The following is a 57,671-nucleotide window of genomic DNA, read 5'->3' on the forward strand; positions in this document are numbered from 1 at the left end:
CAGTTTTCAAAGGTCTACCATGTTGCTCAATCACAACATTTATTATTCTATCAAAATCTCCAATTGCCTGTCAAGAAGAAATTTATTTAATTTCAAAGCCAAGCAAATCAGTGACTTAACTAATATATCAAATTGTCAAAGTAATGTCAAGAAGTTTTTTCTGATCATTAACGACCGAACAGCTGACTACCATCCAATCGCTTTGACAACAATAAATACTATACAGGTTTCCCAAGGGTTCGTCAACGCTATTTTCAAACTTTCTAAATCTATTTCAGGTTTACGAACTATCTCTCCATAAAGCTCAATATAATTCGTTATTTAACGAACAAAAAGTGATTAGAAACCAACTGTTATTCAGATTGCAATCTATGATTTATCAGCGGCTCATCTACTTATTAATTCCAACGATAAATAAAAAACACGCTGCAGATCTGCAAGACGTGTTTTTAGTGTGCTAAATATTATTTTTCTTCTTCACCATCAGCAGTCTTTTCTGGACGCATCGTTGGGAAGAGAATAACGTCACGAATCGACTTGGCATCCGTCAAAAGCATTACCAAACGGTCGATACCGATTCCCAGACCACCAGTTGGCGGCATCCCGTATTCCAACGCCTCAACATAGTCCAGATCAACTGGTTCGGCCTCATCGTTACCATTAGCCTTTTCCTTGGCCTGCATTTCAAAACGATACTTCTGGTCGATTGGATCGTTCAGTTCGCTAAAGGCATTGCCCATTTCACCGCCAGCAATGTAAAGCTCAAACCGGTCTGCCATTTCAGGATTTTCTTGGTTCCGTTTAGCCAGTGGCGATACCTCAACAGGGAACTCATAGATAAACGTTGGCTGAATCAGGGTGTCTTCAACAAATTCGTCAAAGAAGGCACTCAGAATATGACCCTTTGACCACCATTTTTCATACTTAACGTGCTTTTCTGCCGCCAGCTGACGAGCTTCTTCATCAGTCTTGATTTCCTTAAAGTCAATGCCCGTCTGTTCCTTAACAGCATCGTTCATCGTAATCCGCTTGAATTCGCCGCCAAGGTCAATCTCAGTGCCTTGATAAGTAATCTTGCCATCATCAGAGACTACCTTGGCAGCCGCCTTAATGATCCCTTCCGTTTCGTCCATGACATCCCACAGATCCCAGTATGCGGCATAGGTTTCAATCGTTGTAAATTCTGGATTATGCTGCAGGTCCATCCCTTCATTACGAAAGACCCGTCCCAGTTCATAGACCCGTTCAAAGCCCCCGACGATCAGCCGCTTCAAATAAAGCTCCGTCGCAATCCGCAGATACATATCAATGTTTAAGGCATTATGGTGCGTAATAAATGGCCGTGCATTGGCACCACCAGCCTGGGTATTCAGAATTGGCGTTTCGACCTCGGTAAAGCCATGGTCATCCATGTACTTACGAATTGCCTTGATAATCGCCGTCCGTTGGTGGAAACGCTTAAAGCTTTCTGGGTTGGCAATCAGATCCAGGTAACGCTGGCGATAGATGGTTTCTGGATCCTTAACCCCTTCCCATTTGTTTGGCAGTGGCCGCAAAGCCTTGGACAGAAAGGTAATCTCACGCGCACGAATCGTCAGTTCACCGGTGTTGGTCTTGATGACGTCACCTTTGATCCCCATGAAGTCGCCAAGATCGGCCCGCTTAAAGATATGGTATTGTTCATCGCCAACCATATCCTTGCGCGCGTAGACCTGAATTTTGCCCGTCCGATCAACGAAATCCGCAAAGCCCGCCTTACCGCTGCTGCGTTTGCGCATCATTCGGCCGGCAATGCTGACCATGTTTTCTTGTTCAAGCAGCTCGTCTTTATCTACCTGATCAAATTGTTCATGCAGATCCTGAGCCAAGTGGTCGCGATGGTAGCGACGGCCAAATGGTTCAATTCCTGCTGCTTTGAGTTCATCCATCTTTTCGCGACGAACGCGCATTTGATCCAGTTCTTGTGACACTAGTCTTCCTCCTCAATTTTTGCCTGGCGTTGAGCACGATGCATCTCTTGCTGTGCCGCCCGCTTTTGTGTTTCCTCCAAGAAACGATCGAAAATATCAATCATTTCCTGCTGCGTTTCCGCTTCAACCAACGCTGCCTTTGTTCTGGCCGCCCGGGGAATTCCCTTGATGTAGAAGGTTGATTGTCCCCGGAACTCACGAACGCCAACATGCTCGCCTTTTAATTCTACCAAACCAGCCAAATGCTCCTTGGCCATCGCAATTTTTTGCTCTGGCGTAGCTTCTGGAAGCAGTTCACCCGTTTCCAGATAATGAGCCGTCCGCTTAAGCATCCATGGATTACCCATTGCGGCCCGGCCGATCATGACTGCGGTTGCTCCCGTCTCATCCAGCATCCGTTTGGCATCTTCTGGCGTTTTAACGTCGCCATTACCCATAAACGGAATCGTCAATGCATTGGCCACTTCTTTTAGGATATTCCAATCCGCGTGACCTGTATACATCTGTTTGCGAGTCCGACCATGCATGGCGATTGCCTGGGCACCGGCACGTTCGGCTGCCAATGCGTTTTCGACGGCATAGATGTGCTTATCATCCCAGCCGATCCGCATTTTGACCGTAACTGGTTTTTTAACGGCATCGACGACATAAGAAACCATTTCATAAACTTTATTTGGATCCAACAGCCATTTTGCTCCGGCATCGGTGTTAACGACTTTGTTGACTGGACAGCCCATGTTGATGTCAATTACATCAGCTTCGGTATTTTCATCGATGAATTTGGCTGCTTGAACCAAAGTCTCCTTTGTACCGCCAAAAATCTGAATGCCCATCGGATGTTCGATCGGCTCAACCTTCAGCATCGACAGGGTCTTTTTGTTGTGGTACATAATGCCGCGATCAGAAATCATTTCGCAGACCACGTAGCCAGCGCCAAACTTTTTACAGATGACACGGAACGCAGAGTTGGTAACTCCAGCCATGGGAGCTACTACGACTTGATTTGGAATCGTAACATTGCCAATTTGCCATTCCACAAAAATATCCTCCTTAAAATTGCAATCAAAACGATTGTAGCCTAATCATTGCCAGATTAGCAAGCCAGACCCTCAGCAATTCTAATTTAATCATAGGTCTGCAGGCCGCGACGTAAAATCAGCAGCACTATTCCGATCATCATACCAACAATCAGATCAGCAACCGTACAGACTGCAAATAACTTAAAATAGCCCAGTCTTTCAATAACCAAACCGCCAAACAGCGGCCCAAGCGCCTTGCCAAGCGATGAAAATGCATTGACCATCCCTTGCCCGCGACCTTTTTGAACAACCGGCGACAAGCGATTGACATATGCGGGCACGCCTGGAATCAAAAGCGACTCGCCCAGCGTCAGCACAACCATCGCCAAGACAAACTGCCCATAGTGAGCCGCAAAAAGCAGCAGCATAAACGAGCCAGCCATAAAAAAAGATCCCAGAATCACTTGAAGATCAAGCGTCGCATGGTAGCGGCCAATCCAGTCAAGTAGCAGCTGAAAAATAATAATCAAAACGCCATTGATCGTCCAAAGCATGCCATAACGCCCAGTTGAAATGCCAAACCGTGCCAGATAGACTGCCAGATTGCTCATCCACTGTTCATACATGACCCAGACGACCACCAGCCCGAGCAGCAAAACGATGATTACGAAAAGATTGCGCTTGCCAGTCAAGTCAGCCGATGCGTCAACAGTTTGTCTGACTGGGCACTCACCATGCAGCTCAACTTCGGCGAACTTAATGCCAACGATAATCAGACTGACCAGATAGATCCCGGCAATCAGCACAAACAGCCAGCCAATTCCCTGTTCATAGATAAAGCCAGTGAGTCCCGTGCCGACTACCAGACCGATGTTTTCAGCCAGATAAAGCTGATTGAAGACCTTAACGCTGGGATATTTTTTGACTCTGGTACCCATTGAATTGATCAAGGTTAAAATCCAGCCATTGCCAAAACCAAAAATACATAACAAAATGGGATAGCTTGGCCAGCCATGCATAAAGATCAACAGTGTTACGGCCAAAAGCGTAATCAGCTGGCCAAAAAGGTTCAAGCCAAACGTATGCCCACGATCAAATTGGCTGCCTGCTGCAATACTGCCGATTACGTTGGCACTGGAATAGCACAGTAGAACCACCCCGGCCAGAACCAATGACTGGTGCAGCTGATTATGCATATAGATCGTCGTCACCGGCCATACGCAGCTATAGCCAACGTTATTTAGAAAAGCCAGTCCACCCAGCCATTTAAACAAATCGTCTTTCAAATCGCTCACCTATCTTTTGACAATTGCCTTAATTTTCAGTGGTCAGATTCAAAATGTCAATCAAGAGCCGGCAGCTGGCTGGTAAAAACATCCAAAACTGCAAAAAATCCCGGGCTCAGCTGATGAGCGCGGGATTTTGCTTGACTATGCCTGGTCGCTGCTGGTCGCCTGTTTTAAGATGACTTCCAGGTCCTGCTTATCAAAATGGTACTTCTTGCCGCAGAACTGGCAGACGATTTCAGCACCTTCGTCTTGTTCAATCATTTCCTTTAGATCAGCTGGTTTGATCGTTGCCAGGGCATGTGCAAAACGATTCTTGTTGCAGTGGCAGGCATATGATACCGGCATCGTCTGCAGCATCTTGAGTTCTTCATCAGGGAACAGCAGATGCAGGATGTCTTCTGGCGTCTTGCCTTCCAAAAGCAGATCCGATACTCTCGGCATGCCTTTAATGGCCGTTTCCAGTTTGGTAATGGCCTCATCACTGGCACCGGGCATTACCTGAACCATAAATCCACCAGCTGCCTTAATCGAATCATCTTTTTCAACAAAGACCGACAAACCAACTGCTGAGGGAATCTGTTCCGATTTGGCCAGATAGTAGGTAAAGTCATCGCCCAACTCGCCTGAGATCAAATCGACTTCACCAGTATATGGCGTCTTGTCACCTGGCGTCATCGTAGTTACCGAAAGCGTACCTTGACGGCCAACTGCCCCGGCAACATCAATCTTGCCAGCTTCGTTTAATGGCAGATTAACGTGCGGATTTTTCATATAGCCTTTGACTTCACCATGCGCCGTCCCATCAGCAACGATATAGCCAACTGGCCCATTGCCTTGAATCTTCACCGTCATACCGGCTTTTTCATCCAAGCTGGACGTTGATAAGAGCAGCGTACCGATAAGAGTGCGTCCTAAAGCTGCCGAGCTGGCACTCCAGGTATCGTGAATCTCATGGGCTTTTTCAACCAGGTTGGTAGCACGCACTGCATACGCACGAAACATCCCATCCTTAGTCATGCTTTTTACTAAATAGTCATTGTTTTCCATTATTGGTCACCTTTTCTAGTTTTGATTCCATAATAAAACAGGAGCGGCGACCAGTGGTCAAAAACGCTCCTGTTAATTGGCAATTATGCCTGATCATCATGATCGTCATGGTGATCATTTTGATCGTTTGAAGCTGAGCTGTCTGGCGTTTGTGAATCATGATCCGATTCAGCATCGTTGTCATGGTCGTCCTCTACTTTTTCAGTTTCGCGACGTTCCAGAGCACGCTTGGACTCTTCAAAAGTTGCAGCATGCTGTTCATCTTCAGCAGCTTCAACATCAGCTTCCGGCATCTTCCCAGTCTTGTACAAACTCAGAATCTGCTTTTCGTTCAGCGTTTCGTACTTGAGCAGCGCCTCGGCAATCAGCTTATGCTGTTCACGGTGCGTCTCGATGATGTGAAGCGCTTGTTCATGACCTTCATTCAAGATCCGCTTGATTTCTTCATCAACCAAGGCAGCCGTATGTTCTGAGTAGCCTGCCTGATCATAGCCTTGGCCAGCAAAAACCTGTCCAGAGCTCTGCAGCTCAACCGGACCGATCTTGTCGCTCATCCCGTATTGAGTAACCATGGCCCGCGCAATCTGCGTTGCCTGTTCAAAGTCATTGGAAGCCCCGGACGACTGTGAATGGAAGATGATTTCTTCAGCTGCCCGGCCACCCATCAGACCAGCAATCTGCTCTTCAGCATTTTTCTTGCTCATCAACATCTGGTCTTCACGCGGCAGCATGATTGCATACCCACCGGCGCGGCCACGTGGTACGATCGTTACTTTATGAACGACCCGTGCATCGTTTAAGACCAGCCCAACGATCGTGTGGCCGGCTTCGTGGTAGGCAACGGTTTCGCGTTCTTTTGGCGAAACGACCCGATCACGCTTGGCTGGACCAGCAATCACGCGGTCTTCGGCTTCATCAACGTCAGCGGCTGAAATCTCGTTTTCATTGCGCCGGGCAGCCAGCAATGCCGCCTCATTCAGCAGGTTGGCTAAATCGGCACCCACGAATCCCGGCGTCTGCTTGGCAATTTCCTTTAAGTCGACATCTGGTCCCAATGGCTTGTTGCGGGCATGAACGCGCAGAATTGCTTCACGACCCTTGACGTCAGGAGCACCGACCAGAATCTTCCGGTCAAATCGGCCTGGCCGCAGCAGTGCTGGGTCCAAAACGTCAGCCCGGTTGGTGGCAGCCATTACGATAACGCCTTCATCACCATTAAAACCGTCCATTTCAACCAGCAGCTGGTTCAGCGTCTGTTCACGTTCATCGTGGCCGCCGCCCATGCCAGAGCCACGCCGCCGACCAACGGCATCGATTTCGTCGATAAAGATGATTGATGGCGCGGCCTTCTTGGCTTGGTCAAACAGGTCACGAACCCGGCTGGCACCAACCCCGACAAACATCTCAACGAAATCAGAACCTGAAATCGAGAAGAATGGTACGCCGGCTTCACCTGCAACGGCTTTGGCCAGCAGCGTCTTACCAGTACCTGGAGGCCCTTCAAGCAGCACACCAGATGGAATCTTGGCTCCCAGCCGCGTGAATTTCTTTGGATTCTTCAGAAATTCAACGACTTCAACCAGTTCCTGCTTTTCTTCTTCTTCACCAGCAACGTCAGAGAAACGGACCTTGTTTTCCTTGGCATTGGCGGGCTTGGCCTTAGACTTGCCAAAGTTCATCATCCCGCCGCCACGACCGCCTTGACTGGCTTGCCCCATCATCATGTAGAAGAAAAATACCATGATGATCAATGGCAAAATGGTAAACAGCAGGTTCATCCACAGACTGTTGGATTCTTCGGCCTTGGTGCTGATGGTAACGTTGTGCTTTTCAGCATACTTCTGCAGCTGACTGAGCGTTACGTCGCTGTCCAGCACTGAGCTTTGGAAGCTGGTCGTGGTACTGCTCTTTTGCCCGACGATCGAGAACCCGGCATCGCTGCCGCTGACCTTCTGTGGCTTGCGGTAGGTACCAGTGATCTTGTAGACTCCGCCGTCTGGTTGAAGTTGGAAGCTCTTAACCTTATTGTCCTTCAATTCGGTAACAAAAGTGCTTTGGGAAACGTTTTTGCTTTGCGTATCCGTACTGCTTCCTCCAAAGAAGAAGTAGGCAATTCCCATAATGCACAAAAAGATTATCGCATAGAAGAGCACGTTATGAGCGAATCCATTATTTTTACGATTGTTGTTCATAACAACCTCCTATCCAACGGCAATGTTTAATTTATTTTGATGGACTAAATGATAGCATAATTGACCATCATTGACCATTATTTGATCAACTATTTGCTATATACGGAAGGATTCAGGATTCCTACGTATGGCAGGTTTCGATAGTAGCCCTGATAGTCAAGGCCATAGCCGACCAAGAACTCGTTTGGAACGACAAAACCAACATAGTCAGCCTCGATTTCGACTTTGCGGCCCTCTGGCTTATCCAGCAGCGTACATACCTTGACGCTGTTGGCACCACGCTCGCCTAACAGATCAACCAGATAGCGCAGCGTGCGGCCAGTGTCGACGATATCTTCCATGATCAAGACGTCTTGGCCCTCCAGATCAGCCTTCAAGTCGTGAATCAATCTGATCGTCCCAGTCGACTCAGTGCCGCCGTAATAGCTGGAAACGTCAATAAAGTCCAGCTGGGCGTAACAGGTCATCTTTTTAAACATATCAACCGAAAAAGGCGCCGCGCCAGTCAGCACTGAAACCACCAGTGGCTTTTTGTCGGCATAGTCGGCATTGATCTGCTTAGCCAGGCGATCTTCAGCAGCATTGATCTCTTCAGTGCTGTACAAGACGCGTTCAATATCGTTGTTCATTTATCTGCTCCTTTTAGCATTTTCGTTGGGCAACTACAATGATTTGGCATTCTTGGTCCTCAGCAGCGCTGCTTGACTCATCCAGCCAGGCAAACTTATGGCCAACTACCCACAGCACCGTTTCAGCAGCCGTAGTCAAAACCAGTTGCTCCTGGCGCTGCGGCTGCGGTACCTTGTCGTTGATCAAGACGCGCCGAACCTTTTGATGGCCGCCACTTTTTAAGCGCAGCCGATCGTCTTTTTGCCAGCCCCTTAATCTCAGCGGCAAGGCATCAGGCGGCAGCTTGAATCTGGCCAGCACAATGGCGTCTTTAGGCAGCTGATCCTTACTAAAGACCCCAAACGTCAATTCATCGTTGATTTCATGCCATTGGCCCAATTCTACCACAGCTGCGGACTTTTTTTGCGAATTATCGACCTTTTTAGCCGCGTTTTTAAGCCAACAAACATCATATTCTTTCACCAGCCAGTGTTCATTTGGCAATTGCATGATCTGCTGCGGCTTTTTGTCATCGTTTAGCAACTGGTCGATCTGCCTGAGCTGTGATCGTGTCAAGTCATAGACAGCTTGATTCTTCAGCCATTGCAGCATTAGCAGCCGGCGACTGGACTGTGGCTGCTGTCGATACTTTGCCAGCTGCAGCTGATTTGCCGTCGTCATCTGTGCCAGAAGCTGCGCCAAGCTGTTTTGACTAAAAGTCAGCAGATCGCTCAACTGTTCATGCCACGCCGTCATATGCGCCAAAAAACGCGGATTCTCTTTGATCATAGCAGGAACGATCAGATTTCGAAAACGATTGCGCGTCAAAGCAAGGTCTTGATTGGTATTATCCTCAAACCAGGTTAACTGATGCATATTGGCATACTCATAAAGCCGATCCTTGGGAATGGTCAAAAGCGGTCTGAGCAGCGTTTTACCAGCAAACGGCCGCTCATCTTCAATCCCAGCCAGTGCCGTCAGTTGGCCGCCCCTGACCATCTTCATCAGCATTGTCTCTGCCTGATCATTGGCATGGTGCGCGGTCAAAAGAAAATCAGCTTGATGTGCGTGCATCGTCTGGGCAAAAAAACGGTAGCGCATTGTCCGCGCGGCATCCTCAATCCCGGTTTGCGGATGTTCTTTGATCGGCCAGTGTCTGACTGCCAGCTTTAATTGATGCTTTTGACAGTAGCTTTTTAAAAAAGCCTCCTCTTGCTGGCTCTGTTTGCGTAATTCATGGTTGACGTGAGCAACGATCAATCGTCTAGGATCAACCAGCTGCTGCATCACGTCCAGCAGCACCATTGAATCAACGCCTCCAGAAACGGCAACTACCAAGGGAGCAGCTGATTCAAAAAAGCGGTGCCCTGTTAGACGCCGCTTAATCTGTTGTTGAAGATTCATTTTAGCTGCGACGACCGCCACGGCCCCCACGCTTGCCATCCGTTTGCCGTTTCAGCGTTGACAGGCGTGATTCGCTTTCTTTCATAAAACTGGCCAGCATATTGTCGAAGCTGTCATTTTGCCGGTGATGACGAGCCCCAGAAAAGCCGCGCTGTGGTGCATGGTTGAATTCACGGTGTTCATGGCGCTCTTGAGTGTGAGCATGACCATGAGCCTCTTCATCATGACGTCGTTCGTGGAAGCCGTGTCCCTGTTCGCGATGGTTTTCGCGCTCCTCATGGTGGTGACGTTCTTCCTTAGGTTGAGCTTCCTTCATCGATAAGGCGATCTTGCCATCACTGCCAATCTTCATTACCTTGACAGTTACCGTATCGCCGACTGACAGAACGTCGTGAATGTCTTTGATGAAGCGATCAGAAATCTGACTGATATGAACCAATCCCGTCTGGTTATCGTCTAGATCAACGAAAGCCCCGAAATTAGTAATACCTGAGATCTTCCCTGAAACCTTTGCTCCTTCTTCAATTGCCATGAACTAGCTGGCCCTCCTCATTAAAAATTAATCATTTATTTACAGTTTTGAGTATAACATAAATCAACATTGTTACAAGTGAACAATTATCGCAATAAAGCGAACAAAAAAACCCAAAACCGCTTTCTTACATCGTCAATTAAACGCTGTCACGATTTTTAAAGCGCTTTTAGCTTAATTAGCAAAGTTATAAATCGTTTCGCCTTTTTTAGCGTAGTTGTATTTGGAACGAATCAGCTGTTGAAGATATTCAGGATCATTCAGCTCTTTAATGTGACTGTTCAGCTGCTTTTGCTTGCTTTTCTGCTTGGTTAGCTGCGTTTGCGTCTGTTGAATCTGAGCATTGACCCGGCCAAGCTGCCGCTGGTTTTTCCAGATCTGAACACCAAATACCAGAACAAAAACGCCAATTATGCCGATCATCGCTAAAAAGCGGTGCTTATGGATTTTTCGAGCATAGGCCTTATCCGCCGCCTGCTGAGCTGTTTTCTGCTGAGCATATGGCGTATCAAGGCTGTAGACATTGCGACCTTTCATTGAGAATTCCTCACCTTGTAATTATTGTCCAAAGTATAACAGGATTTTTTAGCAACTGTCCAACCTAATCCTAAATTACCTGCTGAATCATTTTTGGTTAATCGAGCCTAACCGGCACAATCGCTTCAGATCAAAGGCTAATCGTCAAATGGATTGCTGAAGTCCTCGGCAAATTTTTCATCAATGATGGTATACATCTGATCCGTTTCACTCTTTTTGGTAGTCTCAATAATCTGATCAATTCGGACGGTCTCGGTTTTGTTGCCAAACTGAATGGTCAGCTCATCACCGGCTTTAACGCTGCTGGACGATTTTGCCGGCTTGCCGTTGACCAGGATTCGTCCCTGATCGGCAATCTTTTTGGCAACCGTCCGCCGCTTGATGATTCGAGAAACCTTTAAAAATTTGTCTAACCGCATTTATCTATTTCCTTTCCTGATCATGACTTTTTTCTTGCTTGTCTTTTAAATCATGCTTGGCATCATTATCGGCATCGTTAAGCGCCTGATTGATGCCGCGTACACAGACGATCAGCTGCTTGAGCCAGTCTTTTTGCGTCATCTTCGGCTGAATGATTAATCTGACGGTCAGCAGGCCATCATCGGTCTGACCCATCGTTGCCTTAAACCGCGTCGCCGCCAGAGCCTTGATGATTTCAGGAGGCTTGATGGCACGACTGCCGGTCTTGGTGAAGGTCAAAACAAGATTGTCGCGCTGACGCTTGATCGATTCCAGCATTGCCGCATCGGCATTCATCTTTAGCTCACCTACCAGCAGCAGATTCTCAACGGGCTCGCCATAATCACCAAACCGGTCAATCAGATCGCCTTGCAGATCAAGCAGCTCCTGATCTGATTTTGCCTGGCGCACCTGCTTGTATAGCGCAATCTTTTGGCGTGAGTCGCTGACGTATTCATCAGGCAGATAGGCTTCCACGTTGATGTCGATTTCGGTATTGGCAATCGGCTTTTTAACCTGGCCACGTTTTTTAGCCACAGCTTCGCTAAGCATCTCAGCATACAGATCATAGCCAACCGAATCGATAAAGCCGTGCTGCTGCTTGCCCAAAAGATTGCCCGCGCCGCGAATCGCCAAGTCACGCATGGCAATCTTAAAGCCGCTGCCCAGTTCAGTAAAGTCGCGAATGGCCGCCAGCCGCTTTTCACCAAGTTCCGTCAGCACCTTGTTTGGCTGATACATAAAATAGGCATAGGCAACGCGATTGCTGCGGCCAATCCGTCCTCGAATCTGGTAGAGCTGAGACAGCCCCATTCGATCGGCATTTTCCACAAACAGCGTGTTGACGTTGGCAATATCGACGCCTGTTTCAATGATTGAAGTCGTTACCAAAACGTCATCCTCGCCTTGAATGAAGTCATATAAGACGCCTTCCAGCTGTGCCTCGGTCATCTTGCCATGAATATAGCCGATCCTGGCCTCGGGAACCAGCTCCTGCAATTCGGCAACGGTTCGTTCAATATCGTTGACGCGGTTGTGCAGATAATAGACCTGGCCGCCCCGCTGCAGCTCGCGCAGAACCCCATCACGAATCGCGGCTTGGTTTTGTTCCATTACATAGGTTTGAATTGGATAGCGATCAGCAGGCGGCGTTTCAATTACCGACAGATCACGCACGCCCATCATTGACATGTGCAGCGTCCGCGGAATCGGGGTGGCCGTCAGCGTTAACACGTCAATGTTGTTTTTTAGCTGTTTGAGCCGTTCTTTATGCTTGACGCCAAATCGCTGCTCCTCATCAATGACCAGCAGTCCCAGATCATTAAACTGAACGTCTTTGCTAAGCAGCCGATGCGTGCCGACTACGACGTCAATCTTGCCATTCTTGAGGCCCGCTTCGGTTTCTTTAAGCTGTTTAGGCGTTCGAAAGCGCGACATCATAGCAATCTCAATTGGAAAGCCTTCAAAGCGGCTCTTCATCGTATCATAATGCTGCTGAGCCAGAATCGTGGTTGGAACCAAAAAGGCCACCTGCTTGCCGCCTAAAACCGCCTTAAAGACTGCTCGCAGCGCTACTTCTGTCTTGCCATAGCCAACATCGCCGACCAAGAGCCGATCCATGGGGCGCTCGCTTTCCATGTCGGCTTTGATTTCTTTGATGCTGCGCAGCTGATCAGGCGTTTCTTGATAAGGAAACTCGGCTTCAAACTTTTCCTGCAGATAATCGTCTTTAGGAAAGGCATAACCCTTTTCTGTTTCTCTGGCTGCATAAAGATCAACCAGCTCATCAGCAATATCCTCGACCCTGGCGGCTACGCGTGCTTTGGTTTTGGCCCACTCGGTTCCGCCCAGCCGATTGACATGAGGAACCTTGCCTTCGCTGGCCACGTATTTTTGAACCAGATCCAGCTGCGTCACTGGGACAAAGATCTGCGCGTGATTGCGATAGTTGATCACCATGTAGTCTTGATTGGCTCCATCAACCGTCATCGTCTTAATGCCGGAAAAGATCCCAATCCCATGGTTGACATGAACGACATAGTCACCGGGCTTTAAGTCGGCGTAACTTTTGAGCCGTTCCGCGTTAGCCAGTTTCTGTGGCCGCACTCGTCGCTGTTTGACCTGAGCAAACATCTCGTTTTCAGTAATGGCGACCAGATTGGCCTGTGGATATTCAAACCCGTTTGCCAGAGTCATGGCCGTCAGCTGCGTCTGATGCTCCAACAGCTGTTCAGGCTGCGTCTCAACGGCCTTGACGCCAAATTCAGCCATCGTCTTAGCCATCTGCTGGCGACGCTCTTGACTCTGCGCCAGTAAGACAATCGTTTCGCCCTGAGCCTGCCAGCGCTGCAGCTCACTTTTCAAAAGCGCCATCTGACCAAAGAAGCGCTGCATGGGACGCGTCTTTAAATCAGTCAGCGCGGCAAACCGTTTGGCCCCCATCCCTTTTTTAAACAGCGCCAGGTAGGCCTGGGCATGGGCGTCATCAGCCACCAGCTGCTCTGGATCATGGCCCAGAAAACCGGCCTGTCCCCGTTCATGACGCTGCATTTTTTCGTCCAGCCAGCTCATTTCGTCTTTTTCCAGACGCTGGCCCGTTTCTTTAATGCGCGGCCAATCGTCCAGATACAGACTGCCAGCTGGCGGCAGATAGTCTAAAAGCGAGGCCGCCTCAGGATAGACCAGATCAGCATATTCCAACATTTCAACCGGCAGCTCATGTTTTTTCAGTGCTGTAATCAATTCAGCAAAATGACTATTAAGTACTTGTCTTTGTTCCTGATCGGTAACCAATGCCTGCAGGTCAGCCTGCTCTTTGGTCATTTTCTGTGCAACCCGTTCAAACTCCGTAATTGGCAGGATAAAGTCGGTTGCCGGCAGAATCGTAACTTCAGCAAGATTTTCTTGACTGCGCTGAGATTCCGGATCAAAAGTACGCAGCGAGTCAACCTCAGTATCAAAAAGATCGATTCGAATCGGCAGCTCGGTATTTAAGGCATAGACATCAATAATCGAGCCCCGCATGGCAAAGTCACCAGGTCTTAGTACCATCTGCTGATATTGATAGCCCATTGCTACCAGCTTGGCGCGCAGCTCAGTTGGATCCAGTTCCATGCCTGGTTTCAGCTGCAGCGAGGCCTGAGCAAACTGCGCTGGTGCAATTAGTTTTCGGCGCAGTCCTGCCACCGAGGCAATCACAATGGCGGGCGTCTGCTGCTGCAGTGCATTAAGGGCCAATACCCGCTGCAGTCGGTAGTTAGGCGAACTGGTCGCTACTTCAGCTGCCAGTACCTCTTCAACTGGAAACTGATAGATTTCAGTATCAGGCAGCAGGTTCTCTAGATCAGTTGCCAGCTTCTGCATATGATAAAGGCTGTCGACAATGATCAGCTGCGGCTGCGTCAGCTTTTCATGCAGCGCCGCCAGCAACAGTGTCTTAGCGGAGCCGGCAACCCCAGTAATCAATTGATTTTTTTGATCGCGAATCGTTGTCAGAATCGTTTTAAAATCCTTGGTCGATTCGATAAATTCGGTCAGACGCATGAAGCCAGCTCCTTTTTGATTAGTTGTATTGATTCATCAATTGGTCAAACGTCTCACCGTGAACCCAGTCGATTAAGGCTTTTTCCGCAACCGCCACGGCCTGATCAAAAGCAGGGCGCTCCTGTGGCGTAAAGCGGCCCAGCACATGACTGACCACCGTGCCGTTTTGGGGATGATCGATTCCCAGCTTGACCCGATTGAAATTCTTGGTTCCCAGGTATTGAATGATGCTCTTTAAGCCGTTGTGGCCGCCAGAAGCGCCATGTGTCTTCAAACGAACGCGGCCAACCGGCATGTCCAGATCATCGGCAACGACAACCAGATCAGCCAGATCAACTTGATAGTAGTCCATCAATGGCTTCACGGCACGACCAGAATCATTCATAAACGTGGTTGGCTTGACCAGCATTACTTTTTCACCGTCAATCATCCCCGTAGCAGCCACGGCTTCATATTTAGTATGACTAAAGGCCCCCAGCTGGTAGTCGCGTGCAATCTGTTCAACAACCATAAAGCCGCTGTTGTGCCGCGTTTCGTCATAACGTGAGCCAATATTGCCCAATCCTACGATCATTTTCATTAGAATCACCTTTCTTTACACGCAAAAAGGCCGCACGGAGCCGTACCCCGTCCAGCATCAGTGCAATTATTATACCGCAAGTGACGATCAATCAAAAAGCAAATGCCCACGCTATTTTTGCTGATTAGACCATTACGACTTGTGCTATCATGTTGATAGATAATCCACAGACTGCAACTTAATTGGAGGCAATAGCATGATTTTTAACTCTCTGATCAAAACCAAGGATCAACTGACCACGCTGCCTGAAGATGCCACCTTGGCAGAGGCATTGACCGTTTTGGAAAATACCGGTTTTCGCTGCGTACCGGTTTTAGACAAGACGGGGACGATTTTTCGCGGAAACATCTACAAGATGCACATCTATCGGCATAAATCACGACATGGCGACATGGATCTGCCCGTTACCAGCCTGCTGAAAAACTCAACCAAGTTTATCTCAATCAAGGCCGCCTTTTTCAATGTCTTCTTTACCATTCGTGATCTGCCATACATTGCCGTTTTAGACGAGGACAACCACTTTTATGGCATCCTGACGCACAGCCGTGTCTTGCGCATGCTGGCCGAAGCCTGGAACATTAATGCTGGCAGCTATGTTTTAACGGTAACGGTCCCCGATGAGCGCGGCGCTTTAGTAACAGCAGCCAAGGAAATTACCCGTTTTACCGACATTGCCAACGTCATCTCGCTTAACCTTGACCCAACCCAGACGCACAACAAGCAGATTCTGTTTACCCTGCCGGCCAGTGCCGATCAGGCTTTGGTTGACAAAATCGTCAAACGACTGAATCGCAAAGGCTTTGAAGTACCAGAAATCGAAGACCTGCATCCCAACTATTAAAACCAGATTCAGCATGAAAAAAGATCCAGTCAACAGCGACTGGATCTTTTTGATTTACGATAGATTCAAACTAATGTGCAGTGCATGGTCGACGTTTTTCATGATCCGATCGTCGAAGCGCGTTAAATGCTTTTTTAAGCGCCGCTTATCAATCGTTCGCAGCTGTTCAAGCAAGATGATCGAATCATGGGCGATTCCTGATTCGGCTGCTTTGATCTTAACATGCGTCGGTAAGGTGCTTTTCGTCAGCTGGGCCGTAATGGCAGCTACGATCGTCGTTGGACTGTAGCGGTTACCGACATCATTTTGAATAATCAGTACTGGCCGCACGCCACCTTGTTCTGAGCCAATCACTGGCGACAGATCCGCAAGATAAACGTCACCGCGCTGAATCCGTATCTTCCCCATTCATCATCGCCTGCCTAGTTTTTATAGCGTCGCATTAATCGCGGTGTAATACTCGTCAGGATTTCATAATTGATCGTGTGTGCATGATCGGCCAGATCGGTTGCTGAAAGCGTCTTGCCTTTTGAACTTCCCATCAAAACGACCTCAGTTCCGATTGGCATTGACTCAGGCAGCCGAATCATCATTTGATCCATGCAAATCCGCCCTAAGATATCGCATTCCTTATCAGCCACTAAGACCTTAAAGCCCTGCATCCGGCGCAGATAGCCATCCGCATAGCCAATTGGCAGCGTAGCGACCCATTCATCGTTTTGTGCGGTATAGGTCGCGCCATAGCTGATGGATTCGCCAGCCTGCAGATACTTAACAAAAGTCGTCTTTGCAACGATTGAAGCTACCGGCTGCAGATCCAGCGAATCAGGCAGCTCATGACCAGAAGGATTGCAGCCATACATCGAGATCCCCATCCGAACCGTATTGGCTGCAATCGTTTCGCGATGCCACATGCCGACTGCAGAATTGGCCATGTGAACGTAAGGCGGTTTTTGATCAACTGCAGCCAAAAACTCATGCCAGCGTCCCAGCTGCTGCTTAAAATAGGTATCGTCAGCCGCGTCAGCCGTGGCAAAGTGCGTAAACAGTCCTTCAAAAACGAAGGCTGGCTGGTTAACCAGTGCCAAAGCCTGCTTTAGTTCAGCAACGTCGCGAAAACCGATCCGTCCCATGCCGGTATCCAGTGCCAGGTGAACCTTCAGCGGCGGCAGCGACTCATTTTTGGCCAGTTCAGCATATTCCTTAAGCCAGTTGACGCTGCCCACCGTCAGCGAGATATCGTTTAAAGCCGCAACCGGCGCATAGTGAACCGGCGTCAGTCCCAATACCAGCATCAACTGATCGATACCGGCATTTCTAAGCTCGAGTCCCTCATCAAGCATGGCCACACAAAAGCCATCAACACCAGCTTCCTTAGCGGCATGAGCAACCGGTACGGCACCATGTCCATAGGCATCAGCCTTGACGACAGCCAGGATTCGACTGCCGGCTGGCAAGGCGGCCTGCTGCTGTTTGATATTATGCTTCAATGCCTTTAGATCGACTATCATAGCGGCATCCCGCAATTGTGCGCTAATCATTTTTCTGATCGCTTGTCCTTTCCAAAATGATCTCAGTCATGACCAGATCTTTCGTATGACTGACCGATGCCCACACTTGACCTTCAAATGGCGATTTAACCACGATTGGCCGACCGCTTTGATTATTGATGATCGCAATGTCTTGAAAGCCGACCTCACGACCGATCCCAGTTCCCCAAGCCTTAGCAAAGGCCTCTTTTAGCGACCAGCGACCAGCAATGTATTCATAGCGGCGCTGACCGCCTAATTTTGCCAATTGTTCCAATTCAGGCGGCGTAAGGATTCGCTTGACGAAACTGGGCGTCTTTTCAACGGCACGCTTCACGCGGGCAATTTCCGTTAAATCAATTCCAAATCCTTGAATCATTGTCTATTGTTCCTGACCACCACGGCGGCGAATGTTAAAGCCGCGGCGTCCATTGCCATGCGAGTCTTCGCGATAGCTGCGGCGACTCTTGCTCTGACCGGTACGCTTGCCACCACGATAACTGCGATGCGATGAGTTGCCATGGCGATAGCTGCTGCCACGATAACTGCTCTGACGACGCTTGCGCCGTGGCAATGGCCGTTCTGGCGTAATCTTAACCGGTACCTGGCTGGCAGCTTCTTTGGTCATATCATTAAGCAGGGCCGCTGCCAGATCAAGGGCATCATGCGTTTCCAGCAGTTTTTGCGCGGCGTCGGCATAGCGCTGCGTGGATGGCTGTGCGATCAGTTCATCGATCTCACTGACGGCACTGGCCAGCTGCCCCTTAAACGCTTCTTCTTCAGTTGGCGGCTTCAAAGGCAGCATGCGCACCTTGGTCAGCTTTTCAATCTCATGCAGATAGTCCATCTCATTTGGCGTGACAAACGTTAACGAAACGCCATGATGCCCGGCACGACCCGTTCGGCCAATCCGGTGAACGTAGCTGTCAGGATCGGATGGAATATCATAGTTGTAGACATGCGTAACGCCTGAGATGTCAAGTCCACGTGCCGCAACGTCGGTGGCAACCAGGATATCAAGCTTGCCTTCCTTAAAGCGTTTCATGATCTTGGTCCGCCGATCCTGCGTCAGATCGCCATGAATACCAGCCGCATTATAGCCGCGTGCCGTCAAGCCCTTTGACAGTTCATCGACACGGCGCTTGGTCCGGCCAAATACGATCGTTAAGTCAGGATCTTGAACATCGATCAGTCGCGTCATGATGTCGAACTTTTCATAATCGCGCGCCCGAACGTAGTATTGATCCACCAGGTCGGTCGTCAGCTCTTGGGCTTGAATGCGTACGGTCTTAGGCTCTTTCATAAACTGCATGCCGATCCGCTTGATTTCTGGCGGCATCGTTGCACTGAACAGAAGCGTCTGTCGCGTTGCCGGCGTTTCGTTGATAATGGCTTCAATGTCTTCCAAAAAGCCCATGTTCAGCATCTCATCAGCCTCATCCAAAACCAGCGTATTGATCTGGCTCAAATCAACCGTATGCCGGCGAATATGATCGCGCAGACGGCCCGGCGTCCCAACCAAAATCTCCGGCTGATGCTTCAGACTCTTGATCTGACGGCGAATATCAGCTCCACCATAAACGACCTGAACCTTGGCCCGCTTGTCTTTTCCCAGCCGATACAGTTCTTCTTGCGTCTGGATCGCCAATTCACGCGTTGGCGAAATGATCAGGGCCTGAATTGCCGGATTCTGAGGATCAATGTGTTCAAGAATCGGCAGTCCAAACGCGGCCGTCTTACCGGTCCCGGTTTGTGCCTGACCAATTACGTCATCACCGTTTAAAACCATCGGAATCGTCTGTTCTTGAATTGGCGTGGCTTCTTCATAGCCACTGCGTTTGATGGCTTTAAGCAGGCTGTTTGACAACCCTAATTCTCCAAATTTCACTTAAATAAATTCTCCTTAAAATTCAATCATGACTAGACATGATTATGATTACTTCTCATTGGCACTGGCCAGTTCTGCCAGTACCTTTTCCAGATGAATGCCATGGCTGGCCTTCATCAGAATTGCATCGTCAGCCGTTAAGACCGACTTTAAATCACTCGTTAACTCTTTCAGCTGGTCAGCTGCATAGCTGTGAATAGCTTCTTTAGGATAACCGTCTTTGATCAGCTGATCTTTTAAGTTGTTCATTTCCTGACCAACCAGATAAACGGCATCGATCTGATCATAAGAGATGGCCTCAGCCAGGCTGGCATGCAGTTTGGCTGAAGCATTGCCCAACTCAAGCATGTCACCCAATACAGCAATATGCCGGCCATTGGTCTTAACCGCGGCCAGCGTCTTGATAACCTGTTTAACGGCCGTTGGATTGGAATTATAGACATCACTTAAGATTGCCTCGCCAGCATCACCTTGAATCCATTCAGCTCGGTTGGCCGTTAATTCAACGCCAGCCAAAGCCTGTTGCATGTTTTCCGGTTTGACGTGCAGCAGCTTGCCGACCATGATGGCTGCCAGAGCGTTGTTGACATTGTATTCGCCACCCATTGGCAGATCAAAGCTCAGTCCTGGCCACTCGTTAACCTGGAACGTAACGTGATTAGGTGCGGCTGTAACACTGGTGGCATACAGATCGTTGCCCAGTTCGCGGCCAAACGTCTTGGTGTATTGCTTAAGCTTGGCAGCACGCTCTTTAAGCAGCGGCTCATCACCGTTGTATACCAGCGTACCGTCCTCTTTTAGGCCATGCGTGATTTCCATTTTGGCATCAGCAATCTTATCGCGCGTACCGAAAAATTCGATGTGCGCCTCGCCAATCATCGTGATCACTGCAATGTCAGGCGTAGTCAACTTGCTCAAAAAGTCTAATTGTCCTGGACGATCCATCCCCATTTCAACCACTACGGCTTCCGTATTTGGGTTCATATTGAGCAGCGTAATCGGCACGCCAATCTCATTATTGAAGTTGGCATGCGTTTTGGTTACGTTCATTTGGGTCGCCAAGATTGAAGCCGTCATATCCTTGGTGGTCGTCTTGCCATTGCTGCCAGTTACGGCAACCACGAATGGATTGATCTTGTGCAGATAGTATTGGCTTAATTCCTGCAGTGCCTGCAGCGGATCATCAACCACCAGCAATGGCTGATCAGTTGACGGCAGATCGTGGTCACTGGCCCAAAGCGATGCCACTGCGCCATTTTCAAACGCATTGGCAACGTATTTGTGTCCATCCTGCTCACCCATTAATGGAATAAACAGCGCTCCAGCTTCCAGAGCACGGCTGTCAAAGGCCACATTGGTTACTTCTAGGTCCTGCCATTTTGCAATATCATTTTGCACCCGAATTGCCTTTGCAATCTCGGCTAAACTCATCTTCATGGAAATTTCCTCTTTTATTTGTTTTTTTGAACTTTCGTACCGACTAGTCTAACTGATTAATTATATCACCCTTACGATCACAAAACGAGGGTTATAAATTTATCAATAGCAAAGGCATTGAATTTTTATGGATCAAAAAGGCTCAAGGTTGTCGTCAAGCAAACCTTGAGCCTTGATTCGACTGTTGATCAAGCCCTACATTTCTTCTAAGCGGGCAATCCGATCCTCCAGTGGCGGGTGCGTATCAAAAAGATGATCCAGCCAGCGATGACGCTTGGCATTTTCTTCAGGATCGGTGATATATAAAGATGCGCTGCTGGGATCAGCCTGCTGCATCGGTTCGGCATGTTCCAGCTTGCGCAGCGCACTGATCATCCCCTGCGGATTACGCGTCAGTTCTACGGATCCAGCATCAGCCAGATATTCGCGATTGCGTGACAGTGCCATCTGAGCAATCGCCGCCGCCAGTGGTGCCAAAATAATCAGCAGCAGTGACGCCAGCATGCCAAAGATATTGACGCCGCGATCATCATCATCGTCACTCCGGCCACCGCCCAGCCACCAGAAATTGCTGACCAGGTTGACCAAAAATGAGATTGCAGCTGAAAGCGCCAGTGCAATTGTCTGCAGGCGAATGTCATAGTTGCGAACATGGGTAATCTCATGCCCCATTACGCCTTCCAGCTCCTCACGATTCATCATCTGCATCAAGCCAGTCGTAGCCGCCACTGCAGAATGTTCAGGATCGTTGCCGGTTGCAAAGGCATTGGGACTGGGATCGTCAATAATGAAGACCCGCGGCATCGGCACCTGTGCGACCATCGCCATGTCTTCAACAACATGCCAAAGCTCAGGCGATTCAGCAGCCGAATGAATCTCATGAGCATGATTCATGTTCATCACGACATCCGTTGACTGCCCAATCATGACTGAGACATAGATCAAGGCAATCACTAATGCCATGATGATGCCGACAACGGTTGATCCGGCCAGCCAGTAGCCAACTGCAGCTCCTACCAGCGCAACCAGCAGACAAAAGCCAAAGACCACATAGACCGTCCGCCGCTTATTCATGTTAATCTGTTGATAAAGCATGCGTTACCCCAAACCGTTTTTAAAATTCAACTTTTGGCGTTTCTCGAGCCTCAGCTGGTACTTGCAGGTATTCAAACTGCGTAAAGTGATGAATCTTGCCGACCAGGTTGGAAGGAAATGCCTGCAGCTTTTCGTTAAAGCGCCGTACGCAGCTGTTGTAAAGCTGGCGTGAGTAGGCAATCTTGTTTTCCGTATTGGTCAGTTCTTCCATCAGCTTTTGATATTCAGCACTGGCCTTTAGATCTGGATAGGCTTCGCTTACGGCAAACAATGATTTCAAAGTACCGCTCAGCTGGTTGGAGACTTCCATTGTTTTTTGCGGATCGTCTTCCATATTCATTCCGGCTAACTGATTTCTCAAAGCCGTTACCTTTTCCAGCGTTCCGGCTTCATATTTGCTGTATCCCTTAACCGTGTTGACCAGGTTGGGAATCAAGTCGTTTCGCCGCTGCAGCTGCACGTCGATCTGGCTGGCTGATTCTTCAACCTGATTGCGCGTAGTGATAAAGCCGTTATAGATGCTGACGTACCAAACGATCAGCAGAATAACGACTACTACAGCGATAATTGCTGCCATCATAAAATACTCCTCCTTAGGAAATTGATTTTCTTAATCATAACAGTTAATGCCAGGCGAATAAAATGATTTTGCTGTTTTGCACTAAAACTTAATCTTTTATAAAATTAAACTGTAAAACCATTTATAAGGAGCATTTTTATGAAAGTCTTATTTGTCTGTCTGGGCAATATCTGTCGCTCCCCAATGGCAGAGGCAATGTTTAGACAAATGATCGCCCAAAATCACCTGGCCGATCAAGTCCAAGTCGACTCAGCCGCAACCAGCTATGAAGAAGAAGGCAACGGCCCGCATCCAGGCGCGCTTAAGATCATGCATAAGTATCATCTGCCGACTGAGGGGCTCATCTCGCGTCCCATCACTCAAGCAGATTTTGCCAACGCTGATCTGATCATCGGCATGGACGACATGAACATTCGGCATCTTAAAGCCATCGCGCCAAAAGAGGATCGTTTTAAGATTCATCAGGCCTTTGACGTGGTGCCAGGCAAAGCTGGTACGTCAATTCCCGATCCTTGGTATACGCATCGTTTCCAAGATACCTACGACAGCTTGGCCGAGGCGCTTCCTTATTGGCTGGATGTCGTAAAGCGCCAGCTGCACGATCAGCATTAATTCAGCGACATAAATCAATCATAAGCAAAAAGAGATCAGGCGTAGATAACCACGTCTGATCCTTTTTTATTCTTGATCGCGTCCCGTTGTATACTTGCTGCTGAGAGCTTTTTGCGCTTTTTGAGGTGCTTGAGAGAACTTCTCGCTGCGGACCAGTTTCCCTCTGATCATCAAACGTCCTTTACCGGTATCATCACAGGTAATCAAAGTGACGATGGCATTTTTGGTGTCGTTGACCACTTGAACGTCGGTTGCCTTGATGAACTTGCGCTGATAGATTCGATACTCATAGACCCGCTTCATATCGGTCAGATAGATCATCTGGCCCTTTTTGGCATGGTAATAAAGCGGTGAGAACAAGATTTTGCTGCCATTGGCCATATTGTGTCCAGCCAAGGCATAGTTGCCCTTCCCCATCTGCATGTCTTCGCGCATCGTGCCGGCAGCCAAGGCTAATGTGGTATTGTCGACCCCTTTGGCAATCGGCAGTACCATATCAATATCAGGAATGGCAATCTCGCCAATTACATTAATATCCTGTTTTTTAGCCCGCGCTGCTGCGACGCTTTGTAGGCTAAGATCCTGGACGCTGTCAAAATCATAGCTGGCCTTTTTCTTTTGATTTTTAACCACAGCCTGCCGCGTAACGGTCGGTCGATAGCTGTCAACCAAAGCCGACTTGATCTGCTGATTAAAAATCAAAGCCAGTCCAACGACAAACAGGATTACGGCAACGGTCCAGCGCAGCCAGTTTAACTTGCGATGCATATTTAGTTTCCTCGACTTTTATAATGATAAAACAAAAGTCCCACCGCGGAAAAATCCAGCAGTGAGACTTTTTGCCAAAATGCGGCTTACTTGAGGCCGTACTTCTTGTTGAACTTGTCCACGGCACCATCGGCTTGCGTGAACTTTTGCTTGCCCGTGTAGAATGGGTGAGAATCTGAGGTAACTTCAACCCGGATCAGTGGGTATTCGTTGCCGTCTTCCCATTTAACGGTTTCGCGAGAAGTAGCCGTAGAACCGGAGATAAACTTGTAGCCGGTTGCTGAGTCTTCAAAAACTACCAAGTGGTAATCTGGATGAATTCCTTGTTTCATAAATTTTACGCTCCTTTTGCCATGAATCATTGCCTGAAACATAGATAATCAACCTTCACAGATTAACATATCTTTGTTCAACTTGCAACTACTCTGTCATTTTCTATTCTTCTTCAATCCTAACGTTGGCATTCAGCCGGTTGAGTTTCCAAACAACTCGGTCATAGCCGCGCAGGATGTGGTCCGCGTCATGAATAACCGTTTCGCCATCAGCCATCAATCCGGCAATCATCAATGAGGCCCCGGCACGAATCTCGCCAGCCTTGACATCAGCGCCATGCAGCTTTTCAGTATGGCGAACCACGATCCGACCATCCTGTGCCTCAATATCCATTCCCATCTTCTGCAGTTCTGGGATGTGTTTGACCCGCTTTGGATAGATCGTATCAACAATCGTGCTTTCACCAGCCGCTTTAGAAAGCAGTGGCGTCAATGGCTGCTGCAGATCAGTGGCAAAACCAGGATAAGGCATCGTCTTGACGCTGATTGGCTTTAGATGATCCGTTTTGGGAACATAGATCTTATCACTGTCGATCTGCAAGTCAACGCCCATGTCGATCAGCTTGCTGGTGTAAGCTTCCAAGTGCTCGGGAATCACGTTGTTTAACATGACCCCATCCCCCATCGCAGCTGCTAATGACAGATAAGTCCCAGTTTCGATCCGGTCGGCAATGATCGTATGCGTGTTCATTGACTGCAGCGTATCGACACCGGTAATCCGAATCGTATCGGTCCCAACCCCACGAATCTTAGCTCCCATATTGTTTAAGAAGGTTGCCAGGTCAACGATTTCTGGTTCGCGCGCGGCATTTTCGATGATCGTGGTTCCTTGGGCTCTCACCGCTGCTAAAACCGCGTTGATCGTAGCGCCGACCGAAACCATATCCATAAAGATCCGCGTGCCATGCAGTCCGTTTGGCGCGTCCATCTTAACGGTACCGCCCGACTCGCTGACGTTGGCGCCTAAAGCCTTGAAAGCTTTCAAGTGCTGGTCGATCGGCCGCGGACCAATGTTGTCGCCACCTGGGAAAGTTACCGTTGCTCGGTGAAAGCGGCCAAGCAGGGCTCCCATGAAGTAGTAGGAAGCCCGCAGACTCTTGATCGCCTTGCTGGGCAGTTCAGCTTCCATGATTTGAGTGGGATCAATGTTTAAAACGCCATGCTTGAATGATGACTTAACATTCATTGACTCCAAAATAATCATCAGATTGTGAACATCCAAGATATCCGGCACGGTATCAAACTGAACAGGCGTATCGGCCAGAATTGCCGCCGGAATCAACGCCACGGTACTGTTCTTGGCTCCGCCGATGGTAACTTCGCCCGAAAGTCGGTTTCCTCCTTGAATGATCATTTTTTTCATGATTGTGTTTTCCTCGCTTACAAATTGATAATTGTTTTTAGTTGAATCTTTCTTTATTTTTAAAACAGTCAGCTTTAATAATAATTAATAAACCGCTAAATTACAACCTTTTCAAACAATCTTCATAACTTACGTGCCGCTAGTCTAAAAAGCGACGTGACCATCTCTGATCGCGTCGTTTTTTATGATACAGACTAATTATTTTTGATTTTCGGCAGCTGCCTTAACGAATGCGGCAAACAAGCCTTCGGGACGGTTTGGTCGTGACAGGAACTCTGGGTGGTATTGAGCTGCTACGAAGAATTTGTTCTTAGGCAGTTCAACGACTTCAACCAGGTTCCGATCTGGATTAACCCCCGAGATCACCAGACCAGCTTTTTCCATGGCTTCACGGTATTCATTGTTAAATTCATAACGGTGCCGGTGCCGTTCGTGAATCATCGTCTTGTTGTCATAGGCAGCTGCTGCTTTGGTTCCTGCCTTAAGCTTGCATGGGTAAGAGCCGAGCCGCTGCGTACCGCCCATGTTCTCAACATCTTCTTGATCCGGCATCAGGTCAATGATGTTATGTTCAGTATTTGGATTAAATTCAGTTGAGTTGGCATCTTTGTAGCCTAGCACATCGCGGGCAAATTCAATGCAGGCCGTCTGCATCCCAAGGCAGATCCCTAGGTATGGCACATCGTTTTCACGAGCATACTTGATGGCAGCAATCATTCCTTCAACCCCACGTGAGCCAAATCCACCTGGTACCAAGATTCCATCGTACTTGCCCAGTTTTTCGGCAACGTTTTCGTCATTGATGTCCTCAGAATTGAAGTGATCGATCTTAACCTTGGCATTGACTGGGTAGCCGGCATGGCGCAATGCTTCATTAACTGAAATGTAGGCATCCTGCAGATCAGTGTACTTACCAACCATGGCGATCGTTACCGTGTTGGTCAGACCATTTTCAATATGGTGAATCATATTGGTCCAGTCGCGCATATCGGCTTCTGGAACGTCAAGACCAAAGTGATCGACTACCAGCTGGTCCATGCCCTGTTTTTGCAGCTTCAGCGGAATCTCGTACAATACCTTGACATCGCGGGATTCGATAACGGCATTTTCATCAACGTCACAGAACATGGCAATCTTTTTGCGCATGCTGTCAGTAACCGGTGCTTCCGTCCGTACGACCAAAATATTTGGCTGAATCCCCAGACCACGCAGTTCGCGAACGCTGTGCTGAGTTGGTTTAGTCTTCATTTCGCCCGCGGCATGCAGGTATGGAATCAGCGTAGCATGAATGTAGAGTACGTTTTCGGCACCGGCATCCTTTTTCATTTCCCGAATGGCTTCCATGAATGGCTGTGATTCAATATCACCAACCGTCCCACCGATTTCGGTAATCACGATTTCAGCATCCGTACTTTCGCCGGCCCGCTTGATCTTGTCTTTAATAGCATCCGTAATATGTGGAATTACTTGAACGGTTCGTCCCAGATAGTCGCCGCGCCGTTCCTTGTGCAATACTTCTGAGTAGATCTTACCGGTCGTAACGTTGGAATACTTGTTGAGGTTGTTGTCAATGAACCGTTCGTAGTGTCCCAAGTCCAAATCAGTTTCCGTACCGTCATCAGTAACGAAAACCTCACCGTGCTGGTAAGGGCTCATCGTCCCAGGGTCCACGTTCAAGTATGGGTCAAACTTTTGAATGGCCACTTTCAGACCCCGGTTTTTCAGCAATCGACCCAGAGATGCAGCGATAATCCCTTTGCCCAATGATGAAACAACCCCACCAGTTACGAAAATGTATTTAGTCATTATTTCTCTCCTTTTGGAACTGCGTCCGGTTCTCTAATACAAAAAAGCTCCCCATTTCACTGAAACAGGGAGCTTTTTAAAACGAAAAGTCCCAAGATAAACTTGGGAGCCCAAGTAAAATAATACAAAGACCAAACAGGTTAGTCAAGAGCGATGTATTATTTATTCCTCGTCATCATCGTCTTCAACGTCATCTTCATCATCAAAGTTTTCTGATGAGAGCTGATCTTCCAGATTGGTGTCCTCATCGTCATCGGCGAGTGGATTGTCTTCATCGTAATCTGGGTTGTCGTAATCTTCTTCTTCGCCGTCGCCGTCATCTTCATCATCAACGTCGGCCAGATCGTCATCTTCTGGGTCATCATTGTCGTAGTCGATAACGTCATCGTCATCGTCAGCCCCTGCCAAGAAGGCATTGACTTTGCGACGCTTCTTCTTTGGACGATCTTCTTCTTCTTCGTTTTCGCCAACCGTGGCTTCGTCGATTGATTCGTATGGGTACCATGCACGCAGGCCCCAAGTATTGTCACCAAGGGAAATAAAACTGCCATCGACGTTCAGGTCCGTGTAGAACTGAGAAAGCCGTTCCCGAATTTCCTCATCGCTCTTACCAAGATATTGCTGAACCTCGTTGGTCAAATCAGCGAACGCCATTGCTTCACCATGGTAAGCCAAAATAGCGTGCGCTACTTCGATCATGGACAGTTCCGACTTGTCTTGGCCATCGAAAACCTTTAAATCCAAATGGGTTAAATCCAAACTGGTGCACATCCCTTCAAAAAGTCTCAAAAAGTCTACTCTACATAATACGATATTACGCGCCAAATTGCAATTGAATCTGATAGTTACCGATTAATTGATCCTGCATCAGCAGCTGATAGCGGATCTCAACATGACCGGCGATGGCTGCCAGATTCAAATCGGCATCCAAGCGATTGGTAACGACACGCAGGGCGATCCGACCATATTCCGTTTGATAGTGCGTCAGATGCTCGCTGCCATTGGCAAAGCGAAAATGCGTCTTCTGCGCGCCGCTGCGAACCAGATGAATCTCATCCGGTGCTAACCGAAACTGAACCGGCGTGGCTTGACTGCCTTGATGCTCGACATAGCGTAAATAATGCTGGCCATTTTCCAACGTAACGAATTGGCCGTCTTCTTCAAAATGATAATGATCGCTTTTACCATCCTGAGTCATTTTTGTTTTTAAGCTGACCTTAACGGGTACAATGGATTTGATAGACATCGGCCCCCTTTGCTCGATTTTTTCAATTTGATTATACGCGGATTGTTTTTAATTTCTCAACCAATGCGGGCTAAATAATAATTTTGTATAATTAAACCAACTGCTTTTTCTAAGAAAGGATTCGTCATGACATTTAAAGATGAACAGCTGCCGCGCGAAAAAGTCTTTCGTGACCCGATCCACGGTACGATTATCGTTGACAATCAAATCATTCTTGATCTGATTGACACGCCGGAATTTCAGAGACTGCGCCGTATCAAGCAGCTCGGCACCTCTTCAATGACCTTTCATGGCGCCGAGCATTCTCGTTTTGGCCATTGTCTGGGCGTTTATGAGATCACGCGCCGCATCTGCAACCTTTTTCAGCGCAACTATCCGCAGCAAGCGCCCCAAGATGGATTGTGGAACGATCAAGAGCGCCCCGTAGCCCTTTGCGCGGCACTGCTTCACGATCTGGGACATGGGCCTTACTCGCATACGTTCGAACATATCTTTCACACTGACCACGAGCAGATTACGCGGCGCATCATCACCAGTGAATCAACCAATATCAATCGCATTCTGCGCCGCGTCGGCAATGATTTTCCTCAAAAAGTCGCCAGCGTGATTGATCACACCTATCAAAATCCACAGGTGGTTCAGATGATATCAAGTCAAGTCGATGCTGATCGGATGGACTATCTGCAGCGCGATTCGTACTATACAGGTACCAATTACGGCAAGTTCGATCTCGATCGCGTTCTGCACATGATGCGGCCGGTCAAGGATGGCATTGCTTTTGAGATCAATGGCATGCACGCTGTTGAGGATTATATTCTCAGTCGGTTGCAGATGTATCTGCAGGTTTACTTTCATCCAGTTTCACGCTCTATGGAGGTCATCTTGGATCACCTGCTGATGCGGGCCAAGTGGCTTTATCAGCATCCAAGTCAATACCAGCCCGAGTTTATGCCGCGACTGCTGATGCCATTTTTTAACGGTCATTATGACTTGAATGACTATTTAACGCTTGACGATGGCGTTTTGACTACTTATTTTATTCATTGGATGAATTCAAGCGATAAAATCTTAAGCGATCTGGCCCAGCGCTTTATCAACCGACGGCCATTCAAATCCGCCGTCTATGATCAGCAGACCCGTTTCATGCTGCCCAAGCTGCGTGAACTGATTGCTACGGCCGGCTTTGACGTCGACTATTATACCGCTGTCGACTCCAGCTATAAGCTGCCTTATGATACCTACAACCCGCAAGACTCAAAGCCGCAAACGCAAATTGAGCTCATCTATCCAAATGGCGAGCTGACTGAGCTGTCACAGGTCAGCACGCTGGTGGCAAGCGTCTCAGGCCGAGAAGCCGGCGATCAGCGTTTCTTCTTCCCGCGTGAGATGCTGACTCAGCAAAATGACATCGAGATTTTCGAGCCAATCTATGAAGCCTTTCAGCACTGCATTAAAAACAATCAAGTCGTTGCCAATTAAAGATCCAGGAGGTATTTTTATGTCTATTAAACTTGTCGCGATCGATATCGATGGTACGTTAATCAATGACCAGCGTCAGATCACCCCACAAACCGTTGCCGCAATCAATGAAGCCACTAAGCGCGACGTCCGGATCGTTTTATGTACCGGTCGTCCGATGACTGGCGTGAAAGCCTATGTCAACCAGCTGGGACTCGCCGATTCTGCAAACGAATACGTTATCTGCTATAACGGTGCTTTGGCCCAGGCGACTGACGGTACCGTTTTGGCTCACTACACGGTTGATTTTGACGACTACATTGATTTTGAATCATACTGCCGCAAGCAGGACGTTTCATCAATTATTGAGACCAGCGACTATATCTACACGCCTAACCAAGATATCAACCCATACACGGTTTATGAATCCAATCTGGTATCCATGCCATTACGCTACCGCAGCATGGATCAGCTGAACCACATGCGCGATTCGATTACGATTGGCAAGGCCATGATGACCGACGAAAAAGAAAAAATCGATGCCGCTTTAGCCAACATGCCTCAAGAACTCAGTGATCGTTTCCGAGTCGTTCGCAGTGAGGACTTCTACCTCGAGATGATCAACAAACAGACCAGCAAGGGCGTGGCCTTATCTGCCTTGACCGACAAGCTGAATCTGACCGCTGACAACGTCATGGCAATCGGCAACGCGCAAAACGATGAGTCAATGATTGAGTTTGCCGGAACCGGCGTGGCGATGGCCAACTCGATTCCACATACGCTGCAGATGGCCGACGTTGTTACCGAAAATGACAATAATCATGATGGCGTTGCCGAAGCTATCGAAAAGTACGTTTTAAACGCCTGATCAATCTACCAATAAAAACAAACGGCGCTGCTCAAAGCAATAAGACTGCTTTGAGCGGCGTCGTTTTTGTCGGTTTACGATTTTTTAACTGGTTTATTTTAAGCCTGAGCCTTTTGATGATGCTCTTTAATCAGCCGCTGCTGAAGCTCAAACAGCTTTGGCGTCAAGTAGACTTGGTAGACATCAGGATTGATCAAGCGCTGCGTAGCCTTAGGCAGCTGTGCCAATTGATCCTTCATCGATGCCTGCAGTTTCATTACATCGGTCTCAATCGAGCTGGCATTAGCGCCGACTACTTCCAGCTGCAATGGCTTGGCAACAAAATCGGTCAGCTCAATCTCGTCATCAGTTGCCAGTGGATCGGCATTAATAGCCAAGAGCTTTTCAGGCAGTTTTTCATCAGCCAGGGCAATCACATCGGCAAAGGCTTGGTCCGGCGTATCTTTTCGATAAAGCCGGTAGACCATTTTGTCGCCTGGCAGCGTAACCTTCTCACGACTGTTGCTGAGCTTAATCTTTGGCTGCCATTGGCCATCAACCTTGAGCGCTGCCATTTTGTAGACCCCGCTCAAGACTGGCGAAGTCGAGCTGGTGATCAGCTTTTCGCCAATACCAAAGTTGTCCAGCGGTGCGCCTTCTTTTAGCAATGCTTGAATCACCGTTTCATCCAAAGCATTGGAAGCCGTAATCTTGGCATTTTCAAATCCAGCTTCATCCAGCATCTGCCGGGCCTTGGTTGCCAATTGAGTCAAGTCGCCAGAATCAATCCGAATGCCAATCGGCTCATGACCAGCAGCCCGTAATTCTCTAAAGACCTTGATTGCATTTGGCACCCCACTCTTCAAAACATCATAGGTGTCGACCAGCAGTGAGGCACTGTCTGGATAAACCTGTGCCCAGGCGCGAAAAGCCGTCAGCTCATCAGGATAGCTTTCAATCCAGCTGTGTGCCATCGTCCCAGCCGCCTGCAGGCCAAACTTCTTAGCTGCCAGGCAGTTGGAGGTACTGGTACACCCGCCGATTACCGCCGCTCGTGCACCAAAGACTGAGGCATCAGGTCCCTGTGCCCGCCGCGCGCCAAATTCCATGACTGCACGGCCTTCAGCAGCGGCACAGATCCGTCGCGACTTAGTGGCAATCAGTGACTGATGATTCAAGATGTTCAATACGAACGTCTCCAGCAGCTGACACTGCAGCAATGGCCCTTTGACCGTCAGCATTGGTTCACGCGGAAAGACCGGCGTCCCCTCTGGAATTGCTCGGACCGTGCAGGAAAACTTTAAATTGGCCAGATAGTCCAAAAAGCCAGTCGAAAATAGATTCAATGAACGCAGATAGCTGATGTCATCATCCGTAAAATGAAAATTCTGCAGCGCTTCAACGACCTGAGCCAACCCAGCCGCAATGACAAAGCTGCCATTATCAGGAACATTACGGTAAAAGACGTCAAAAACCGCTTCTTGATCATGCGGCAGGGTCGCATAATAGCCATTCGCCATTGAAAATTCATACAGATCAGTCAATAATTCTTCAGACATTGCCATTTCTCTTCTCCCTAAACTTCTTTCAATCTTCTATCTGAGCGTTCAAAACGTTCTTAAAATGCTTCATCGCCCAAACCTGGCCAGCCGGATCAAAGGTCGCAACGGCTTTTTCGTGAACCACGATTTGATAGTTCAGATCATATGCCGCAATCGCCGTGTGCAGAACGCAGATATCCGTGCAGACACCCGCCAAATGCACCGTGTCAACTTTTCTTTCCCTCAGCCGCAGATCAAGCGGTGTCCCGCAAAACGATGAGTAATGCGTCTTATCCAGCAAAACGACATGCTCATCATCTTGGTGTTTCTGATACCATTTGCCAAGCCGGCCGTACAGCTCGCGTCCCCAGGTTCCCTTGATGTTGTGGGGTGGATAAAGCCGACTTTCAGGATGGTACGGGTCATTTTGATGATGAACGTCAGTCGGCAGATAGACCCACTTGCCAGCCTTTAGAAAATCATCTGCCAATTGTGTAATGTGCTCGTCTAAAGCCTGAGCAGCCTGGCCACAAGTCAGCGCGCCGTCATCAGCCACAAAATCATTGGTGTAGTCAATAATCAGCAATGCTTCATTTGCCATTTGTCTCACCTCTTTAAATAAAAGTACAAATTACTTTAATTTTCGTAAAAAAAGTAAAGTTGACTTTAATTGCTGTCAACTTTACTCCTTTCCAACGGATTTGGCAAGCTCGCCAACGAATATATCTTGGGTGGTCGACCGCTGCGCTTGCGAATCGTTGCTGTCCCAACCTCTTTAAAAAGATGGTGGTGCGTCTTGCGGAAATTTGAATTATCAATCTGATCTGCCGTCAGCTGCCAAAATGGCGCATAGACCTCGCGTGCCTCTTTAAGCGTAAACGTAGGTCCCAATACCTGCAGAACCGTTGGCTGATAGTCCAATTTGTTGCGAATGCGCTGAATAGCCGTAGTAACGATTTGATCATGGTCAAACGCCAGTGCCTGTGAGGTATTTGAAAGATCAAACCGATGCCTGCCATCACTCAATAAGTAATGATGACCAAAATTCTCAAAAGCAAACCATTCGGCGGCAACGGCACCATATCCCGGCTTAAGCTTAGGCATTGCCGGCAAAAAAGTCATGTACGCCAACGCCAATGCCCGCTCACCGACTGATCGGTGCGGCGCGGTAAACGTTGCCAATTGTTCCGTTGCCGTTGACCGAACCTCAAGCCCGATTTTATCCTTGATCAAGCGCAATGCGGCATCATCGGCACTTTCCGTACTCCGCAGCAGCGTTTCCGGCAGCGCCCAGGCATCTTTAAATGGTGCTTCAGACCGCTTGATCAAAAGCAGCTGCATCTCATGCGTCTGCCGATTAAAGCTCCAGATGATATTGGTGATCGTAATCAACGGACGGGCAATGATTTCCTCACTCATGCCATTTCTCGCCTTCTTACTTAGACTGGTTAATTGATTTTGGTAACTGCGCCAGTAGCAGCGTTGTACTGATAGATACCAATCAAATGAGCAACGGTATTATCATCGTTGTTTTGGCGAACCTCAAAAGTATATACGTCGCCATCCTTGCCTTCTGGAATAATCCCGTAGCTTGACTGGTTAAAGTTCATCTTAGCCGCAAACGCATTGATTACGTCCATGCCGGTCTGACTGGCTGCTGCCGAATTGACCGCCGAACTGGAACTTGAGCTGGATGATGCCGTCGTACTTGAGCTGCTGGAGTTAGCCTGACTGCTTTGAGCAGAGGAACTGGCAGAAGCTGCCTGTTGAGCCTGCTTAGCCTTGTTCTTCATACTGATGAATGCCGAACGCATCGGTTTGGAATTTGATGATACCGAACTGAGATCGTTGACGGCTTCATCATATTCCTGATCATTATAGGCATCTTGAGCCGCTAAGTATTTCTGCAGATCTTTAATCATGCTGCGCGTCTGCGAATCTGGCTTCTTGACCGCCAGCAGCGTTTTTAAGGCTTCCTTATACTGACCAGACATAATCTGATTATTGGCTTGATCGCGGGCCTTGGAAGCCGCCGTCGTCTTGGTCGTTGATTGTGACGACTCAGATGACGACTCGCTTGACTGCGTACTGGTCGAGCTGCCGCAGCCAACCAAACTAATCCCGGCTGCAACCGTAACCGTGCCCAGCATCAAGCGTTTCAGCAAAGTTTTAAAATTCATTTTTTTGCTCCTTTTTCGTCTTGCCTCGACTATTATACCATGGACCGCCTTTTAGTCCCAAAATCAAAAAAGCCGCTTAGATAGCGACTCTTTTGATTAGATTTAATCTTCGTTAGCCTGTTCAAAACGATTGTTAAACAACGGACTAACAGGACGATTTTCATTGATTCGCTTGATTGCCGCACCAATCAGCGGAGCCACGGAAACCTGCACGATCTTGTCAATCTGCTTTTCGTCAGGCAGCTGAATCGAATCCGTAACCACGACCTGTTTTAACGGTGAATTATCCAAGCGCTCAATTGCTGGGCCCGACAAAACGGCATGCGTAGCTGAAGCATAGACTTCTTCTGCACCGGCATCCATCAAGGCTTGCGCACCTTTGGAAATCGTACCGGCAGTATCAATCATGTCATCAATCATGATACATTTCTTGCCCTTGACGTCCCCAATGATATTCATAATCTTGGCAACGTTTGGCCGTGGCCGCCGCTTATCAATGATAGCAATCGGCGCCTTGAGAAACTCTGCCAGGGCCCGTGCTCGCGTAACCCCACCATGGTCTGGCGAAACGACAACGGCATTGGCAGCCACGCCCTCATTGATAAAGTAGTCAGCCAAAAGCGGTGCCCCCATCAAATGATCGACTGGAATGTCAAAGAAACCTTGAATCTGAGCAGCGTGCAGATCAAGGGCAACAATCCGCGTCACGCCGGAATTCTGCAGCATATTGGCAACCAGCTTAGCCGTGATTGGTTCTCGGCTCCGCGCTTTCCGGTCTTGCCGAGCATAGCCGTAGTAAGGCAAGACCACGTTGATCGTATTGGCACTTGCCCGACGCAAGGCATCGATCATGATCATCAGTTCCATCAGGTTATCGTTTACGGGAGCTGAAGTAGATTGAATAACATAAACATTATCGCCACGGACGCTTTCTTCGATATTGATTTGAATTTCGCCATCACTAAAGCGGTCAACCGAAAGCTTACCTAATTCCACGCCTACCTCATCGGCAATTTTTTGAGCCAGTGGGCGGTTGGAATTTAAGGAAAAGATTTTTAATTTAGGGTCAGCATAACGTTCTTTCATGGGGTCCTCCGAAATCTGCATACTTTTTCTATCACTCTAATCATATTGATTTAAAGCCCAAAAAGCAACTGTTACCAGGGAAGCTTCTTAGCATAATCCGGTTTATTGACCTGCCGTGCTCGGGCAATCGCCATGTCAAAACGTTCCGTGTTGTCCGTAATCGTAGACCCAGCCGCAACAAACGAGTCTTCGGCAATATTGACAGGAGCCACAATGTTAGAGTTGCTGCCGATAAAGGCATGATCGCCAACGTTGGTGTGATGCTTCTTGGAGCCATCATAGTTGACAAAGACCACGCCACAGCCGATGTTGATGTTCTTACCCAGAGTAGCATCGCCAACATAGCTCAAATGACCAATCTTGGTATTTTCGCCAATGTAGGCTTTCTTGATCTCACAGAAGTTGCCGATATGAACACCCTTGCCGATCTCAGCCTGAGGACGCAGATGACTGTTGGGGCCAACGTCTGATCCGGTGTGCATTTCCGCTTCTTCCAGCGTTGAGGCATAGACCTTGACGTCATCATGCAGAACTGAATCCTTGATGACTGAGTGAGCGCCGATAAAGCAGTCGCTGCCAATCGTGGTATTGCCTTTGATCACAACGTTGCCTTCAATTACCGTATCGCGGCCCACCTTAACGTCGGCATCGATATAAGTGGTTCCTGGATCAACCATAGTGACGCCGTCTTTCATCAAGCGGGTGTTGATCCGCTTACGCATGATCTTGTTGGCCCGCGCCAAGGCAACGCGATCATTGACCCCCATTGATTCGTCAAAGTCAGCCATTCGATAAGCCGTGACGATTTCGCCATGGTTCTTTAAAATGCCGATGACATCCGTCAAGTAGTACTCGCCTTGGGCATTGTCATTATTGATCAGCTTAAGGGCCTGGAACAGCTTTTGATTGTCAAAGCAGTAGACACCAGTATTGATTTCATGAATTTCCTGTTCTTCATGCGTGGCATCTTTTTGTTCAACGATCCGCTCAACGATCCCCACGTCATTGCGAACGATGCGGCCATAGCCAGTCGGATCAGGTGCCACTGAAGTCAGAATGGTAACTGCCGCATGACGCTGCTCATGGTATTCAAACATCTTGTTGAAGGTTGCGGCAGTAAACAAAGGCGTATCCCCACTGACGATCAGCGTCTCGCCTTCTTGATCACCCAGCAGCGATTCAGTCTGCATAACCGCATGACCAGTCCCCAGCTGCTGTTTTTGCAAAGCATATTTGGTCCGATTGCCCAGCGTCTGCTCAACGGTTTCGGCACCATAGCCAACCACCGTCACGATGTTGTCGATCTTAGCTTCTTCCAGCTGACCTAAGACATGTTCAACCATCGTTTTGCCACACACTTGGTGCAACACTTTATAAAGCTTGGACTTCATCCGCGTACCTTTACCGGCCGCGAGAATAATTGCATTGCGTTGCGTCATTTTTATTTATTTCTCCTTTTTATTGCCAAATACGGCTTCCATATAGCTGCCTGGCTGAGCAGTGATTTTTTTATTGGTCGTATCGTCAACGGCCTGAACCTTGATCAATGAAGTGCAGCCGTCAACCAAGCGCTGACCACTGAATTGACCCTCTGCAAAGACCGTCATGCCGACCAGATGAGCACCGAATTCTTCAATCAGCGACTTCATCCCGTTCAGCGTACCGCCACCCTTCATAAAGTCATCCACGACGATTACGTTGGCACCTTCTTTAAGCGTCCGCCGTGAAAGCTCCATTTTTTTGATCCGCTGTGACGAACCCGAGACATAATTGACGCTGACCGTTGAGCCTTCCGTAATGTGAGAGCTGTTACGTACGATTACAAATGGCTTGTTCAAATACATCGCTACGCTTTGAGCAATCGGAATTCCTTTCGTCTCGACCGTCATTACCACGTCAACGTCATCGTCAACATATTGAGTCGCAATCAAACGGCCGACTTCGCGAAGCACGTCCGGCCGTCCCAAAAGATCCGATAGATAGACATAGCCACCTGGTAAGAGCCGGCTGTCATCGTCAACCGCCTTAACCAGATCATCAATGACCCGCGCAGCATTTTCTTCAGAGTAGAGCAGCGTCAAACGGGCCCCGCCACTGGCACCAGGCAGGGTTTCCAGACGACCGACGCCCCAAGTGTGCAGCGTCCGCCGAATGATGCTTAGATCCTCACTGATTGATGACTTGGCCGAGCCGTAACGTTCGCCAAAAAACTTCAATGAAACCAGCGTCCGTGGATGTTCCATCAAATAGCGCGTCATATCAACCAAGCGATTACTGCGTCTGACTTTCATGTGATTTCCCTCTTTTACTTGAGCTAATAATTATTGATACCTTCAAATCATAACATAATAGTTCGTCTTTTACCGCAATTTTATTCAGAATCTTAAGAGCTATTTCGGCAAACAATCACGATGACAGCGCCACCTAAAAGGATTAACCGATTTAATCAAGCAAAAAAGAGAAATTCCGGACTTAGATTGCCAGCGGATGGCTGATGCGACCGAAAATAAAAAACACCGCCCAAAGCTTGAGCCGTGTTTTATTTTAACACTTTCTGCTAATCATTGACCAAGTGCTGAAAAATCAAAGCAGTCACATAAATCATTACTTCAATCACCGCAATAAAGAAACTCACCGGCCAGTTGGTCAAATATCCCAGATACAATCCCAGCCAGGTTCCCAGCATGGCAAATAGGATTGCCAAAACGATCATCTTGGCCACGCCATGCGTAAAATACTTGGCACTGGCAGCAGGCAGCGTCAGCAGAATAAAGATCAGCAGCGAACCAACGATCTGAGCTGCCACACTGACGCTTAATGCCAGCAAAAGCAAAAAGACGACCGAGATCAGCGTGCTGTTGATGCCGTTAACCCGTGCACCGACAGCATCAAACGAATCAAACTTCAGCTGGCGGTAGCCAATCATCACGACCACCATCACCAAAAGCGACAGGCCCACCAGCTGCCAGACCTCTTGCCTGCTGATCCCAACCACGCTGCCAAACAGAATGCTGGTGGCTGAGCTGGCCGTTTGACTGGAAAGCGACAAAAACAAGATCCCTAAGCCGATGAAAAGAGCTGAGACCGCGCTGATAACAGCTTCGCGGCGAGACTCCTTAATGCTCATCTGACCCACTAAGACCGAGCTAAGCATGGTGAACAAAAGCATCCCGTTTAATGCCGGCCACCCTGCAAAAACCGCAAATGAAGCCCCAGCAAACCCGATTTCTGACAGTGTGTGCGTCAGAAAAGACATGCTGCGTGCCATCACAAAAACGCCAATCGTCCCGCTGACAATGGCGATAAACGTGCCGGCCATAAACGCATTGCGCATAAAGCTCAACTCAAACATTTTTAACCCCCTGTCGGAATTCTTCAATCGATCCGGTCTGATAGCTATCCGGCATCATCTTTAGATAGCGCGTGCCATAACTGCGAGCCAGATCCCAGTCATGCGTAATAAAGATGACGCTGAGTCCCTGCTTTTGCAACTTGGCTACCAAGTCTAAAAGCTCATATTTCATTTCATTATCGAGACTGGCTGTTGACTCATCCAAGATCAAAAGCCGCGGATTGCCAAGCAGTGCCTGTGCCAGGTAGGCGCGCTGCTTTTCACCGCCCGAAGCCTGCCCCAACAAGCGATCCTGAATGCGTGTCAGATCCGTCAGCTCTAAAATATGGTGCAGCTGCTGGCGTTCTTTTTGATTCAGCCATGGGCGCAGACTTTTGCCGGCATTTAAAGCGACAAAGTCTTTAATCGATAAGGGATATTCTTCATCCAGATTGCGAAACTGAGGAACATAGCCGATCTTCAGTTTGTCAGGCATCTCAATCACGCCTTTTTTAGGCTTGAGCTGTCCCAAAAGCGATCTTACCAGCGTGGTCTTGCCGACGCCGTTATCACCAATCACGACCAGAAAATCGCCAGGCGCCAAAGAAAAGCTTAAGTCGTCAACGATATTCTTATCACCATAAGCTAAAGTCAGGTTTTTAACTGTAATAAGAGAAATGATCATTCACCTCGCTGTAGGATTCGATAGAGCTGCCGATACTGCCCCAACATCCATTGCCGATAGGTTTTGCCATTCGGCTGGGATTCGGTAACGTTAAGAACTGGAACGTGATTTTCTTTAGCCAGTGCGACCAGGTTGTCGATCGTCTTGCTCTGCGACTGTTTGTTATTAACAAAGAATGCGATCCGATGCTCTTGAATATCCTGCTGCAGCTGCTGAATATCCTTTGGCGATGGATCGTTGCCATCTTCAATTGCTTTTTCAAAATGACGGTCATTGATCTGATAGCCTAGATTCTCTAAGGCATAATCAAAAACCGGCTCGCTGACGTCAACTTTTTGTTTTTGAGCCAGCTGACGGCATTTTTCAATCTGCTGATCAATCGCTGTCAATGAACTGACATATTTTTTGGCATTGCGATAATAGTATTGTTTATGCTTAGGATCAAGCTTGGCATATTTTTTTGCCAGATAGTACGCCAGTTTTTTCATCGTCTGTGGTCGGTACCAGACATGCTCGTTGGCACCATTCTTTTGGCCGGCGATCTGTCTGCCGACGTTAACGACCGTTTGTGATCCATTTTGATTAGCCTTAACCAGATCATTCATCCACTGATCATAGCCCAGACCATTTAAAATCACAACATTCGCTTTGGCAACCTGCTCGGCTTGAACGGTCGCCGGCTGATACTCATGCGGGTCAACCGCCGCATTATCGATTACGGAAACAGTTTGGCCATATTTTCCCGCGACGGCCTGGGCAGCTTCGCCATAAAAATTCAGGCTGGCAACGACTTTGATCGGCCGCTGTGATTTTTGCTGCGGATGCCAGTCAGTAGCTGCCAGACCAAAAATCACCGCCAATGCCAAGCTCAAGCCAGCCACGATTTTCCAAAAGCGTCGATCCATCTTTTCACCTCACAAAAATAAATAGTAATAATTACGATTTAACAACAGTGACTATCTTACCTAATTTTGTACGTCAGCGCAATCCTTTATATAAAAAAATCGTGCTGGAGAAATTCCAACACGATTTAAATTCGTCTTTAAGCCTTTAAATAGTCTTGATTCAGTCAATGACGACCATCCGTTAAAAATTGCTAGCTAATGGTAATCGTGCCATTGAATACCAATACGATGGCAATAACACTCAATACCAGAATCAGGCCCATCGTCCACAGCTCAGCCTTGGAGAACTTGTGATTGTTTTCCTTGCAGCCAGCGTAGTAGACACAGAAGCCTGGAATAAAGCTGATCGTAACCAGCAGAACTTCTTGCCAACCAGCCAGGAACATGCAGGCAAACATGAACAGCGCAGAAAGCAGACCGACCGTGTATTGACCCCATTCCTTACGTTCGGAACTCAACTTCATCTGGTAGAGACCAACAAACAGGTAGGAGAACAAAATTGCGGCAGCACAGAGCGAGTAGGCAAATTCATAAGCCTTTTCCGTAAACAGCAGCGAGAACAGGAAGATCGTCTGTAAAACGCCCGTGATCATCAAAGAAGTCGTTGGCGCGTTCTTGGAGTTAACCTTGCCCCAAGCTTTTGGCATTGCCTTGTCATCGGCAACCAGCATCGTCGTTTCAGCTGGCAGCATCGTCCAAGACAGCCAGGAAACGATTGTTGAGATGATCAGACCAACGTTGATCAATACCGCGCCCCAGTGGCCAACCGTCATTTCCAGAACGTGGCCCAAAGCAGGCTGACCCATGCCGGCCAGTTGAGCCCGCGTCAGCGCACCGTATGGCAGGATTGAAATCAGAACGTAGATGATTACCAGCAGAATGAAACTGATAACCGAAGCTTGTTCGGCTTCAGAACGCGACTTAGCACGGTGAGCCATGACTGATGCCCCTTCGATCCCGATAAATACCCAGATCAGAGTCATCAGCGTACCCTTCATTTGAGTCCAGACCGAACCCGTCGTCGTTCCTTTAGTGGCGTTGCTTGCAACCTTGCCCCAGAAGTCAGCCGTAAACATGCCGCCCTTGAAGCAGACAAACATGATGATGATGAAGATGATCAGCGGCACAATCTTGCAGATCGTCCCAATCATGTTGACGAAGGTGGCACTTTCAACACCATTGTTAACCAGGATCGTTAACAGCCAGCAGAAAATAATTGCAACAATAATTGATGGAACGTTTTGACCGCCCTTAAAAGTTGGAATGAAAGTCCCAATTGAACTCATCAGCATCGTAGCAAAGGCAATGTTACCCAGCCAAGCTGACAGCCAGTAGGACCAGCCAGAAATAAATTCACCCAGCGGACCGAAACCTTCCCCAGCATAGGCAAAGATCCCACCTTGTAGGTCAGGCCGCTTGTTGGACAGGTTGTTTAAAGAAAGCACCAGCATCAGGAAACCAAAGGCAACGAACAGCCAAGCTAAAAGAGCTGGGCCTGGAGCAGCCGCAGCCGCAACGTCACTGGTAATCCCGAAAATACCGGTACCGATACATGAACTAACGATCAGGGCAATCAGTTCGCCCTTACCGATACCTTTCTTTTGAGTATCCATAAATATCCCCTCGTTTCTATTCATAGATCGACTAGAACACTCATCATTAAACTAATCAAACCTAAAGCCGCTTAAATAACTTAAAAACACTTCGACTCCTACTCAATCGCCCACCTCTGAACCCTTACACACCTTAAAAAATAAATGATTGAGAATTGTCTAATATTATTTTAATTCTTAATCGAAAAAAGCGAAAGTCGTACCGTTGCGAATTCATATCGCGATGATCCAACTTTCGCTTTTAATCTGCACCAAATCTCATTGATCGGCGCCTGTTTTAATGCGGTCAAGCCGCATGCCTGCTTTTAGAGGTCTTCACGAACAATTGGGCAGGACATGCAACGTGGACCACCACGACCCCGAGACAATTCGCTTGAACGAACCTCGTGAACCAAAATGCCGTGCTTGCGCAGCAGATCGTTGGATACGTAGTTACGATTGTAGGTAACAACTTCACCAGGTGCGATGGCCAGCGTGTTAGAGCCGTCATTCCATTGTTCACGGGCAGCGATGATTGGGTCACCGTTACCAGTTGGGATCAAGTCAATGTCGTCCTTGTTCAGGGCCTTCTTAAGCACTTCCTTGATGTCCGTGTGGTGTTCCATCGTAATTTCGCCGTCTTTGCCTGGGTGCAGTACCCAGTTGTCAACATGACCGTTTTCGTCCAAGATTGCTGGGTGAACAGTAAACTTGTCGTAGTCGATCATCGTAAAGACAGTGTCAAGGTGCATCATTGCGTGGTTGTGCGGAATCTTGATGGCAATGACCGTGTCGTAGTTTGACTTCTTGAACAGGTTCTTAGCGATGTCTTCGATTGCATCGGCAGTCGTCCGTTGGGAAATACCGATAGCAAATACGTGGTCGCTTAATACCAGTTCGTCCCCACCTTCAATGTGCGTTTCGTGGTTGCGGTCGCGCCATACATTGACTTGACCTGCAAACCGTGGGTGGTGCTTGATGATGTATTCAGTGATTAAGGATTCACGCTGACGAGCTGGGAACGTCATCCGGTTGATGGAAAGACCGTCACCGATTGAAGCTTGTGGGTCACGCGTAAAGTATGCGTTTGGCATTGGGTCCATTACGAATGGCCATTCAGTGTCTTCAGCAGCTTGTTGTAGCGTCATGTGTGGGAGATCGATTTCTTCGCGACGAACCCCTTCGAAGATCTTGTTAACCATGTCTTGCGTATTCATGGCCAACAGGTATTCCTTCAAAACGTCGTGGATCAAACCAGCTGCGTAGCCGGATTCAGCAACCATGCGGTCAACGAATTCTTCCTTAACGTCTTGGTCAGCCAGTGCCTCAGCAGCCAGCTTTTCGAAATAGAGAACTTCAATGCCTTGGTCGCGCAGCGTTTGAGCAAAGTAATCGTGTTCTTCTTGCGCGATTGGCAGATATGGAATGTCATCGAACAGCAGACGGTACATCGAATCTGGCGTAATGTTTTCAATTTCACGACCAGGCCGGTGCAGCATAACCGTCTTCAGCTTGCCAATTTCCGAAGTTACATGAATTGGACTTGGCATAATACAGTCACTCCTTTGTTTTCTTACTTGACTACGTTCTTAATATAACCCGTTAAGTAAGCGTTGTCAATCCTTTAAAATCAACGGTTTAACGACTGTTTAATATAAAATGAATACGTTTTCTTAAATATGCTTATGCAATCAATTTATGAATATATTTTAGTAGAATAATGCATAGAATGAGAATATCATTTTTTAAAAAATTTTGAAAATGACTGTTTTTAAATGGACTAATAGTTGTAAAGACAGCTATTGTTCATTACTTATAATTGCAAAATGAATAAAAGAGCGTCAAACCGCATTGCAACGCGTCTGACGCTCTTAGACTATAAAAGCATGGCTAAATATACTTCCCGACAGAAACCGCATAAGCTGTTATGCAGCCGGCGTGCTCTTGACTCATTATGACAAAGCGCAAAAACGGTTGGACCTGTGCCGCTCATCTGAACCACGTCTGCCCCCAGCTTTTCCATACGCTGCTTGAGCTGACGAATCTCGGGATATTCATTCATCGTGACCGGCTCCAAAACATTGCCCATATAAGCAAACGATTCCTGCCAGCGACCGTTTTGAATACAGTCAACCAACGAATCAACATCCAGATGCTGCAGCTTTTCATAATTGATCTGCCGCAGAATCGTTGGTGTCGAAACGCTGATCTTAGGCTTGGCCACGACTGCCCAGTAATGCGGAAACGGTCTTAATACCTCGACCTGTTCGCCATGTCCCGTTACATGGGCGGTCTGACTGTAGACGCAGTAGGGCACGTCAGAATCGATCGAAAGCGACAGCTGAGCAAGCTCTCTTAAAGAAAGTCCCAGATTCCAGCCTTGATTAAGTGCTCGTAAGACAGCCGCTGCGTCTGATGAGCCACCGCCCAAGCCAGCTGCCACTGGGATTCGTTTTTGAATCTTGATCGTCACGCCCTCATCAATGTGAAAACGATTTTTAAGAATATGGGCAGCCTGGTAGGCAAGATTGCGCTGGTCATTAGGCAAAAAGCTGCTGTCGGTATAAACCTTGATACGATGCTGATGCTGGTACGTCTCAATTGTAACGTAATCCGCGAGATCAATGGAGTTCATCACCATATTCCAGCGCGGCAGACCATCAATATAACGCATCGGGGTATCCAAAGCCAGATTGATTTTGGCGGGAGCTTTTTCAGTTATGATCAAGGTCATACCCCCCTTTTTTGACAAGTAATTTTAATTATTATACAAATGTGGCTAACCGAGTTGCAACTATTGCTCAAAGACTAAAGCCAGCCTTAAGGATTCCCTTGCTGCTAAACAAAAAAGCACCGCGTTAAACACGATGCTTTTACTGAGTTATTCAGCTTCTTCGAATGTCAAAGAAATATTATTAGTCAAGAGATCGGCATAACTGTAAGAAACCCGATCAAAAGAACCTTCACGCTTGTTAAGCTTAACGATAAAGATTGCTGGATACGTCTCGCTTAAAATGCCTTGACGCTGGGTAACCTTTTTACGACCAGCCTGCGCCGTGACCAGTACTTTTTGGCCTACCTGTGCATCAAGCTTTTCCTTGATGCCTGCAATTGTCGTTGGCATGTATTCTCACCTCACAAAGAAACATTATACGGCAAGAATCTTTAAAAAGTCAAATTTTATCACAAGACATCCCAAAAAGCAATTTATTTTTTAAAGTAGTTTTTGGGCGTGAAGTTGATTAGCTAAAGTAATAAACTGCTCCAAGGTTAACTTCTCTGGTCGAAGCTGCGGTGAGATGCTTAACTCTGCCAGCACATTCTGAATAACAACCTGTTTATCAGCATCCTTGCCAGCCAGGGGTTTGAGGTTGTTCCACAGGCTCTTGCGACGATGAGCAAAACAATTCTTTACGAAACCGAAGAATTTTCCTTCGTCATATGGCTTAGCAGCTAACGGTTGAGTACGCGGCGTTAAAACCACGATTGCCGAGTCTACGTTAGGCGCTGGTACAAAGGCGTGACGCGAAACCCCGAATGCAATCCGAGCCTGCATGCGATACTCAATCGCCAGCGTCAGCGAGCCGTATTCCTTGGTTCCTGGCTGAGCCGTTAAACGCTGAGCAACCTCTTTTTGCATCATAACGCAGATCGCCGACCAGGCAACCGGGCTTTCCAATAAGCCCATTAAAATTGGACTGGTAATGTAGTAAGGCAGATTGGCAACCACTTTAATCGGCCGGCTCGGATCAGCGAACTGTTCTTGAATCAGCGCTGGCAGATCTGCTTTCAGCACGTCTTGGTTGAGCACTTTAACATTGTCGTACGGAGAAAGCACCTCATCCAAAACCGGCAGCAGATCCGTATCGATTTCTAAAGCCACCACCTGACCAGCAGCCTGTGCCAGCTGCTCAGTCAAAGCACCCAGTCCAGGCCCGATTTCGATCACATTGTCTTCTTTGGTAATAGCAGCTGCTTTAACGATATTTTTTAAGACGTTGAGATCCGTTAAAAAATTCTGACCAAAGCCCTTTTTAGCGTGAATGCCATATTCTTTCATAATGGCTCGGGTCCGATTCAGACTGCCGATTTCCGGATTACTGCTCATCGATTTTTTCCTCCTGATTGATTTTTTCAATGGCATTTTCAAACTGTTCTTGACTAATGCGGAACATATTAAGCCGTTTTTGCATCTGCTTGGCATTTCCATAGCCGATTCCCAACAGCTGCCCAAGCCGCTCGCGCCGAGCACGGGCATTTTTGTCACCCATCAAATCGGCCTGACGCATCATGGCAGTCGTAATCACCGTTGCTGGCGCGGTTTCTTGGGTATAAACGTGTGCCAAAGCTTCCTTGATAACTGCCGGATCGGCATGCTCAACGCCTAGGCTGCCATGTGCTTCATCCGGCACGCCCTGATCACGTCTGATGAAGGCATGCTTGACGCCTGGAACGGCTTGACTGATAATCTTGCGCAGCCGTTCGCCATTAAAATCAGGATCCGTAAAAACGATCAAGCCACGTGCTGCTTGTAGTTTTGCTAACTGTCTAAGGTCTTTTGACGACAACGCCGACCCGTTTGTCTCAAACGTGTCGGCGTTGACGGCCTTAGCAATTTGTTTGGTATCATCCTTGCCCTCGACAACGATGACTTCTTTAATCTTTTCCATAAGGCCTTTCATTAATGATTCAAAAATAATCGACTGGCATTCTCATACGTTGCCCTGGCAACATCTTCTGGTGATTTTTCGCGCAGCTCAGCAATTTTTTCAACCGTAAACCGCGTAAAGCCCGGCTCATTTCGCTGACCACGATATGGCACTGGCGTCAGGTAGGGAGCATCGGTCTCGACCAACAGATGATCGAGCGGTGTTGCCAGCATGGCTGCTTGAACGTCCTTAGCGCTGTTGAACGTCACAACGCCACTGTAGGAGATCTCCATGCCCAGATCCAAAAAGCGCTGCATCCATTCCACATCGCCGTTAAAGCTATGCATAACCCCGCCAAATTCCTCCACGTGCGCGTTTTTGAGGATTTGATAGGTATCAGCCAAGGCGTCACGGCAATGGATCGAAACCGGCATCTTTAAGTCCCTAGCAATCGCTAACTGACGCTCAAAGACTTGTTTCTGCACGTCATGTGGCGAATGTTCATCGTTAAAGTAGTCCAAACCGATTTCACCAATTCCCACAACGACTGAATCCGTCAGCTGTTCTAAGAGCAGTTCTTCTGCTTTTGCATTAAAGCGGGCAACATCTTCTGGATGCCAGCCAATCACGGCATGCAGTCCTGTATAATGGTGCGCCAGCTCAATGGCCCGCTGATTAAGCAGTTCATTAGAGCCGATCATATTCATTTCAACAACGCCAAAATGATGAGCCCGTGCCAGATAAGCCGGTACATCATCATAAAAGACATCGTCATTCAGATGCGTATGCGAATCATAGATCTTTAATTCAGGTTTTAGTCCAGTCATTAGCAGACCGTCGTCCCTGGCTGCATGTTTTCTGGTACCGTTACGACTTGAACGTTGCCAGCAGCATCCTCATCAGAAAGGATCATGCCTTGACTCAACTCGCCGCGCATCTTACGAGGCTTCAAGTTGGCAACGATTAAGACCTTCTTGCCGACCAGGACGCTTGGATCTGGATACCATTGCGCGATTCCAGACAAGATCTGGCGACCCTCAACCGTGCCATCGTCCAGTTGGAACTTAAGCAGCTTGTCGGCACCTTCAACATGATCAGCAGCCTTAATTTGAGCAACCCGCAGATCCACCTTGTCAAAAACGTCAATTCGAATATCTTTTTTCATTTCTGGCAACTGGGCTTGCGCCTTGGCTTTTTCGGCAGCCTCAGCCATTGCCTTGCGACCCTTGGCCTTTTGGTTGGCACTCATCTGACTCTTGATAAAGGCCACTTCTTCTTCAACATCACGACGTGGGAAGATTGGCGTTCCCTTAGCTGCGACCTTAACCTCAGCTGGGAAGTCGTTAAATGACAGGTCAGTCAAGGCGATATCTTCTTTTGGCAGGCCGAGCTGATCCATAATTTCTTTTGGCGCGTGCGTCATAATCGGCTGCAGCATTGCGGCTACCATGCGCAGACTCTTGGCCAGGTGCGTCATGACGTCAGAAAGCTCGTCTTTTTTGGTTTCATCTTTAGCCAGCAGCCATGGCGTAGTTTCATCAATGTACTTATTAGCACGCGAGATCAGCTTCCAGATTGCGCTCAATGCATCAGCAAAGTGCGTCTTGTCCATCAAGTCCTTGTATTCGTCAAAGGCTTGAGCTGCCGTGGCTTCCAGATCCTGATCGTAGTCAGTGGCCGCTGCATTTTCGCTCTTCAAGATGCCATCTTGGTATTTGTTGATCATGGCAACGGTCCGGTTAAGCAGGTTCCCAAGGTCATTTGCCAGATCAAAGTTAACCTTGTCGACAAAGTCTTCCGGGCTGAACACGCCATCGTTGCCAAATGGCATTGCCTTCAGCAGGTAGTAGCGCGTAGCATCCAGGCCATAACGATCAACCAGTGTTTCAGGATAGATCACGTTGCCCTTAGACTTGCTCATCTTGCCATCTTTCATCGTCAGCCAGCCGTGACCGATGACGTGCTTTGGCAATGGCAATCCCAGCGCATGCAGCATGATTGGCCAGTAGATGGTGTGGAAACGTACGATTTCTTTACCAACCATGTGCACGTCAGCTGGCCAGTATTTCTTAAACAGGCTGTCGTCATCGCTACCATAGCCCAGTGCCGTAATATAGTTGGACAAGGCATCGATCCAGACGTAAACGACGTGCTTAGGGTCATTTGGTACCTTAACACCCCAGTTAAACGAGGTCCGCGTAACGGCTAGATCTTCCAGACCAGGTTCCAAGAAGTTCTTGAGCATTTCGTTCATCCGCGTATGAGGCTCGATAAAGTCAGGGTGTTCCTTGTAGTAGTTCATCAGCCAGTCCGCGTACTTGCTCATCTTAAAGAAGTAGGACTCTTCTTTGACCAGTTCCACCTCATGGCCAGATGGTGCCTTACCGCCAATCACGTTGCCGGCTTCGTCACGGTAGACCTCAGCCAGCTGACTTTCCGTAAAGTATTCTTCATCGTCAACCGAATACCAGCCAACGTATTCACCTTTGTAAATGTCGCCTTGGTCAACAAACTTTTGAAAAATCTTTTGCACGGCTTTTTCATGATAGTCATCCGTGGTCCGAATAAACTTATCATTGGAGATTTCCAATTTTTTCCACAGTTTTTTAATGCCGGCTGCCATCTCGTCAACGTAGGCTTGGGGTTCCATCCCCAGTTTTTCAGCCTTTTCTTCAATCTTGAGACCATGTTCGTCAGTCCCCGTCAAGAAGAAAACGTCATAGCCATCCAGACGCTTAAAGCGGGCTTCAGCGTCACAGGCAACTTCGGTGTAGGAATTGCCGATGTGCAGCTTGCCAGATGGATAATAGATTGGTGTCGTAATGTAGTAGGTTGGTTTTTGTTCAGCCATGTTGGCCCTTCTTTCTAATACGGATTTAATAATCTTTAGTTTAACATAAAATGAGCGGTTTTTTCTTGATTTTAAAACAGATTCAGCTGCTCGGGATCATGCGGTGCCAATCCCTTAAACTCAAGATGCAAGATTCGCTGCAGTTCCAAAGCGTTGGGCGCGGCATCTTTGCCTGAGTTGTTGTTAAAGATGACACAGATTTCTTGAGGTGCCGGCGCAAGGTTTTGAATCAAAGTCGCCAATCCCTGCAGTTCACGGCTTGAATAACGATACAGCGTCCGTTTCTTTCGCCACTCTTTGTCCGGATGATCCCAGCCCTCGCGATTGCGACCATGCAGTCTGATCATTACCAGCTTGGGATTGGTCGTAATCAGATAAAACGGCACGCTGGTCAAGGTATCGTGCGGCTCATCAGCAGCAACCAGCGTAAGCTGCAGGTCGCGGCAAAATTCGGTCAGTGGCTGGAGAATCGCTGGTTGGTACCAGCTGGCATTTCGAAACTCAACGGCGATTGGCAGATTTCCCATTAGTAGACGAATCCGCCGCAGATAGTCGATATGATCAAGCTGTGCATCAAAAAACGGCGGAAACTGAAACAGGATGCATTTCAGCTGACCAGCTGCAATCAATGGCATGATGGCATCACGATATTTTTGAAACACCTCCGCTAATAAAGAGTCCTGCTCGGTCAGGTTCTCATGCTGAGTCATCAGCCGGTGCGCCTTAACGATAAACTGAAAGTCGCGCGGCACCTCAGTCAGCCATTTCTGAACGGTTGCCGATTTAGGCAAAGCATAGAAAAACGTATCGATTTCAACGGTCGGAAAATGCTGAGCATATTCATTAAGCGTGGTTGTCTGCCGTTGACCATCAATCAGCGCGGGATGCTCTGACCAGGTCGTCAGGCCAAGCGTAATCTGGGTCACAAAACCATTCCTTTCGCCTTGGAATCATGCATCAAGATTAAGAAAGGCTCAGCTTGCAGCAGCAGGCTGGGCCTTCAGTAGCTTTTAAGCGCGCAGTTCGGCAAAAAAGCTGGTGGCATCGGCTTGAATCATCTCAAATGGAAATGGGAAGTCAAGCTTTTCTTGATTGACTGCCATTACCTTAGCCTGCGGATTCCGGTACTCCAATAGCCCGGCAAATGGATAGACGCGCATGCTGGTACCGACGATTACGACCAGATCGGCTTTTTGCATCGCGTGAACGGAATCGAGAATGTCATCCTGCTTGATGCCTTCATCGTATAAGACGATGTCAGGACGGAGCGGCCCTTGATCAGTCTGGTGCAGCCGACTGTCTAGATACTCACTGACTGGTACCGTCTGCCCGCATTTTTCACAATATACATGGTAAAGATTGCCGTGAAAATCAATTAAATGTCGCGGCTTGGCGCCTTGTTTTTGAAATTCCACTTCATAAAGATTGTCGATATTTTGGGTAATAATCGTTGCTCGATCTTGAAGTGCCAAGGCGACCTGCTTTTGATGGATCGGATTGGGCAGTGCATCGGGAAAATACAGATTTTGCTTGCAGAATTCATAAAAGCCATCCGGATCGGTTTCAAAATAGCGGTGGCTTAAATAATATTCGGCATTGTGATTCTGTGTATATAAGCCATTGGCACTGCGAAAATCCGGAATTCCCGAAGCCGTTGAAACGCCGGCGCCGGTCAAAAAGACAATCTGCTTTGCCTGATCGAACAATTCTTGATCTTTAGCATCCATCAAACCACTTCCTTAGTTATTTTCTAACGATAAATGGCACGTTTAGATCCGTCAGCAGTTTTTCAACCGGCTCATCATACAGTTTCAAGAATTCAGCCGGTGCATCGTTTTCAGGAGCCGGAATCGTAAACGAGTTCTGTCCATCATTGCGCCGTACACCGATGTAGGCCCGCTTGCCAGTCTTACGATCTTTCATGTCGGAATGGAAAATCTCAAACACCTGCCGAACACTCAACCGCAATTGCCGTCCGCTTAAAACCGGCGACAGCGTAACAAATTCCTTGTTGTGCAGCTTAGGCAGCTCCCAGGCCGTCATCTGCTCATCAAACAGCTCAAACAGCTTGACGACGTTGCGACGCAAGTCAAACGGCGAATTGATCGGCTTGGCGACCAGTTTTTCATACATTGCCACTGCTGCCTTGGCTGCCACAGGATAAAGCTTGGTCAGCCGTGCTTCATATTCTGCCAGGTGATCGCCGGTACCATAAAAGACCAGAGCATCCAAAATCGTCAGCAGCCGCATCGTTCGCTCATCGTCAGCCCGATCGGATTCAGGCGTCAGGGTATGTTCGATGCCTTTAAAATACTCTGCTTCGATCTGATCGTCAATCAAGCCGTGCTTGCGCTGCTCAGCCGTAACTACCCGATGCATGACCGTATCGTAAAGATCGGTTGCCATGATCATCATTTGTTCGTCCAGCTCTTCACTGCCTAATGAAAGCTGAAAGAAAATCTGTGGAAAGCCGCGTAAAAGCATCAATAAATGCAGCAGCTCATGTGAAGCAGTATAGTCAGGGGCCGTCAGATCAGTCACCGTAATTACCAAACCGCCAGGCAGCGTTGTCTGACGGGCCTGATCGTGTCTGAGCCAGCCGGATTTCTCACCTTCAAACTGGACAAAGACGCTGCCCTGCGGATAGATGGCATTAACGGCATCCAACAGGCTTTGGGCCTCTTGATTCAATTTAATTGGTTGTTCTTCTGTCATAATGAGTCCTTTCTCAGTTCTTGAAGTGCTTGCTTGGCAACATTCTGATTAACCTGCGGCAGTTTTTTGAGACGCTTGACCAGAACTGGAACCTCAGCTGCCGTCGCGCCAACTGCAACGGCCAGTGAGCGATACTGCATCTGCATATGGCCAGCCTGAATGCCATTGGTCGCTAGTGCCCGCAGCGCAGCCAGATTCTGTGCCAATCCGAGACTGGCTGTTACTCTGGCCAATTCACCCGCGGAATGAATATTATTGATCTTAAAGTTAAGCCTGGTCAAAGGGTTAAGTCCAATTGAGCCACCAACCGTTCCCACTGGCAATGGTAGTTTTATCCGGCCCAATAAGGCATCACCATCAATTTCCCAGGTACTGAGTCCTTTAAGCTGACCGCTGCTTGCTGCATAGGCATACGCGCCGCTTTCGATTGCTCGCCAATCATTGCCGCTGGCGATCATTAGTGCGTCAATGCCGTTCATGATTCCTTTGTTGTGAGTAGCCGCCCGATATGGATCGACCTGCGCCAGCTGGCTTAATTCGGCAATCCGCTGTGCCACGACTTCGCCATTCATCGTTGCCGTTGCCAGGTTCTTAAAGCTGACCCGACAAGCAGCCGACTGCAGGCTCATAAAGGCCGCGTTGCTCAAGATTGCCGTTAAGACGTCATGGCCCTGCTCTTTTAAGTAGTGGGCGACTGCCTCGGCCATCGTATTGACGGTATTGGCGCCCATTGCTTCACCTACGCCGATGATCAGATCAACGCTGACAAACGGTGCTGCCGGTCTGATTCTGATCCGTTTAGCGCCACCACCGCGTCTTTGCATTGAGGGATGCGCGGCATTGGCAACCGCCAGGATCTCGGTTTCATGTTCAAGCAGCCACTTGTTTAGTGCTGCAGGGTCTGCAACGTTTTTTAAAACCACCTGCCCCAGCATTGCCCGCTCAGCTGCCGGAGCCGTAAAGCCGCCGCTTAAAGCTGCCCGATTAGCACCGTTGCAGGCAGCCGCTACGACGGAAGGCTCTTCGGTAACCACCGGCACGGCATAGGTCTTGTGATTGACGACCAGGTTGGTTACCACCCCTTCTGGCAAGCGGTAGTCGGTCAGATAGTTTTCAATCAGCTGACTGCCAAGCTGACTGGCATTCTCCTTCATTAAGGCCTGCTGATCATCCGCTAATGAAAACTGATCACTGATAATCTGCTGCCGCTGGCTGGTTGGCAAGCGGTAGAGGCCATGCATCCAATCATGATTAAGATCATTGTTTTTCATCGTTTTGACTCCGTTTTTCGCGCTGCTGAATGTATTCGGTAATAATTCCTTCCCGCACGCCGCTTTCCGAAAAAATAACGCGGCCATCGCTGTTGCGCTCCAAAAGCGTCACTAATGGCAGCATGCCGCCAATAATGATGTCGGCTCGATCTGGTTCTAATCCGGGCATTTTCTTGCGCTGGGCCAGATTGCGGCTCAAAAGCTCGCGATAGGTCGCGTAGACCACTCGTGACGTTAAGCGATAACCATGAATCGAGCCGCGATTTTTATGCCGATACGAACGACTCATCCGGGCCAGCGTTCGATTGGCGCCCCCTAACAAGACGATCGGCATCCGTGTGGCATAGCGCAGCCAAGGAATCTTATTGAGTCGATCACAAACGGCTGCCTGGGCCTTAAAAAGATCGGCACTGCGCACGTAGCCGCCCAGATGATACTGCTCAGACAGGTTAACCGCGCCAATCGGCAACGAGATCAGGTCTCTGGCCTTGCGATGCTGGACCAGAACCAGTTCGCAGCTGGCCCCGCCAACATCCAGAATCAGGCAATGATTGAGCTTAAGGGTGCGCACCACGCCTAAATAGTCATAATATGCTTCTTTATAGCCGGAAAGAACGCGGACCGTCAGACCGGTTTCTTGTTTGACCCGTTGAAGAAATTCTTGTCGATTCTTGGCTTGCCGCACTGCTGCCGTTGCAATCGCCTGGACCTGCAGATTGGGCAGGCCTTGATACTGACGCTTAAAGTGCTTGATTGCCTGGATTGTGCGTTCCATTGCCTCGGGTTGGAGAATCTTTTCATGACCCATTCCTTCCGAAAGACGCGTATTTTCCTTAACGCGCTTGATTTCCCGAAACTTCCCATCCGGAGAGATTTCAGTTACCGCCATTCGAGCTGAATTTGATCCCAGGTCAACAATCGCGAGGTTTTCCACCACTTTCACCTCCGCTTTACTTGTTGATCATTAATTTTTTCAATATCCATTTAATGTTACCATTATCTTTCGCCATAAACACCGATTTTGCCATTAAAATTCGGTTTAGCCGCAATTGATGTTCGGACGTGCTAAAATAGTTAAGCTAATTTTTTGGAAAAGTGAGGAATTCAGCTTGGCAGACGAATACTCAGAACGAAAGCTTGAACAGCAGCGCGTTGACTGGACGATTCAGCAGATTGACGCCCAGATCAAAAAAACGCAGGCTGCCTTAGACAGTGCCCACCAGGAAACGCGGGCCGTGGAAAAGAACTTTGGCGAAAACGCCTCGATCAACCGCTATGAAGTTGATGATATTGCCGAATCCCGCTCTGAGCTTGAGCAGCAGCGGCAATTGGTGGCGCGAACGGTCGAAAACGAGACCATCTTGCGTCATCAGCTGCAGACCCTGCAGCAGCTGCGGGAATCGCCTTATTTTGGCCGCATCGACATTCTGGATCCTGGTGAAAAAGAGCCAGAATCGCTTTACATCGGGACGGCTTCTTTAATGAACGATGACAAGACCGATTTTATCGTCTATGACTGGCGCGCGCCGATCTCAGGAATCTACTACAACGGTACGCTGGGCAAGGTCCAATACCAGACACCGGCTGGCACTCAGTCAACGACGCTGGTTAAAAAGCGGCAGTTTACCATTAAAGATGGTCAGATCATCAACATGTTTGATACTAATGAAACCGTCGGCGATCAAATGCTGCAGGAAGCTTTAGGCCATCAAAACGACCAGTACATGCAAAATATCGTGGCGACGATCCAAAAAGAACAAAATGATATTATTCGTGATACCAAAAGCGATCTGCTGCTGGTTCAAGGGGTGGCAGGATCCGGTAAGACTTCCGCCATTCTGCAGCGAATCGCCTATCTGCTTTATCATAGCCGAACCGCACTCAATGCCGATCAGATCGTCTTGTTCAGTCCCAACCTTTTGTTCAGCCATTATATCTCTGACGTGCTACCCAGCCTGGGTGAGCGCAACATGCGTCAGGTAACGCTGGAAGGTTTTTTAAGGCGCCGATTTGAGGGACTGAACGTTGAATCCTTGTTTGAACGCTACGAGACACGATCGCAAAACCCCGCTATCAGCCTTGATATTGCCAATTATCTGGAAGGCGCCGACTGCATGTATCAAGTCAAGGCATATCTGGAATTTCTCCAGCAGCACCCAGATGCAATCTGCTTTACCGATTTGAACTTTAGACAGCAGCCGTTTTTCAGTGCTGAACATATCCAGTCGATCTATCAAGCACAGCCAGCAGCCATGACGATTGCCGACCGCCTGTTGAAAACCAAAAACACCTTGATCAAAGAGCTGAAGAGTCGCATTCAAGACGTTGCCAAAAGCGATTGGATCGCCAAGGAGCTTAACGATCAAGACGTCATTGGCCTGCATAATCTGTATGGTCAGAAAACCATTGACGATTTTGCCGACGAAGATGAACAGTATGCCTATCTTTCCTATCAACTGGCCAAAAAGCGGCTCCGGATCGTCTATGATGCCATCTATAACGATTACTTCATCGACTTTAACAGCCAATACGAAAAATTTCTGCAGCAGCTCAGCCGGCCCGCAACAGTCAAAAACAGCGACTGGCAGTCCATGCTCTTTGGCTATCGGCAGCAGCTTGAGTATCATCGCATCGCTCTAATGCATACGGCACCGCTGATGTATCTGCGCGACTTGATGAGCGGCAGCGGGCAGAATCGTTCTTTCCAATACGTCTTTATTGATGAGATGCAGGACTACTCACTGGCTATGCTGATCTATCTAAAGCACGCCTTCCCCAAAGCCAGGTTTACGATTCTTGGCGACAGCGAGCAGGCCCTCTTTAAACCGCTTCAGCTGCCCGGTCAGCTTTTACAGCAGCTAAACGATGCCCTGGCCTTCAAGCATCCCAACCTGATCGAACTCAAGCGCAGCTATCGATCAACCATGGAGATTACCGATTTTGCCAAGAGCCTGCTGCCAGATGGTGATCAGATCATCTCGTTTACCAGACATGGTGCCAAACCGCGACTGATTGCCGCTGCTGATTCAGCCGACGCCGCCACCGCGCTTTTGCAGCAGACTGCAATTTTGCATGAGCGCTACGCAACGATTGCCGTTTTAACTAAGGACCGCGCGCAGGCCAAACAAGTCTATCAAACGCTGCACCGGCAGTTTAAGTCGATCGTGCATCTGCTTGACAGCCAAGACAGCGTGCTGCCAGTTGGCATTGTCGTCTTGCCAATCTATCTGGCCAAAGGATTGGAGTTTGACGCTGCGATTGCCTGGAACGTCTCAGACCAAAACCTGCCAGCCGAGCGTGCCGTTGGATTGATCTATACCATGGCCTCCCGTGCAATGCATGAGCTGACTTTGATCAGTGCTGGTCCCGTCAGTTCGGTGATCGAGCAAAACGCAGCCCAGCTTTTAGAGACTGCAGAATCCTGACAATTCAAAAAGTCCCCGTGCCAATCTGCACGGGGACTTTTTATCATACTTGACTTTTCGCTGTCTGCTTAACCTTCTGCAAGGCATTTTTCAAGATAAACGGTGCCAGAATCGTTGCCAAAACGATCACCGTAATCACATCTGAATAGTACTTTTCAGAAAGCAGATGAGCTTCATAGCCAATCTGTGCCGTAATCAGGGCCATTTCGCCACGTGCGACCATGCCACTGCCGATCACGTAGCTGCTGTTAAAGTCAAAACCCATCATTTTGGCACCGCCGCCACAGCCAAGCAGCTTGGTCAGACAAGCCAGAATCGTCATAACGATGATAAACAGCAATGAGTCGACAAAATGATCCATCCGCATACTCAAGCCGACATTTACAAAAAATACCGGAATAAACAGGGCATAGCCAAGCGGTACGAAGCTTTGGTTGACAACTTCGCTGGTCTTGGT

Annotated in this window: 54 protein-coding genes (1 of these 54 running past the window's edge); 5 read left to right on the forward strand and 49 right to left on the reverse strand. The window is 48.3% G+C overall.

Going from position 1 to position 57,671, the window contains the following annotated elements:
* Positions 1-464 precede the first annotated feature (464 nt).
* The 12 genes from lysS to pth form a co-directional block, all read right to left on the reverse strand.
* Positions 465-1,970 carry a lysine--tRNA ligase gene (gene lysS / locus FC47_RS06965; RefSeq protein WP_006499425.1) on the reverse strand — a complete coding sequence of 502 codons (1,506 nt, stop codon included), beginning with the start codon at positions 1,968-1,970 and terminating at the stop codon, positions 465-467.
* The gene (gene dusB, locus FC47_RS06970) at positions 1,970-3,007 is read right to left on the reverse strand and encodes a tRNA dihydrouridine synthase DusB (RefSeq protein WP_006499424.1); all 1,038 of its coding nucleotides are present in this window, start codon (positions 3,005-3,007) and stop codon (positions 1,970-1,972) included. Before dusB ends, lysS begins: the two co-directional genes overlap by 1 nt.
* An 86-nt stretch (positions 3,008-3,093) precedes the next feature.
* Entirely contained in the window at positions 3,094-4,275 is a 1,182-nt protein-coding gene (locus FC47_RS06975) for an MFS transporter (protein ID WP_039945215.1), read from the reverse strand.
* 144 nt (positions 4,276-4,419) lie between these two features.
* Positions 4,420-5,325, reverse strand: a complete 906-nt coding sequence (gene hslO / locus FC47_RS06980; protein ID WP_006499422.1) for an Hsp33 family molecular chaperone HslO — start codon at positions 5,323-5,325, stop codon at positions 4,420-4,422.
* A gap of 83 nt (positions 5,326-5,408) precedes the next feature.
* A complete protein-coding gene (gene ftsH, locus FC47_RS06985) occupies positions 5,409-7,517 on the reverse strand; it encodes an ATP-dependent zinc metalloprotease FtsH (RefSeq protein WP_048344773.1) in 2,109 nt (702 codons plus the stop codon).
* 89 nt (positions 7,518-7,606) lie between these two features.
* A complete protein-coding gene (hpt, locus tag FC47_RS06990; RefSeq protein WP_056968483.1) occupies positions 7,607-8,146 on the reverse strand; it encodes a hypoxanthine phosphoribosyltransferase in 540 nt (179 codons plus the stop codon).
* Between the two features lie 13 nt (positions 8,147-8,159).
* Positions 8,160-9,569: a tRNA lysidine(34) synthetase TilS gene (gene tilS / locus FC47_RS06995; protein WP_081036755.1), complete on the reverse strand. Its 1,410-nt coding sequence runs from the start codon at positions 9,567-9,569 to the stop codon at positions 8,160-8,162.
* Positions 9,532-10,062, reverse strand: a complete 531-nt coding sequence (locus tag FC47_RS07000) for a S1 domain-containing RNA-binding protein (RefSeq protein WP_006499417.1) — start codon at positions 10,060-10,062, stop codon at positions 9,532-9,534. Before FC47_RS07000 ends, tilS begins: the two co-directional genes overlap by 38 nt.
* Positions 10,063-10,236: 174 nt before the next feature.
* On the reverse strand, positions 10,237-10,599 hold the full coding sequence (locus FC47_RS07005; protein WP_033935257.1) for an FtsB family cell division protein: 363 nt from the start codon (positions 10,597-10,599) through the stop codon (positions 10,237-10,239).
* Between the two features lie 137 nt (positions 10,600-10,736).
* The gene (locus FC47_RS07010) at positions 10,737-11,018 is read right to left on the reverse strand and encodes an RNA-binding S4 domain-containing protein (protein ID WP_006499415.1); all 282 of its coding nucleotides are present in this window, start codon (positions 11,016-11,018) and stop codon (positions 10,737-10,739) included.
* A gap of 4 nt (positions 11,019-11,022) precedes the next feature.
* The gene (mfd, locus tag FC47_RS07015) at positions 11,023-14,601 is read right to left on the reverse strand and encodes a transcription-repair coupling factor (protein ID WP_056968485.1); all 3,579 of its coding nucleotides are present in this window, start codon (positions 14,599-14,601) and stop codon (positions 11,023-11,025) included.
* A gap of 19 nt (positions 14,602-14,620) precedes the next feature.
* Positions 14,621-15,181 carry an aminoacyl-tRNA hydrolase gene (pth, locus tag FC47_RS07020; protein WP_034540027.1) on the reverse strand — a complete coding sequence of 187 codons (561 nt, stop codon included), beginning with the start codon at positions 15,179-15,181 and terminating at the stop codon, positions 14,621-14,623.
* Positions 15,182-15,377: 196 nt separating this feature from the next.
* Between pth and cbpA the strand changes: the two genes are divergently transcribed.
* Complete coding sequence (gene cbpA, locus FC47_RS07025; RefSeq protein WP_056968486.1) at positions 15,378-16,022, forward strand: cyclic di-AMP binding protein CbpA; 645 nt, start codon at positions 15,378-15,380, stop codon at positions 16,020-16,022.
* Positions 16,023-16,076: 54 nt separating this feature from the next.
* On the opposite strand, the gene FC47_RS07030 is transcribed toward cbpA, so the two are convergent.
* The 7 genes from FC47_RS07030 to FC47_RS07060 form a co-directional block, all read right to left on the reverse strand.
* Positions 16,077-16,430 (reverse strand): type II toxin-antitoxin system PemK/MazF family toxin, encoded by a 354-nt coding sequence (locus tag FC47_RS07030; protein ID WP_006499411.1) that lies wholly within the window; start codon positions 16,428-16,430, stop codon positions 16,077-16,079.
* Positions 16,431-16,444: 14 nt separating this feature from the next.
* Positions 16,445-17,563 carry an alanine racemase gene (gene alr, locus FC47_RS07035; protein WP_039945207.1) on the reverse strand — a complete coding sequence of 373 codons (1,119 nt, stop codon included), beginning with the start codon at positions 17,561-17,563 and terminating at the stop codon, positions 16,445-16,447.
* Positions 17,556-17,930 (reverse strand): holo-ACP synthase, encoded by a 375-nt coding sequence (acpS, locus tag FC47_RS07040; protein ID WP_006499409.1) that lies wholly within the window; start codon positions 17,928-17,930, stop codon positions 17,556-17,558. Before acpS ends, alr begins: the two co-directional genes overlap by 8 nt.
* A 3-nt stretch (positions 17,931-17,933) precedes the next feature.
* On the reverse strand, positions 17,934-19,439 hold the full coding sequence (gene cshA / locus FC47_RS07045) for a degradosome RNA helicase CshA (protein WP_056968487.1): 1,506 nt from the start codon (positions 19,437-19,439) through the stop codon (positions 17,934-17,936).
* A gap of 48 nt (positions 19,440-19,487) precedes the next feature.
* The gene (locus FC47_RS07050) at positions 19,488-20,876 is read right to left on the reverse strand and encodes a UDP-N-acetylmuramoyl-tripeptide--D-alanyl-D-alanine ligase (RefSeq protein ID WP_056968488.1); all 1,389 of its coding nucleotides are present in this window, start codon (positions 20,874-20,876) and stop codon (positions 19,488-19,490) included.
* A 195-nt stretch (positions 20,877-21,071) separates the two neighbouring features.
* Positions 21,072-21,971, reverse strand: coding sequence for a zinc metalloprotease HtpX (htpX, locus tag FC47_RS07055; RefSeq protein WP_006499406.1), 900 nt, complete (start codon positions 21,969-21,971; stop codon positions 21,072-21,074).
* A 19-nt stretch (positions 21,972-21,990) separates the two neighbouring features.
* Positions 21,991-22,548, reverse strand: coding sequence for a LemA family protein (locus FC47_RS07060; protein WP_039945219.1), 558 nt, complete (start codon positions 22,546-22,548; stop codon positions 21,991-21,993).
* Between the two features lie 141 nt (positions 22,549-22,689).
* On the opposite strand from FC47_RS07060, the gene FC47_RS07065 reads away from it, so the two are divergent.
* Positions 22,690-23,163 (forward strand): low molecular weight protein-tyrosine-phosphatase, encoded by a 474-nt coding sequence (locus FC47_RS07065; protein ID WP_039945205.1) that lies wholly within the window; start codon positions 22,690-22,692, stop codon positions 23,161-23,163.
* Positions 23,164-23,229: 66 nt separating this feature from the next.
* Here the strand turns inward: FC47_RS07065 and FC47_RS07070 are convergent, their stop codons facing one another.
* The 6 genes from FC47_RS07070 to FC47_RS07095 all read right to left on the reverse strand — a co-directional run bounded on the left by FC47_RS07070 (position 23,230) and on the right by FC47_RS07095 (position 28,678).
* Positions 23,230-23,931 (reverse strand): class A sortase, encoded by a 702-nt coding sequence (locus FC47_RS07070; protein ID WP_033935248.1) that lies wholly within the window; start codon positions 23,929-23,931, stop codon positions 23,230-23,232.
* 86 nt (positions 23,932-24,017) lie between these two features.
* A complete protein-coding gene (locus tag FC47_RS07075; RefSeq protein WP_033935267.1) occupies positions 24,018-24,263 on the reverse strand; it encodes a type B 50S ribosomal protein L31 in 246 nt (81 codons plus the stop codon).
* 103 nt (positions 24,264-24,366) lie between these two features.
* Entirely contained in the window at positions 24,367-25,626 is a 1,260-nt protein-coding gene (locus FC47_RS07080; protein ID WP_006499401.1) for a UDP-N-acetylglucosamine 1-carboxyvinyltransferase, read from the reverse strand.
* Between the two features lie 198 nt (positions 25,627-25,824).
* On the reverse strand, positions 25,825-27,432 hold the full coding sequence (locus tag FC47_RS07085; protein WP_056968489.1) for a CTP synthase: 1,608 nt from the start codon (positions 27,430-27,432) through the stop codon (positions 25,825-25,827).
* Between the two features lie 162 nt (positions 27,433-27,594).
* Positions 27,595-28,176: a DNA-directed RNA polymerase subunit delta gene (rpoE, locus tag FC47_RS07090; RefSeq protein ID WP_109588365.1), complete on the reverse strand. Its 582-nt coding sequence runs from the start codon at positions 28,174-28,176 to the stop codon at positions 27,595-27,597.
* 70 nt (positions 28,177-28,246) lie between these two features.
* Positions 28,247-28,678, reverse strand: a complete 432-nt coding sequence (locus FC47_RS07095) for a YwiB family protein (protein WP_048344767.1) — start codon at positions 28,676-28,678, stop codon at positions 28,247-28,249.
* Between the two features lie 126 nt (positions 28,679-28,804).
* Between FC47_RS07095 and FC47_RS07100 the strand changes: the two genes are divergently transcribed.
* On the forward strand, positions 28,805-30,157 hold the full coding sequence (locus FC47_RS07100) for an HD domain-containing protein (RefSeq protein WP_006499397.1): 1,353 nt from the start codon (positions 28,805-28,807) through the stop codon (positions 30,155-30,157).
* 19 nt (positions 30,158-30,176) lie between these two features.
* Positions 30,177-31,004: a sugar-phosphatase gene (yidA, locus tag FC47_RS07105; RefSeq protein WP_006499396.1), complete on the forward strand. Its 828-nt coding sequence runs from the start codon at positions 30,177-30,179 to the stop codon at positions 31,002-31,004.
* A 98-nt stretch (positions 31,005-31,102) separates the two neighbouring features.
* Here the strand turns inward: yidA and FC47_RS07110 are convergent, their stop codons facing one another.
* The 23 genes from FC47_RS07110 to FC47_RS07220 form a co-directional block, all read right to left on the reverse strand.
* Complete coding sequence (locus FC47_RS07110; RefSeq protein WP_006499395.1) at positions 31,103-32,548, reverse strand: nicotinate phosphoribosyltransferase; 1,446 nt, start codon at positions 32,546-32,548, stop codon at positions 31,103-31,105.
* Between the two features lie 22 nt (positions 32,549-32,570).
* Positions 32,571-33,125 carry a cysteine hydrolase family protein gene (locus tag FC47_RS07115; protein ID WP_056968490.1) on the reverse strand — a complete coding sequence of 185 codons (555 nt, stop codon included), beginning with the start codon at positions 33,123-33,125 and terminating at the stop codon, positions 32,571-32,573.
* Between the two features lie 65 nt (positions 33,126-33,190).
* On the reverse strand, positions 33,191-33,943 hold the full coding sequence (locus tag FC47_RS07120) for an NUDIX hydrolase (RefSeq protein WP_056968491.1): 753 nt from the start codon (positions 33,941-33,943) through the stop codon (positions 33,191-33,193).
* 29 nt (positions 33,944-33,972) lie between these two features.
* Positions 33,973-34,704, reverse strand: coding sequence for a hypothetical protein (locus FC47_RS07125; protein ID WP_056968492.1), 732 nt, complete (start codon positions 34,702-34,704; stop codon positions 33,973-33,975).
* Between the two features lie 102 nt (positions 34,705-34,806).
* Entirely contained in the window at positions 34,807-35,790 is a 984-nt protein-coding gene (locus tag FC47_RS07130) for a ribose-phosphate diphosphokinase (RefSeq protein WP_056968493.1), read from the reverse strand.
* A gap of 71 nt (positions 35,791-35,861) precedes the next feature.
* Positions 35,862-37,229: a bifunctional UDP-N-acetylglucosamine diphosphorylase/glucosamine-1-phosphate N-acetyltransferase GlmU gene (glmU, locus tag FC47_RS07135; RefSeq protein WP_056968494.1), complete on the reverse strand. Its 1,368-nt coding sequence runs from the start codon at positions 37,227-37,229 to the stop codon at positions 35,862-35,864.
* A gap of 6 nt (positions 37,230-37,235) precedes the next feature.
* A complete protein-coding gene (purR, locus tag FC47_RS07140) occupies positions 37,236-38,081 on the reverse strand; it encodes a pur operon repressor (RefSeq protein ID WP_006499389.1) in 846 nt (281 codons plus the stop codon).
* 266 nt (positions 38,082-38,347) lie between these two features.
* Complete coding sequence (locus FC47_RS07145) at positions 38,348-39,142, reverse strand: metal ABC transporter permease (RefSeq protein WP_056968495.1); 795 nt, start codon at positions 39,140-39,142, stop codon at positions 38,348-38,350.
* Entirely contained in the window at positions 39,135-39,800 is a 666-nt protein-coding gene (locus FC47_RS07150) for a metal ABC transporter ATP-binding protein (protein WP_034539073.1), read from the reverse strand. Before FC47_RS07150 ends, FC47_RS07145 begins: the two co-directional genes overlap by 8 nt.
* A 2-nt stretch (positions 39,801-39,802) precedes the next feature.
* Positions 39,803-40,711, reverse strand: coding sequence for a metal ABC transporter solute-binding protein, Zn/Mn family (locus FC47_RS07155; protein ID WP_048344763.1), 909 nt, complete (start codon positions 40,709-40,711; stop codon positions 39,803-39,805).
* A 191-nt stretch (positions 40,712-40,902) separates the two neighbouring features.
* A complete protein-coding gene (locus FC47_RS07160; RefSeq protein ID WP_006499385.1) occupies positions 40,903-42,324 on the reverse strand; it encodes a basic amino acid/polyamine antiporter in 1,422 nt (473 codons plus the stop codon).
* Positions 42,325-42,629: 305 nt separating this feature from the next.
* A complete protein-coding gene (gene arcA, locus FC47_RS07165; RefSeq protein WP_006499384.1) occupies positions 42,630-43,853 on the reverse strand; it encodes an arginine deiminase in 1,224 nt (407 codons plus the stop codon).
* Between the two features lie 326 nt (positions 43,854-44,179).
* Entirely contained in the window at positions 44,180-45,031 is an 852-nt protein-coding gene (gene ispE / locus FC47_RS07170) for a 4-(cytidine 5'-diphospho)-2-C-methyl-D-erythritol kinase (protein ID WP_056968509.1), read from the reverse strand.
* 153 nt (positions 45,032-45,184) lie between these two features.
* Positions 45,185-45,427, reverse strand: a complete 243-nt coding sequence (locus tag FC47_RS07175) for a Veg family protein (RefSeq protein ID WP_006499382.1) — start codon at positions 45,425-45,427, stop codon at positions 45,185-45,187.
* A 90-nt stretch (positions 45,428-45,517) separates the two neighbouring features.
* On the reverse strand, positions 45,518-46,411 hold the full coding sequence (gene rsmA / locus FC47_RS07180) for a 16S rRNA (adenine(1518)-N(6)/adenine(1519)-N(6))-dimethyltransferase RsmA (protein ID WP_056968496.1): 894 nt from the start codon (positions 46,409-46,411) through the stop codon (positions 45,518-45,520).
* On the reverse strand, positions 46,401-46,973 hold the full coding sequence (gene rnmV / locus FC47_RS07185; protein WP_006499380.1) for a ribonuclease M5: 573 nt from the start codon (positions 46,971-46,973) through the stop codon (positions 46,401-46,403). Before rnmV ends, rsmA begins: the two co-directional genes overlap by 11 nt.
* An 11-nt stretch (positions 46,974-46,984) precedes the next feature.
* On the reverse strand, positions 46,985-47,779 hold the full coding sequence (locus tag FC47_RS07190) for a TatD family hydrolase (protein ID WP_006499379.1): 795 nt from the start codon (positions 47,777-47,779) through the stop codon (positions 46,985-46,987).
* The gene (gene metG, locus FC47_RS07195) at positions 47,779-49,803 is read right to left on the reverse strand and encodes a methionine--tRNA ligase (RefSeq protein WP_056968497.1); all 2,025 of its coding nucleotides are present in this window, start codon (positions 49,801-49,803) and stop codon (positions 47,779-47,781) included. Before metG ends, FC47_RS07190 begins: the two co-directional genes overlap by 1 nt.
* 71 nt (positions 49,804-49,874) lie before the next feature.
* The gene (locus tag FC47_RS07200) at positions 49,875-50,729 is read right to left on the reverse strand and encodes a DUF72 domain-containing protein (protein WP_056968498.1); all 855 of its coding nucleotides are present in this window, start codon (positions 50,727-50,729) and stop codon (positions 49,875-49,877) included.
* A gap of 84 nt (positions 50,730-50,813) precedes the next feature.
* The gene (locus FC47_RS07205; protein ID WP_033935231.1) at positions 50,814-51,530 is read right to left on the reverse strand and encodes an NAD-dependent protein deacylase; all 717 of its coding nucleotides are present in this window, start codon (positions 51,528-51,530) and stop codon (positions 50,814-50,816) included.
* A gap of 16 nt (positions 51,531-51,546) precedes the next feature.
* A complete protein-coding gene (locus tag FC47_RS07210; protein ID WP_056968499.1) occupies positions 51,547-52,518 on the reverse strand; it encodes a hypothetical protein in 972 nt (323 codons plus the stop codon).
* The gene (locus FC47_RS07215) at positions 52,515-53,789 is read right to left on the reverse strand and encodes a hydroxymethylglutaryl-CoA reductase, degradative (protein ID WP_056968500.1); all 1,275 of its coding nucleotides are present in this window, start codon (positions 53,787-53,789) and stop codon (positions 52,515-52,517) included. Before FC47_RS07215 ends, FC47_RS07210 begins: the two co-directional genes overlap by 4 nt.
* Entirely contained in the window at positions 53,776-54,723 is a 948-nt protein-coding gene (locus FC47_RS07220; protein ID WP_006499373.1) for a Ppx/GppA family phosphatase, read from the reverse strand. The genes FC47_RS07215 and FC47_RS07220 overlap by 14 nt, the downstream gene beginning before the upstream one ends.
* Positions 54,724-54,898: 175 nt before the next feature.
* Between FC47_RS07220 and helD the strand changes: the two genes are divergently transcribed.
* Entirely contained in the window at positions 54,899-57,214 is a 2,316-nt protein-coding gene (gene helD / locus FC47_RS07225) for an RNA polymerase recycling motor HelD (RefSeq protein ID WP_056968501.1), read from the forward strand.
* A 43-nt stretch (positions 57,215-57,257) separates the two neighbouring features.
* On the opposite strand, the gene FC47_RS07230 is transcribed toward helD, so the two are convergent.
* Positions 57,258-57,671: the end of a cation:proton antiporter gene (locus FC47_RS07230; RefSeq protein WP_056968502.1), read on the reverse strand. The gene runs 762 nt beyond the window's last position; 414 of the gene's 1,176 nt are visible here — the last part of the coding sequence; the start codon falls outside the window, past its right edge; it ends in the stop codon at positions 57,258-57,260.

Origin of the sequence: Limosilactobacillus mucosae DSM 13345 (assembly GCF_001436025.1) — a bacterium.
GTDB lineage: Bacteria > Bacillota > Bacilli > Lactobacillales > Lactobacillaceae > Limosilactobacillus > Limosilactobacillus mucosae.

Excerpts from the sequence above, each read along its gene's own strand:
- hslO (WP_006499422.1), bottom strand. The coding sequence starts at position 5,325 with ATGGAAAACAATGACTATTTAGTAAAAAGCATGACTAAGGATGGGATG.
- ftsH (WP_048344773.1), bottom strand. The coding sequence starts at position 7,517 with ATGAACAACAATCGTAAAAATAATGGATTCGCTCATAACGTGCTCTTC.
- hpt (WP_056968483.1), bottom strand. The coding sequence starts at position 8,146 with ATGAACAACGATATTGAACGCGTCTTGTACAGCACTGAAGAGATCAAT.
- tilS (WP_081036755.1), bottom strand. The coding sequence starts at position 9,569 with ATGGCAAGCGTGGGGGCCGTGGCGGTCGTCGCAGCTAAAATGAATCTT.
- FC47_RS07000 (WP_006499417.1), bottom strand. The coding sequence starts at position 10,062 with ATGGCAATTGAAGAAGGAGCAAAGGTTTCAGGGAAGATCTCAGGTATT.
- FC47_RS07005 (WP_033935257.1), bottom strand. The coding sequence starts at position 10,599 with ATGAAAGGTCGCAATGTCTACAGCCTTGATACGCCATATGCTCAGCAG.
- FC47_RS07010 (WP_006499415.1), bottom strand. The coding sequence starts at position 11,018 with ATGCGGTTAGACAAATTTTTAAAGGTTTCTCGAATCATCAAGCGGCGG.
- mfd (WP_056968485.1), bottom strand. The coding sequence starts at position 14,601 with ATGCGTCTGACCGAATTTATCGAATCGACCAAGGATTTTAAAACGATT.
- pth (WP_034540027.1), bottom strand. The coding sequence starts at position 15,181 with ATGAAAATGATCGTAGGATTGGGCAATATTGGCTCACGTTATGACGAA.
- cbpA (WP_056968486.1), top strand. The coding sequence starts at position 15,378 with ATGATTTTTAACTCTCTGATCAAAACCAAGGATCAACTGACCACGCTG.
- FC47_RS07030 (WP_006499411.1), bottom strand. The coding sequence starts at position 16,430 with ATGGGGAAGATACGGATTCAGCGCGGTGACGTTTATCTTGCGGATCTG.
- alr (WP_039945207.1), bottom strand. The coding sequence starts at position 17,563 with ATGATTAGCGCACAATTGCGGGATGCCGCTATGATAGTCGATCTAAAG.
- acpS (WP_006499409.1), bottom strand. The coding sequence starts at position 17,930 with ATGATTCAAGGATTTGGAATTGATTTAACGGAAATTGCCCGCGTGAAG.
- FC47_RS07050 (WP_056968488.1), bottom strand. The coding sequence starts at position 20,876 with ATGAAGATGAGTTTAGCCGAGATTGCAAAGGCAATTCGGGTGCAAAAT.
- htpX (WP_006499406.1), bottom strand. The coding sequence starts at position 21,971 with ATGCTTTATCAACAGATTAACATGAATAAGCGGCGGACGGTCTATGTG.
- FC47_RS07060 (WP_039945219.1), bottom strand. The coding sequence starts at position 22,548 with ATGGCAGCAATTATCGCTGTAGTAGTCGTTATTCTGCTGATCGTTTGG.
- FC47_RS07065 (WP_039945205.1), top strand. The coding sequence starts at position 22,690 with ATGAAAGTCTTATTTGTCTGTCTGGGCAATATCTGTCGCTCCCCAATG.
- FC47_RS07070 (WP_033935248.1), bottom strand. The coding sequence starts at position 23,931 with ATGCATCGCAAGTTAAACTGGCTGCGCTGGACCGTTGCCGTAATCCTG.
- FC47_RS07075 (WP_033935267.1), bottom strand. The coding sequence starts at position 24,263 with ATGAAACAAGGAATTCATCCAGATTACCACTTGGTAGTTTTTGAAGAC.
- FC47_RS07080 (WP_006499401.1), bottom strand. The coding sequence starts at position 25,626 with ATGAAAAAAATGATCATTCAAGGAGGAAACCGACTTTCGGGCGAAGTT.
- FC47_RS07085 (WP_056968489.1), bottom strand. The coding sequence starts at position 27,432 with ATGACTAAATACATTTTCGTAACTGGTGGGGTTGTTTCATCATTGGGC.
- FC47_RS07095 (WP_048344767.1), bottom strand. The coding sequence starts at position 28,678 with ATGTCTATCAAATCCATTGTACCCGTTAAGGTCAGCTTAAAAACAAAA.
- FC47_RS07100 (WP_006499397.1), top strand. The coding sequence starts at position 28,805 with ATGACATTTAAAGATGAACAGCTGCCGCGCGAAAAAGTCTTTCGTGAC.
- yidA (WP_006499396.1), top strand. The coding sequence starts at position 30,177 with ATGTCTATTAAACTTGTCGCGATCGATATCGATGGTACGTTAATCAAT.
- FC47_RS07110 (WP_006499395.1), bottom strand. The coding sequence starts at position 32,548 with ATGGCAATGTCTGAAGAATTATTGACTGATCTGTATGAATTTTCAATG.
- FC47_RS07115 (WP_056968490.1), bottom strand. The coding sequence starts at position 33,125 with ATGGCAAATGAAGCATTGCTGATTATTGACTACACCAATGATTTTGTG.
- FC47_RS07120 (WP_056968491.1), bottom strand. The coding sequence starts at position 33,943 with ATGAGTGAGGAAATCATTGCCCGTCCGTTGATTACGATCACCAATATC.
- FC47_RS07125 (WP_056968492.1), bottom strand. The coding sequence starts at position 34,704 with ATGAATTTTAAAACTTTGCTGAAACGCTTGATGCTGGGCACGGTTACG.
- FC47_RS07130 (WP_056968493.1), bottom strand. The coding sequence starts at position 35,790 with ATGAAAGAACGTTATGCTGACCCTAAATTAAAAATCTTTTCCTTAAAT.
- glmU (WP_056968494.1), bottom strand. The coding sequence starts at position 37,229 with ATGACGCAACGCAATGCAATTATTCTCGCGGCCGGTAAAGGTACGCGG.
- purR (WP_006499389.1), bottom strand. The coding sequence starts at position 38,081 with ATGAAAGTCAGACGCAGTAATCGCTTGGTTGATATGACGCGCTATTTG.
- FC47_RS07145 (WP_056968495.1), bottom strand. The coding sequence starts at position 39,142 with ATGTTTGAGTTGAGCTTTATGCGCAATGCGTTTATGGCCGGCACGTTT.
- FC47_RS07155 (WP_048344763.1), bottom strand. The coding sequence starts at position 40,711 with ATGGATCGACGCTTTTGGAAAATCGTGGCTGGCTTGAGCTTGGCATTG.
- FC47_RS07160 (WP_006499385.1), bottom strand. The coding sequence starts at position 42,324 with ATGGATACTCAAAAGAAAGGTATCGGTAAGGGCGAACTGATTGCCCTG.
- arcA (WP_006499384.1), bottom strand. The coding sequence starts at position 43,853 with ATGCCAAGTCCAATTCATGTAACTTCGGAAATTGGCAAGCTGAAGACG.
- FC47_RS07175 (WP_006499382.1), bottom strand. The coding sequence starts at position 45,427 with ATGCCAACGACAATTGCAGGCATCAAGGAAAAGCTTGATGCACAGGTA.
- rsmA (WP_056968496.1), bottom strand. The coding sequence starts at position 46,411 with ATGAGCAGTAATCCGGAAATCGGCAGTCTGAATCGGACCCGAGCCATT.
- rnmV (WP_006499380.1), bottom strand. The coding sequence starts at position 46,973 with ATGGAAAAGATTAAAGAAGTCATCGTTGTCGAGGGCAAGGATGATACC.
- FC47_RS07190 (WP_006499379.1), bottom strand. The coding sequence starts at position 47,779 with ATGACTGGACTAAAACCTGAATTAAAGATCTATGATTCGCATACGCAT.
- metG (WP_056968497.1), bottom strand. The coding sequence starts at position 49,803 with ATGGCTGAACAAAAACCAACCTACTACATTACGACACCAATCTATTAT.
- FC47_RS07205 (WP_033935231.1), bottom strand. The coding sequence starts at position 51,530 with ATGGATGCTAAAGATCAAGAATTGTTCGATCAGGCAAAGCAGATTGTC.
- FC47_RS07210 (WP_056968499.1), bottom strand. The coding sequence starts at position 52,518 with ATGACAGAAGAACAACCAATTAAATTGAATCAAGAGGCCCAAAGCCTG.
- FC47_RS07215 (WP_056968500.1), bottom strand. The coding sequence starts at position 53,789 with ATGAAAAACAATGATCTTAATCATGATTGGATGCATGGCCTCTACCGC.